At 65.6% G+C, this 45,083-nt stretch carries 39 protein-coding genes, 1 tRNA gene and 1 other RNA gene (1 of these 41 cut by a window edge); 25 read left to right on the top strand and 16 right to left on the bottom strand.

Annotation, left to right across the window (positions count from 1 at the left end; all coding sequences use genetic code 11):
* Window positions 1-1,024: the 5' portion of a helix-turn-helix domain-containing protein gene (locus tag AC50X7_RS10430; protein WP_494978932.1), read on the bottom strand. 491 nt of this gene lie to the left of the window's left edge; the window shows 1,024 of its 1,515 coding nt (coding positions 1-1,024); it begins with the start codon at window positions 1,022-1,024; its stop codon lies off the left edge, out of view.
* 151 nt (window positions 1,025-1,175) lie between these two features.
* On the opposite strand from AC50X7_RS10430, the gene aceA reads away from it, so the two are divergent.
* Entirely contained in the window at window positions 1,176-2,504 is a 1,329-nt protein-coding gene (gene aceA / locus AC50X7_RS10435) for an isocitrate lyase (RefSeq protein WP_494978933.1), read from the top strand.
* Window positions 2,505-2,727: 223 nt separating this feature from the next.
* Complete coding sequence (aceB, locus tag AC50X7_RS10440; protein WP_494978934.1) at window positions 2,728-4,380, top strand: malate synthase A; 1,653 nt, start codon at window positions 2,728-2,730, stop codon at window positions 4,378-4,380.
* Between the two features lie 143 nt (window positions 4,381-4,523).
* Here aceB and AC50X7_RS10445 read toward each other — a convergent pair whose 3' ends face one another.
* Window positions 4,524-5,720 carry an MFS transporter gene (locus AC50X7_RS10445; protein ID WP_494978935.1) on the bottom strand — a complete coding sequence of 399 codons (1,197 nt, stop codon included), beginning with the start codon at window positions 5,718-5,720 and terminating at the stop codon, window positions 4,524-4,526.
* A gap of 140 nt (window positions 5,721-5,860) precedes the next feature.
* Here AC50X7_RS10445 and AC50X7_RS10450 point away from each other — a divergent pair, with 140 nt between their 5' ends.
* Window positions 5,861-6,820, top strand: coding sequence for a D-2-hydroxyacid dehydrogenase family protein (locus AC50X7_RS10450; RefSeq protein WP_494978936.1), 960 nt, complete (start codon window positions 5,861-5,863; stop codon window positions 6,818-6,820).
* Between the two features lie 66 nt (window positions 6,821-6,886).
* On the opposite strand, the gene AC50X7_RS10455 is transcribed toward AC50X7_RS10450, so the two are convergent.
* Window positions 6,887-8,098, bottom strand: coding sequence for an ROK family transcriptional regulator (locus AC50X7_RS10455; RefSeq protein ID WP_494978937.1), 1,212 nt, complete (start codon window positions 8,096-8,098; stop codon window positions 6,887-6,889).
* 155 nt (window positions 8,099-8,253) lie between these two features.
* Here AC50X7_RS10455 and AC50X7_RS10460 point away from each other — a divergent pair, with 155 nt between their 5' ends.
* The 5 genes from AC50X7_RS10460 to AC50X7_RS10480 are packed head-to-tail and all read left to right on the top strand — an operon-like array spanning window position 8,254 to window position 12,898.
* Window positions 8,254-9,009, top strand: coding sequence for a sugar phosphate isomerase/epimerase family protein (locus AC50X7_RS10460; protein ID WP_494978938.1), 756 nt, complete (start codon window positions 8,254-8,256; stop codon window positions 9,007-9,009).
* Window positions 9,006-10,169 carry a Gfo/Idh/MocA family protein gene (locus AC50X7_RS10465; RefSeq protein WP_494978939.1) on the top strand — a complete coding sequence of 388 codons (1,164 nt, stop codon included), beginning with the start codon at window positions 9,006-9,008 and terminating at the stop codon, window positions 10,167-10,169. Before AC50X7_RS10460 ends, AC50X7_RS10465 begins: the two co-directional genes overlap by 4 nt.
* A 38-nt stretch (window positions 10,170-10,207) precedes the next feature.
* Window positions 10,208-11,350, top strand: a complete 1,143-nt coding sequence (locus AC50X7_RS10470) for a Gfo/Idh/MocA family protein (RefSeq protein WP_494978972.1) — start codon at window positions 10,208-10,210, stop codon at window positions 11,348-11,350.
* A gap of 1 nt (window position 11,351) precedes the next feature.
* Window positions 11,352-12,347: a sugar phosphate isomerase/epimerase family protein gene (locus AC50X7_RS10475; RefSeq protein ID WP_494978940.1), complete on the top strand. Its 996-nt coding sequence runs from the start codon at window positions 11,352-11,354 to the stop codon at window positions 12,345-12,347.
* A gap of 17 nt (window positions 12,348-12,364) precedes the next feature.
* Complete coding sequence (locus AC50X7_RS10480) at window positions 12,365-12,898, top strand: GNAT family N-acetyltransferase (protein ID WP_494978941.1); 534 nt, start codon at window positions 12,365-12,367, stop codon at window positions 12,896-12,898.
* Here AC50X7_RS10480 and AC50X7_RS10485 read toward each other — a convergent pair.
* Entirely contained in the window at window positions 12,895-15,054 is a 2,160-nt protein-coding gene (locus tag AC50X7_RS10485; RefSeq protein ID WP_494978942.1) for an amylo-alpha-1,6-glucosidase, read from the bottom strand. The genes AC50X7_RS10480 and AC50X7_RS10485 overlap by 4 nt on opposite strands.
* A gap of 61 nt (window positions 15,055-15,115) precedes the next feature.
* Window positions 15,116-16,177 (bottom strand): glycosyltransferase family 4 protein, encoded by a 1,062-nt coding sequence (locus AC50X7_RS10490; RefSeq protein WP_494978943.1) that lies wholly within the window; start codon window positions 16,175-16,177, stop codon window positions 15,116-15,118.
* A gap of 224 nt (window positions 16,178-16,401) precedes the next feature.
* Here AC50X7_RS10490 and AC50X7_RS10495 point away from each other — a divergent pair, with 224 nt between their 5' ends.
* Window positions 16,402-17,100 carry a DsbA family oxidoreductase gene (locus tag AC50X7_RS10495; RefSeq protein ID WP_494978944.1) on the top strand — a complete coding sequence of 233 codons (699 nt, stop codon included), beginning with the start codon at window positions 16,402-16,404 and terminating at the stop codon, window positions 17,098-17,100.
* A gap of 49 nt (window positions 17,101-17,149) precedes the next feature.
* Window positions 17,150-17,800 (top strand): TetR/AcrR family transcriptional regulator, encoded by a 651-nt coding sequence (locus AC50X7_RS10500; protein ID WP_494978945.1) that lies wholly within the window; start codon window positions 17,150-17,152, stop codon window positions 17,798-17,800.
* Window positions 17,801-17,873: 73 nt separating this feature from the next.
* Here the strand turns inward: AC50X7_RS10500 and AC50X7_RS10505 are convergent, their stop codons facing one another.
* Both AC50X7_RS10505 and AC50X7_RS10510 read right to left on the bottom strand, forming a co-directional pair.
* Window positions 17,874-18,548 (bottom strand): LytR C-terminal domain-containing protein, encoded by a 675-nt coding sequence (locus AC50X7_RS10505; protein ID WP_494978946.1) that lies wholly within the window; start codon window positions 18,546-18,548, stop codon window positions 17,874-17,876.
* Window positions 18,541-18,840: a type II toxin-antitoxin system VapB family antitoxin gene (locus AC50X7_RS10510; RefSeq protein WP_494978973.1), complete on the bottom strand. Its 300-nt coding sequence runs from the start codon at window positions 18,838-18,840 to the stop codon at window positions 18,541-18,543. Before AC50X7_RS10510 ends, AC50X7_RS10505 begins: the two co-directional genes overlap by 8 nt.
* A 147-nt stretch (window positions 18,841-18,987) precedes the next feature.
* On the opposite strand from AC50X7_RS10510, the gene AC50X7_RS10515 reads away from it, so the two are divergent.
* Both AC50X7_RS10515 and AC50X7_RS10520 read left to right on the top strand, forming a co-directional pair.
* Window positions 18,988-19,917 carry a Cof-type HAD-IIB family hydrolase gene (locus tag AC50X7_RS10515; protein ID WP_494978947.1) on the top strand — a complete coding sequence of 310 codons (930 nt, stop codon included), beginning with the start codon at window positions 18,988-18,990 and terminating at the stop codon, window positions 19,915-19,917.
* 60 nt (window positions 19,918-19,977) lie between these two features.
* Window positions 19,978-21,615: a stealth family protein gene (locus AC50X7_RS10520; RefSeq protein ID WP_494978948.1), complete on the top strand. Its 1,638-nt coding sequence runs from the start codon at window positions 19,978-19,980 to the stop codon at window positions 21,613-21,615.
* A 10-nt stretch (window positions 21,616-21,625) separates the two neighbouring features.
* Here the strand turns inward: AC50X7_RS10520 and AC50X7_RS10525 are convergent, their stop codons facing one another.
* The gene (locus AC50X7_RS10525) at window positions 21,626-22,555 is read right to left on the bottom strand and encodes a phosphodiesterase (RefSeq protein WP_494978949.1); all 930 of its coding nucleotides are present in this window, start codon (window positions 22,553-22,555) and stop codon (window positions 21,626-21,628) included.
* Window positions 22,556-22,796: 241 nt separating this feature from the next.
* Window positions 22,797-24,305 (bottom strand): M23 family metallopeptidase, encoded by a 1,509-nt coding sequence (locus tag AC50X7_RS10530; protein WP_494978950.1) that lies wholly within the window; start codon window positions 24,303-24,305, stop codon window positions 22,797-22,799.
* Window positions 24,306-24,506: 201 nt separating this feature from the next.
* Between AC50X7_RS10530 and AC50X7_RS10535 the strand changes: the two genes are divergently transcribed.
* On the top strand, window positions 24,507-25,448 hold the full coding sequence (locus AC50X7_RS10535) for an oxygenase MpaB family protein (protein ID WP_494978951.1): 942 nt from the start codon (window positions 24,507-24,509) through the stop codon (window positions 25,446-25,448).
* A gap of 47 nt (window positions 25,449-25,495) precedes the next feature.
* Here the strand turns inward: AC50X7_RS10535 and AC50X7_RS10540 are convergent.
* Window positions 25,496-25,580: transfer RNA gene (locus AC50X7_RS10540), tRNA-Ser, on the bottom strand.
* Window positions 25,581-25,906: 326 nt separating this feature from the next.
* Here AC50X7_RS10540 and AC50X7_RS10545 point away from each other — a divergent pair.
* From AC50X7_RS10545 to recR, 4 genes are all read left to right on the top strand, one after another.
* On the top strand, window positions 25,907-26,257 hold the full coding sequence (locus AC50X7_RS10545; protein WP_494978952.1) for a hypothetical protein: 351 nt from the start codon (window positions 25,907-25,909) through the stop codon (window positions 26,255-26,257).
* Window positions 26,258-26,275: 18 nt separating this feature from the next.
* An RNA gene (ffs, locus tag AC50X7_RS10550) (signal recognition particle sRNA small type) lies at window positions 26,276-26,372 on the top strand.
* 51 nt (window positions 26,373-26,423) lie between these two features.
* Window positions 26,424-29,849 (top strand): DNA polymerase III subunit gamma and tau, encoded by a 3,426-nt coding sequence (locus AC50X7_RS10555; RefSeq protein WP_494978953.1) that lies wholly within the window; start codon window positions 26,424-26,426, stop codon window positions 29,847-29,849.
* Window positions 29,850-29,886: 37 nt separating this feature from the next.
* The gene (gene recR / locus AC50X7_RS10560) at window positions 29,887-30,486 is read left to right on the top strand and encodes a recombination mediator RecR (protein WP_256249526.1); all 600 of its coding nucleotides are present in this window, start codon (window positions 29,887-29,889) and stop codon (window positions 30,484-30,486) included.
* A 241-nt stretch (window positions 30,487-30,727) separates the two neighbouring features.
* Here the strand turns inward: recR and AC50X7_RS10565 are convergent, their stop codons facing one another.
* A complete protein-coding gene (locus tag AC50X7_RS10565) occupies window positions 30,728-31,861 on the bottom strand; it encodes an ABC transporter permease (RefSeq protein ID WP_494978954.1) in 1,134 nt (377 codons plus the stop codon).
* Window positions 31,858-32,823: an ABC transporter ATP-binding protein gene (locus tag AC50X7_RS10570; RefSeq protein ID WP_494978955.1), complete on the bottom strand. Its 966-nt coding sequence runs from the start codon at window positions 32,821-32,823 to the stop codon at window positions 31,858-31,860. Before AC50X7_RS10570 ends, AC50X7_RS10565 begins: the two co-directional genes overlap by 4 nt.
* A 243-nt stretch (window positions 32,824-33,066) precedes the next feature.
* Here AC50X7_RS10570 and AC50X7_RS10575 point away from each other — a divergent pair, with 243 nt between their 5' ends.
* Window positions 33,067-34,425 (top strand): aspartate kinase, encoded by a 1,359-nt coding sequence (locus tag AC50X7_RS10575; RefSeq protein WP_494978956.1) that lies wholly within the window; start codon window positions 33,067-33,069, stop codon window positions 34,423-34,425.
* A 115-nt stretch (window positions 34,426-34,540) separates the two neighbouring features.
* On the opposite strand, the gene AC50X7_RS10580 is transcribed toward AC50X7_RS10575, so the two are convergent.
* Both AC50X7_RS10580 and AC50X7_RS10585 read right to left on the bottom strand, forming a co-directional pair.
* The gene (locus AC50X7_RS10580; protein ID WP_307096743.1) at window positions 34,541-34,753 is read right to left on the bottom strand and encodes a hypothetical protein; all 213 of its coding nucleotides are present in this window, start codon (window positions 34,751-34,753) and stop codon (window positions 34,541-34,543) included.
* A 125-nt stretch (window positions 34,754-34,878) separates the two neighbouring features.
* Window positions 34,879-35,121 carry a hypothetical protein gene (locus AC50X7_RS10585; RefSeq protein WP_307096744.1) on the bottom strand — a complete coding sequence of 81 codons (243 nt, stop codon included), beginning with the start codon at window positions 35,119-35,121 and terminating at the stop codon, window positions 34,879-34,881.
* 79 nt (window positions 35,122-35,200) lie between these two features.
* Here AC50X7_RS10585 and AC50X7_RS10590 point away from each other — a divergent pair, with 79 nt between their 5' ends.
* From AC50X7_RS10590 to AC50X7_RS10605, 4 genes are all read left to right on the top strand, one after another.
* A complete protein-coding gene (locus tag AC50X7_RS10590; protein WP_494978957.1) occupies window positions 35,201-35,704 on the top strand; it encodes a MarR family winged helix-turn-helix transcriptional regulator in 504 nt (167 codons plus the stop codon).
* 328 nt (window positions 35,705-36,032) lie between these two features.
* Window positions 36,033-36,425 (top strand): SSI family serine proteinase inhibitor, encoded by a 393-nt coding sequence (locus AC50X7_RS10595; protein ID WP_494978958.1) that lies wholly within the window; start codon window positions 36,033-36,035, stop codon window positions 36,423-36,425.
* Entirely contained in the window at window positions 36,394-37,335 is a 942-nt protein-coding gene (locus AC50X7_RS10600) for a 3-methyladenine DNA glycosylase (RefSeq protein ID WP_494978959.1), read from the top strand. The genes AC50X7_RS10595 and AC50X7_RS10600 overlap by 32 nt, the downstream gene beginning before the upstream one ends.
* Window positions 37,332-37,679 (top strand): subtilase-type protease inhibitor, encoded by a 348-nt coding sequence (locus tag AC50X7_RS10605; protein WP_494978960.1) that lies wholly within the window; start codon window positions 37,332-37,334, stop codon window positions 37,677-37,679. Before AC50X7_RS10600 ends, AC50X7_RS10605 begins: the two co-directional genes overlap by 4 nt.
* 92 nt (window positions 37,680-37,771) lie before the next feature.
* Here AC50X7_RS10605 and AC50X7_RS10610 read toward each other — a convergent pair whose 3' ends face one another.
* The gene (locus AC50X7_RS10610) at window positions 37,772-40,876 is read right to left on the bottom strand and encodes a S8 family serine peptidase (protein ID WP_494978974.1); all 3,105 of its coding nucleotides are present in this window, start codon (window positions 40,874-40,876) and stop codon (window positions 37,772-37,774) included.
* A 282-nt stretch (window positions 40,877-41,158) separates the two neighbouring features.
* Entirely contained in the window at window positions 41,159-41,341 is a 183-nt protein-coding gene (locus AC50X7_RS10615; protein WP_307096755.1) for a hypothetical protein, read from the bottom strand.
* A gap of 270 nt (window positions 41,342-41,611) precedes the next feature.
* Between AC50X7_RS10615 and purS the strand changes: the two genes are divergently transcribed.
* The 3 genes from purS to purL are packed head-to-tail and all read left to right on the top strand — an operon-like array spanning window position 41,612 to window position 44,956.
* Window positions 41,612-41,863, top strand: a complete 252-nt coding sequence (gene purS / locus AC50X7_RS10620; RefSeq protein ID WP_015935902.1) for a phosphoribosylformylglycinamidine synthase subunit PurS — start codon at window positions 41,612-41,614, stop codon at window positions 41,861-41,863.
* Window position 41,864: 1 nt separating this feature from the next.
* Entirely contained in the window at window positions 41,865-42,650 is a 786-nt protein-coding gene (gene purQ / locus AC50X7_RS10625; protein WP_494978961.1) for a phosphoribosylformylglycinamidine synthase subunit PurQ, read from the top strand.
* Entirely contained in the window at window positions 42,647-44,956 is a 2,310-nt protein-coding gene (gene purL / locus AC50X7_RS10630) for a phosphoribosylformylglycinamidine synthase subunit PurL (protein ID WP_494978962.1), read from the top strand. The genes purQ and purL overlap by 4 nt, the downstream gene beginning before the upstream one ends.
* Window positions 44,957-45,083 lie beyond the last annotated feature (127 nt).

Raw genomic sequence — 45,083 nt, forward strand, 5'->3', positions numbered from 1 at the left:
AATGCGTGGTGATGCCCAAATGCTTCGTGGCCAGGTTGGTAAAGCGGTGGGCCGCGGTCTCGTAGGACACGGCGAAGGCGTCCCGGATATCCTCGACCGCAATTTCCTTCGCCGCCTTGGCTTTTTGCAAAAATTCCACTGTTGCCTGCTCAGGGAGGAGGAGAGCGGCGGCGAAATAGTTGGTCGCCACCCGCTGGGCGAGGAAATCACCATAGTTCCGGGGCGTTTCATGTCCCAGCACGTAGTGTCCGAGGGCCTGGAGGAGCACCGACCGGGGGTCGTGGTCCTGCCGCTGGCTTTGGGTCAGGTAAATTCTGCGGTTCTTCAAATCTGTTACCGAGCGCGTGGAATGCGGCAGGTCACCCACGTGATGGAGGGCAAATCCGAGATGGGCAGCGATGTCGGCGATCACATGTTGGCTTAAAGGCCCGGTGGTGTAACCCACCTCCTTGAGGACCTTCTGCGCCTCGGATTCGTACTCCGGAAAATAATTGCCCCGCTCACGCATCATGGCCCGCAGCTCACCGTTGGCGCGGCGGGCTTCCTCCGGCGTTGCCACCTGCTCGTTCATCTTCCGTTCAAGCTCGTGCAGCAGCCCCACCTGAGCCTCGAGGACGTCGAGCGGAAGTCGCGAACTGATGCGGATTTTAGGCAGGTTCAGGGACTCGTAGAGAGGTCCCCGCTGGTACCGTTCCAGCTCGATTTCCAACGCCGCGCGGCGGCTGGGAGGTTCGGCACCGAGCAGCTGGTCAATGCCGATGTTGAGGGCCGCGGCAAGGTGCTGCAGCAGCCCGAGTTTGGGTTCCCGCTTGCCGTTCTCAATCAGGCTCAGCTGGCTGGGCGCGGTCCCGACGGCGGCACTCAGGTCATCGAGCGTCAAACCAGCTTGCTTGCGCAAGTGGCGTACGCGGCGGCCAAGCGAGATCACGTCCAGTTCCGCGGTGGCGGCGGACGGCGGCGGTTGCAGAACTTCCCTGTTCCAGCTTGAAGGCGACATTTCTGAAGAATACGTGAAGAACCGCATTTCTTTCCACAGTTTTTATCTAGAAAGGCTCTTGCAAATGCAGAAAAGTGGTCTTCACGGAAAGAAACACCGCACCGGGGAACCTGCCGGGACTGCAAAGTAGCAGTTCCGGCCGGCAGAAATCGCCGGAGCTCAATCAAGGAGATCAACGATGACTGCAGCATTTGAGCCGACCCAGCAGCCGTCCGGCCAGGACACAGAATCGCAGGCCGCCGCCCTGGAGCTCGAGTGGGCCGCCAATCCCCGCTGGGAAGGTGTGACCCGGGACTACTCAGCTTCCGACGTCGTCCGCCTCCGCGGCCGCGTCTCCGAAGAGCACACCCTGGCCCGCCGCGGGTCCGAGAAGTTGTGGAAGCAGCTCACCGAAGAGCACAGCACCGGCGGTTACACCAACGCCCTGGGTGCCCTGACCGGCAACCAGGCCGTGCAACAGGTCAAGGCAGGCCTGCGTGCCATCTACCTTTCGGGCTGGCAGGTGGCTGCGGACGCCAACAACTCCGGCCACACCTACCCGGACCAGTCCCTCTACCCGGCCAACTCGGTCCCCACCGTGGTCCGCCGGATCAACAACGCCCTGCTCCGCGCGGACCAGATCGAGTTCTCCGAGGGCATCCAGACGGTCGAGGACTGGCTGGTCCCGATCGTCGCCGACGCGGAAGCCGGCTTCGGCGGGCCGCTGAACGCCTACGAGCTCATGAAATCCATGATCCAGGCCGGCGCCTCCGGTGTTCACTGGGAGGACCAGCTCGCCTCGGAGAAGAAGTGCGGGCACCTGGGCGGGAAGGTCCTGATCCCCACGCAGCAGCACGTCCGGACCCTGAACGCCGCCCGGCTCGCCGCGGACGTCGCCGGCACCCCGTCGGTGGTCATCGCCCGTACCGACGCCGAAGCAGCCACCCTGATCACCTCCGATGTCGACGAACGCGACCAGGAATTCATCACAGGTGAACGCACCGCCGAGGGCTTCTACAAGGTCCGCAACGGCATCGAACCCTGCATCGCCCGCGCCAAGGCCTACGCCCCCTACTCGGACCTCATCTGGATGGAAACCGGCACCCCGGACCTCGAACTGGCCCGCACGTTCGCTGAAGCCGTCAAGGCCGACTTCCCCGACCAGATGCTCTCCTACAACTGCTCCCCCTCCTTCAACTGGCGCAAGCACCTGGACGACGCCACCATCGCGAAGTTCCAGCGCGAACTTGGTGCGATGGGATTCACGTTCCAGTTCATCACCCTGGCCGGGTTCCACGCCCTGAACTACTCGATGTTCGACCTCGCCCACGGCTACGCCCGGGAAGGCATGAGCGCCTACGTCGAACTCCAGGAGAAGGAATTCGCCTCCGAGTCCCGCGGCTACACCGCCACCAAGCACCAGCGCGAAGTCGGCACCGGCTACTTCGACACCATCTCCACGGCGCTCAACCCAAACGCCTCCACGCTCGCCTTGGTGGGATCCACCGAAGAAGGCCAATTCCACTAAAACTTAGCGTTCGACGGCGACAGGTCGGCTTCGCCTTCGGAGCGGCAATGCTCTGCCTGCTATCCCCATGCCCGCCCCAAGACCTCGTAGAACTCGGTCGGGGGCGGGCATAGGGCCCCTTTACGCAGGCTGCCGCATCACCGCTCCTGCGGCTTTGTGGGTTCCTCGCCTTTATGCCACCAGCCGCCGTCGAACTTCCCTTTTGGTCTTTGAGGAGACAGAAATGAACAGCTTCACTGACAGTTTCACCATCAATGGCATTACTTTGACGGCCCAGCCGATTTGCCGGCAGGACGAGGTGCTGACGCCGGACGCTCTGTCCTTTATCGCCAGGCTGCACCGGGCTACTGCTGAGCGGCGGCAGGAGCTGTTGCAGGCGCGGCGGGCGCGGCGTGCTGAGATTGCCGCCGGCGCGGACCCCCGCTTCCTCCGCGAAACCGAGCACATCCGCAACGACCCGTCCTGGCGGGTGGCTCCCCCGGCACCCGGGCTGGAGGACCGCCGCGTGGAGATCACCGGGCCAGTGGACAAGAAGATGACCATCAACGCCCTGAACTCCGGTGCGAAGGTCTGGCTGGCGGACATGGAAGACTCCTCCACCCCCACCTGGCGCAACGTCATCAAGGGCCAACTGAACCTCACCGACGCACTGGAACGCCGGATCGACTTCACCACCGAAGAAGGCAAAGAATACAAGCTCCGTCCCGCCGGCGACCTGCCCACCATCGTGGTCCGCCCCCGCGGCTGGCACCTGCCCGAGAAGCACATGCTCATCGACGGCACCCCCGTAGCGGGCGGGATCGTGGACTTCGGCCTGTTCTTCTTCCACAACGCCCGCCGCCTCCTGGCCCAGGGCAAGGGTCCGTACTTCTACCTGCCCAAGATCGAGAACCACCTCGAAGCACGACTCTGGAACGACATCTTCATCCTCGCCCAGGACCTCCTGAACATCCCGCAGGGCACCATCCGCGCCACCGTGCTGATCGAGACCATCACCGCAGCCTTCGAAATGGAGGAAATCCTCTACGAACTGCGCGACCACGCCTCCGGCCTGAACGCCGGCCGCTGGGACTACATCTTCTCCTTGATCAAGAACTTCCGCACACGAGGCCCCCGCTTCGTCCTCCCGGACCGGGCCCAAGTGACCATGACCGCCCCCTTCATGCGCGCCTACACCGAACAACTCGTCCGCGCCTGCCACAAGCGCGGCGCCATGGCCATCGGCGGCATGGCAGCAGCTGTTCCCAACCGCAAAGACCCCGAAGCCAACACCAGCGCCCTCGAAAAGGTCCGCGCCGACAAAACCCGCGAAGCCAACGACGGCTTCGACGGCTCCTGGGTGGCCCACCCCGACCTCGTGCCCGTCTGCCGAGAGGTATTCGACACCGTCCTGGGCAGAAAGCCCAACCAGCTGGATAAGCTCCGCGAGGACGTCATCCCGGACGACCGCGCACTGATCAACGTGGCCGCCACTGAGGGCACCATCACCGAACAGGGTATCCGGAACAACATCGAAGTGGGCATCCGCTACATCGAGTCCTGGCTCCGGGGCAACGGCGCGGTGGCCATCCACAACCTCATGGAAGACGCTGCCACCGCCGAGATTTCCCGGTCCCAGCTCTGGCAGTGGATCTACGCCCGGGCCATCACGGACCGAGGCGAAATCATTACCCACCACTGGATCGAGGAACTGCTCGACGAGGAATTCGCACGGCTGGAACGCTTCGACGGCGACCGCTTCGAAGACGCCCGCGACATCTTCGAGGAGGTCACCCTGGCCCAGGACTTCCCGTCCTTCCTCACCTTGCCCGCCTACGCCCGCTACCTCACGGAAGCCCGTGAACGGGCATCGGTGGAGGAGCTCGCCGCGGCGTAGCCAGCAGAACGACACCAGAACTTCCGTCCGCCGGGCCGGCACGCCCTCCGCAACAGGCACCTCCGAAATCCGGAGGGCCGGCCCGGCGACGGAGCACCCCTCGAACGCGCGCAAAGCGAACGACGGCGGGCTGGGCTCGCGCTTTACCGCCCCTTGGGCACCCGCCGCACGGAGAGGGTGGCGGCAAGGAAGAACGTCAGCACCGACGCCAGGATAAGGAGCAGGGCAGGCGTCCAGGATCCTGAAACGACGTGCACGTATCCCACCAGCGGAGGTGCAACCGCGCCGAAGCAGTAGCCAAGCCCCTGGACGGTGGCGGACATCCGGCCGGCGGAAACCTGGTCCCGCGCCAGCTTGATAATGGCGATGAAGATCAGCGTGATGCCGCCGCCTTGGGCAACGCCGCCAAAGATTGACCACAGCCACCAGAGTTCCGGTGCCAGCAGGAGACCGGCCGGCACGGCAGTCCACAACAAGCCCAAGGTGACGGCCACCGTCGTCGTACTGAAATATTTGGCTGCGAACGGCACACCGAGGCCGCCCACAATGGCAAACACCTGGAAAAGCGAGGAGCCTGCTCCGGCCGCAGCAGCGGACATGCCCAGTTCGTCGTTCAGGTAACTCGGCAGCCAGGCCGTAACGGCGTAATAGGAGAAGGCCTGTCCGGCGAACGCAGCCGTGAGCCCGGCCGTGGTCCACCCTGAGCCGGCAACGGCTCCGTCCCTCGGCCCATCCGGTGCAACAGCGCCTGAGGGCACAAAAGCAGCGCGGAGTCCGACGGCGAGCGCCCAGCACACGATGGCCGCTACGGCGAAGACCCCGACGGAGGCGAGCGCCAGCTGCCAGCCCGCGAGTTCGGCCAGCGGCGCCGTGACCATCGACGTCAGAAAGGACCCCACGTTCAGCGCGGCCGTATAGACGCCCATGGCGGTTCCCTGACGCAGCGGCGGGAAGTCGCGGCGGATGATGAGGGGCGCAGCGATGTTGCCGATGGTGATGGCCAGGCCAATCACCACTGTGCCGGCCAGCACCAGTGCCGGACCGCCCGAGGACCGGATGATGACGCCGGCCAGCACACCCAGGATGGTGAGGGTCACGGCGAACTCGGCGCCATACCCGCGGGCCACCATCGACGCCAGGGGTGACGCGAGCGCAAAGCACAACACCGGAATGCTGGTCAGCAGTCCCAGCACCACCGGGGAAAAGCCCAGGTCGGCCTGCATCACGTCCACCACCGGGGCGACGGCGACGAAGGGCCCGCGAAGGTTCAGCGCCAGCAGCCCGATGCAGGCCAGCAGGATCCATGTCTTAGGAATCCTGGCAAAGATGCGGCCGCTCACCTGCAGGGCTTGGATGCTGGATCTTTTTTCATCACACCCATTGCTATCACGGGGACGAACGCGGCAGGTCCCGGCGGCGGCGGGCCGGTCCTGCCTTACGATGAACATCACTGCCGCTGACTCCGGACGAAGGACACAACATGCAGCACCGGCTTGCCATCCTTGATGACTACCAGGATGTGGCGCATGGATTTGCGGACTGGTCCTCCCTGGAGGCCGACGGCGTCACGGTCACCTCGTACCGGGAGCCGTTCGCGTCACAGGACGCGCTGGTGTCCGCCCTGGCAGGAGTGACGATCATCATTGCGATGCGGGAGCGGACCGCTTTCCCGCGGGAAGTGCTCGAAAAGCTCCCCGCCCTCCAGCTCCTGGTCACCACCGGGATGGCAAACGCCTCCATCGACGTGGAGGCGGCAGCTGAGCTCGGATTGACGGTATGCGGCACTCCCGGCTCGCCCACAGCCGCTCCGGAACTGACTTGGGCACTGCTCCTGGCTCTGGCGCGCAACATCCCCGCCGAGGATGCTTCGCTCCGCTCGGGCGCCTGGCAGAACACGGTGGGGTTCGAACTGGCCGGCAAGACCCTGGGCGTGGTGGGTCTGGGCAAGATTGGCCGCAGGATTGCCGCCTACGGTCAGGCTTTCGGCATGGAGGTCGTGGCATGGAGCCAGAATCTGACAGATGAGGCCGCAGCCGGGGCCGGGGTGCGGAAAGTGTCCAAGGAGGAACTCTTCAGGACTTCCGACGTCGCCACCCTCCACCTGCGCCTGTCTCCCCGTTCAGAGGGCATAGTGGGCGAGCCCGAGTTACGGCTGCTGGGGCCGGACGGCGTCCTGGTGAACACCGCACGGGGCCCGTTGGTTGACCAGGACGCCCTGGTCCGGGCCCTGTCCGAAGGCTGGATCGCCGGCGTAGCCGTGGACGTGTTCGACCACGAACCCTTGCCGGCAGGCCACCCGCTCCTCAGTGCCCCCAACACGGTGCTCTCCCCGCACCTGGGCTATGTGACGCGCGAGAGCTACCGGGAGTTTTACGGCGGGGCTCTGGAGAACGTCAAGGCCTGGCTGGCAGGCTCGCCCGTGCGCGTGATTTCCGGCTGAAGCCCCCGAGCAGGTCGTAGGGGGGCGGCAGGCTGAGCCGCCCGCGGGGCTAACGGGTCCCGGCCGTTACCCGGGTACCTGAAGCGTTGCCTCAATGGATGCCGGAGACAGCACATGCTGCGTCACCATCTGGCTTGCGCCCAGAATGGCAGCGCGGTCGCCGGCCAGGGACAGTGAAATGCGGAGGTGGGCTGTGGCCAGCGGAAGCGAGCGCCGGTATACCACTTCCCGCACGCCAGCCATGAGGTGCTCCCCGGCCTGGCCCAGGCTTCCACCGACCACAACAACAGACGGGTTGAGCAGGTTGACCACTGTGGCCAGGACGTCGCCCACGTCCCGGCCCGCCTGTCGCAGTACCTGGATGGCCTGCAGGTTTCCCTGCGCCACGAGCCGCAGTACGTCACTGCCATCCGTGGCCGCAACCCCCTGCCGGTCCAGTTCGGCGGCCAACGCCGGACCGGACGCCAGGGCCTCCAGGCAGCCGTAGTTGCCGCAGCGGCACAGCACGTCGTCGCCGCGCGGAACCCGCACGTGGCCCAGGTCGCCGGCGGTACCGTTGGCACCTCGCTGCAGGGTTCCGCTGCTGATAATTCCGGAGCCGATGCCGGTGGCCACCTTGATAAACAGGAAGTTTCCGTCCCCGGGCCAGTGGGCGGTCTGTTCCCCCAGCGCCATGATGTTCACATCGTTGTCCACCAGCACGGGCACTGGCAGGGATCGCTGAACGTAAGACACGACGTCAAACCCGTCCCAGCCCGGCATGATGGGCGGCTTGACCGGCCGCCCGCTGGTGTGCTCCACCGGCCCCGGCAAACCGATGCCCACGCCCGCCAGATCCGCCATCCCGCGGCCAGCAGCGGCCAGCAGCGACAAACCCTCCTTGACCACCCGGCCCAGCACGACTTCCGGCCCGTCCGCCACGTCCTGCGCCAGGCGTTGTTCGGCCAGGACCTGGCCATTGAGGTCCGTGGCGGCAACGATGACGTGGGTGGCCCCGACGTCCACCGCGAGCACAACCCGCACGGAAGGGTTGAAGGCAAAGCGCGACGGCGGCCTGCCGCCGCTGGACGTCGCCTCACCGGCCGGGCCCACCCATCCAGACTCGATGAGGGCATCGATACGTGACGCCACGGTGGACCTTGCCAGGCCGGTGGTCAGCGCAAGCTCAGCCCTGGTCCGCGCCTTGCCGTCCCGGAGGAGCTGAAACAGGACACCGGCCCCGCCCTGGAGAGCGGCAGGTTCTGACGCCGGGATGCTGCTGCCTGCGGTCTTGGTCATAGGACATGGATAGCACGCCCACTTCTGCATGTCACGCTGACAACTTTTGCTTGACGGACAGCAAAAGTAGACCTAGCTTTGCAGTAGACCGAAAAGCTCGGCCGTGCCCGCTTACCTGCAGCCCGAAACCGAGTCCCAGACCCCCAGGAGACCAGATGTCCTACTCGCTCCAGCTCTATACGCTGCGCAACGCGATCCAGGAAGACCTTCCCGGCGCTATCAGAAGGGTGGCGGAACTCGGCTTCACCAAGGTGGAGCCGTACAACTTCGTTGCCACTGCCACCGAGCTTGGAGCGGCCCTGCGGGAGAATAGCGTCACCGCGCCGTCCGGCCACGCCCCGCTGCTGAGCCAGGACCAGGACGAAATCTTCGCCGCCGCAAAGGAACTTGGGATCACCACCGTGATCGAGCCGTTCATTCCTGCGGAGCGCTGGCAGTCCGCGGAGGACGTCCAGGCCACGGCCGCCAAGCTGAACGAAGCGGCCAAAAAGGGGGCCGGCTACGGCATCCGGGTGGGGTACCACAACCACCAGTGGGAGCTGGAGTCCACCATCGAGGGCCGGACGGCCCTGGAGTACTTTGCGGACCTCCTGGACCCGGAACTGGTCCTGGAGGTGGACACGTACTGGGTCGCTGTCGGTGGACAGGACCCCGTGGACCTCCTGGGCAAGCTGGGTGACCGGGTGAAGTTCATCCACATCAAGGACGGGCCGCTGACCACCGACACCAAGGCCCAGCTGCCCGCTGGTAAGGGCAAGGTGGCTGTCCTGGACGTCATTGCCGCCGCGAAGTCCATGGAAGTGGGAGTTGTGGAATTTGATGACTACGACGGGGACATTTTCGACGGCATCGCCCAGAGCCTGGCGTTCCTGCAGGAGTCCGGCACCGCCGCAGCCGGAGCAGAAGCATGAGCGCCGCATCCCCGATCAACCCAACAAACCCGCTGAACGCAGCAACGGGACGCGGCCCGGTGGGCGTTGGTGTCATCGGCGCCGGCAACATCAGCAAGCAGTACCTGGACAACCTCACCGTCTTCCCGGATTTGAAAGTCCACGTCATCGCGGACCTCTTCGAGGAAGCGGCGGAAGCCCGGGCCAAGGAATATGGCATCCCCGAGTGGGGCGGGGTGGAGAAGGCACTGAACCACCCCGACGTCGAAATTATCGTCAATCTGACCATCCCTGCCGCCCACGTGGAGGTTGCCACTGCCGCCGTGAACGCCGGCAAGCACGTCTGGACCGAGAAGCCCTTCTCGCTGGACCGCGAGTCCGGCCTGGGCCTGCTCAAAACCGCTGATGCCGCCGGAATCCGCCTCGGCTGCGCCCCGGACACGTTCCTCGGCGCAGGCCTGCAAACCGCACTGCGCGTAATCCAGCGGGGCGATATTGGAACTCCCCTGAGCGCAATGACCACGTTCCAGACCCCCGGCCCGGAATCCTGGCACCCCAACCCGGCCTTCCTCTTCCAGCACGGCGCCGGCCCCTTGTTCGACATGGGCCCCTACTACCTCACCACCCTGGTCCAGGCTTTCGGCCCGATCCGCAAGGTGGCCGCCGTCGGATCCAAGGCCAAGGATGTGCGCGTGATCGGTTCCGGGCCCAAAGCCGGCGAAGAGTTCACGGTGGAAGTGCCCACCCACGTGTCCGCGATGGCCCAGTTCGAAGGCGGGGCGTCCTCCCACAGCGTTTTCTCCTTCGAGTCCCCCCGCCACCGGGTGGGCTTCGTGGAGATCACGGGCACTGAGGCCACCCTGTCCCTGCCGGACCCCAATTACTTCGACGGCGACATCAGGCTTTGGCGTGCGGGAGACGAGGACTGGACCACCATCGCGGCCACCGGTCCGGCGAACGACCGCGGCATGGGAGTCCTGGACATGGCCCGGTCCATCCGTGCCGGTGTCCCCCACCGTGCCACCGGCAACCTTGCCTATCACGTCCTGGACAGCATGGTCTCCATCTCGGAGTCCGTGGAGTCCGGCACGTTTGTCAGTGTCGAAAGCTCCGCACCGGCGTCGGCTCCCCTCCCGGAGGACTGGGCCCCGGAAACGCTGACTCTGGACGGCAACGCGTGAGCCGCGAACCAGGCCTCAAGGGTCGGCTGGGCGTGGCGATGATCGGCTACGCCTTTATGGGCAAGGCGCATTCCAATGCTTGGCGGAACGTGGCAAGCTTCTTCGACGTCCCCGCGTTCGAGCAGAAGATCCTCGTGGGCAGGGACGCCGCCGCAGTCTCGGACGCCGCCGCCAAGTACGGCTGGAGTGAAACGGCCACGGACTGGCGCGCCGTGCTGGACCGGGACGACATCCATATCGTGGATATCTGCGCCCCCGGCTGGCTGCACGCCGAGATTGCCATCGCCGCGCTCGAAGCCGGCAAACATGTGCTGCTGGAAAAGCCGCTGGCCAACACCCTGGCGGAGGCCGAGGCCATAACCTCCGCAGCGCGGGCCGCCAGGGCCGCAGGTGTGCAGTCGATGGTGGGATTCAACTACCGCCGCGTCCCCGCCCTGGCCCTTGCGAAGGAAATGATCGCGGCCGGCCGGCTCGGTACCGTCCGCCAAGTCCGGGCGGCTTACCTCCAGGACTGGCTGGCCGATGAGTCAGCCCCCATGACCTGGCGGCTGACAAAGGACACTGCGGGCTCCGGGGCGCTTGGGGACATCGCCTCCCACGCCATCGACCAGGTCCTCTTCCTGCTCGGCGACCAGGTCACGGAAGTTGCCGGCCGCCTGCACACCTTCGTGAACCAGAGGCCGGGACCCGAGGGGCTTGAAGAGGTAACGGTCGACGACGCTGCCTGGGCGACGCTGACCCTCGCCTCCGGGGCGGTCGCCTCGGTGGAGGCCTCCCGCGTGGCCACCGGCCGGAAGAACTCCCTCCAGCTGGAGGTCTACGGTGACAAAGGTGCCATCACCTTCGACCTGGAAAACCTCAACGAACTCAGGTTCCTTGACGCCACAGCGCCCGCCCGCGAGCAGGGCTTCCGCCGGATCATTGTAAGCGAACCCGACCACCCGTACATGGACGGCTGGTGGCCGCAGGGCCACATCATCGGCTGGGAGCACACCTTCACGCACGAAATCCGCGACTTCCTGCTTGCCGTCGGCAGCGGGACCGAGCCGTCGCCGTCGTTCGAGGACGGACTGGAAGTCCAGCGCATCCTGGCCGCCGTGGAGGAGTCCGCCGCCGCAAAAAGTTCAACCATCCCGCTGACCCCAGCAACCCGCCCCGCAGCTACGACAGAAGGAGCCTGACATGCCCCGCCCCTACACCCTGTTCACTGGCCAGTGGGCCGACCTTCCGTTTGAGGAAGTCGCGAAGCTGGCGTCCGGCTGGGGCTACGACGGCCTGGAAATAGCCGTCTCCGGCGACCACCTGGATGCCTGGCGCTGGGACGAACCCGGTTACGTCGAGTCCAAGCTCGCCGTACTGGAGAAGTACAACCTGAAGGTCTGGGCCATCTCCAACCACCTCAAGGGCCAGGCCGTCTGCGACAACCCCATCGACTTCCGCCACGAAGCGATCGTCGGCGCCAAGGTGTGGGGCGACGGCGACCCCGAAGGCGTCCGCCAGCGCGCCGCGGAAGAGATGAAGCACACTGCCCGGCTCGCCAAGGCACTCGGCGTGGACACCGTCGTGGGCTTCACCGGCTCCTCCATCTGGCAGTACGTCGCCATGTTCCCGCCCGTCCCGGAAAAGGTCATCGAGGCCGGGTACCAGGACTTCGCCGACCGCTGGAACCCCATCCTGGACGTCTTTGACGAGTGCGGCGTTCGCTTCGCGCACGAGGTCCACCCCTCGGAAATCGCCTACGACTACTGGACCACCGTCCGCACCCTCGAAGCGATCGGCCACCGCGAAGCCTTCGGCCTGAACTGGGACCCGTCCCACATGATGTGGCAGGGCATCGACCCCGTCTCCTTCATCTGGGACTTCAAGGACCGGATCTACCACGTGGACTGCAAGGACACCAAGGTCCGCCAGACAGGCCGGAACACCGTGATGGGCTCCCACCTCGCCTGGGGCGACCCCCGCCGCGGCTGGGACTTCGTCTCCGCCGGACGCGGCGACGTCCCCTGGGAAGCGTCCTTCCGCGCCCTGACCGCCATCGGCTACGACGGGCCCATCTCGGTTGAGTGGGAAGACGCCGGAATGGACCGCCTCCACGGCGCCCCCGAAGCCCTCGCCGCCCTCAAGAAGTTCGACTTCGCGCCGTCGAGCACCTCCTTCGACGCCGCCTTCAAGCAGTAGGGACATAAAATCCCTGCATGACCTCTTCCATCCGTAAGGCAACAGGGGACGACGCCGGCGCGCTGGCTGCGCTGGCGGCCGTCACCTTTCCCCTCGCCTGCCCGCCGTCGTCGTCGCCCCAGGACATCGCGGCGCACCTCGCCAACACGCTCAGCGAACGCCACTTCCAGAGCTACCTCGACGACCCCGCGGTCACCATCCTGGTGATTGACGACGGCGGCAACCTGCGGGGCTACAGCCTGCTGGTGAACCGGCCGGCAGATGACCCGGACGTCGTGTCCGCGCTGGGGATCCTGCCGTCGGTGGAACTGAGCAAGTGCTACGTGCACCCGGAACACCACGGGCTCGGCGCGGCTGCCGAGCTGATGCACGCCAGCCTCCAGGCGGCTGCCGAAGCCGGCGGCCAGGGCGTCTGGCTGGGCGTCAACAGCCAGAACGCCCGTGCCATCCGCTTCTATGAAAAGTCAGGGTTCAGCAGGGTAGGCACCAAGTCTTTCCGGCTGGGCAGCACCGTGGAGCATGACTTCGTGCTGGAGCGCACCGTCCCTTAACTGCCGGGGTGCACCTCTCCGAAGTCATCCAGCAGGGAGTCCAACGGCGGGCGGGGTTCGGCCAACAGCCGAAGTCCGGGCGGAAGGCCCTCGATGCTGCCGTCGGTACCCTTGGCCCTGATGGTCACGCGGGCCGTGTCCAGCAGTACGTTCTCAGCGCTGAACTCACCGAGGGCTTCGGGGAGGATCGGGGCCAGGTGGACCACGTTGCGGGTGAAGTCGGGGTCGAACCGCAGGAGGATCCTCGCCAACTGCACCGGCGCCGCGGCCGCCCACGCCTGCGGCGAGCAAGCCGTGGGGTAGGGCACCGGCCCCGGAAACTCGCCGCGGTCGAAGCCGCAGAACAACTCCGGGAGCCGGCCGTCAAAGTGCTCGGCAGCCTCAATGAGGCCCAACGCAAGGCGCCGGGCCTCCTCGACGAACCCGTAGCGCATCATGCCCGTAGCCACCAGCGCCGAGTCATGCGGCCAGACCGAGCCGTTGTGGTAGCTCACCGGGTTGTACGCCCCCATGTCAGAGGCGAGAGTACGGATACCCCAGCCGGTGAACATCTGCGGGGACATCAGGTGTTCCACCACCGACGGCGCCTTGTCCTCATCCACGATGCCCAGCCAGAGGCAATGGCCCATGTTCGAGGCACAGGCGTCCACCGGCCGCTTGTCCTTGTCCAGTGCCACCGCGAAGTAGCCTTTCTCCGGCAGCCAGAACTTCTCGTTGAACGCGGCCTTCAATTCCGCAGCGCGTTCTGCCCAGTGCTGTTCCAAGGCAGAATCACCGCTCCAGCGAGCAAGCAGGGACCGGCCAATGTAGGCCGAATAAACGTAGGCCTGCACTTCGCAGAGGGCTATGGGCGCCTCGGCCATCGTGCCGTCGGGGAAGTTGATGCCGTCCCAGGAGTCCTTCCAGCCTTGGTTTATCAGCCCGTGGTCATTGGGCCTGGCGTATTCCACGAACCCGTCGCCGTCGCGGTCCCCGTACTGCTCGATCCAGTCCAGGGCCCGGTCCGCGTGCGGAAGCAATGGCTCGATGATGTCGCGTGAGAGTCCCCACCGGCTAAGTTCGCCGATGAGGGCGGCGAAGAGCGGAGTGGCGTCAGCCGTCCCGTAATAGGCGGTGCCGCCCAGCGCGGCGCCGGCTGTAACGCCAAGCCTCACTTCATGGGGAATCCGCCCGGGTTCCTCCTCCGAATCCAGATCGACCTTGGTTCCCTGGAGGCCTGCCAAAGTCTGCAGCGTGCCGGCAGCCAATTTGGGGTCCACCAGGAGGCACATGTAGGAGGACAGGATGGAGTCGCGGCCGAAAAGTGCCATGAACCAGGGCGCCCCGGCTGCCACGGCGGCCCGTTCCGGGTGGTGCTCGTCAAAGATCCGCAAGGAGCCAAGGTCGCTCTCGCTGCGGTTCAGGACTGCCTGCAGGTTGCTGTCCGTGACGGTGATCCGGGGCACGTTCTGCTCCCAGTGGCGGTGCCGGAGCGCACCTTCGCGGTGGTGCGGAAGCCCGCCTTCGTTGAAGGGTTCGTCGGGTGCCTGCCCGTTGACGAGTGGGACCACGATCACGCTGGTTGCCCACTTGCCGCGGGCCGGGATGGTGGCCCGGAAGCGGAGCCCGTCCGTGCTGACGACCGCCCCACGGGCACGGATGGCGGTCCCGCGCCGCTGCCCGTTGTGGGCGCTTTCAATAACGAGCTGGCCGTCGCGGACAGTGCGGGATGATTCTGCGGTGCGGGATGCCCGCCCGCCCTTTACATCGAAAAGGTCAGCCTGGTCGGCGTCGATGAGAAGCTCGACGTCGCAGTCCACCGGTTCGGCAGAGTAGTTTTCCAGGGTGATGTCGTCCTGCAGTCCGGGTCCGATGTGTCGCACCTGGCGGACCACCAGGGGGCTGTCGAACCTGCCGTCCGGCCACTTGGCCCGGCCCACAAAGGTGGCCTCGAAGGGCCGGGGCCTCTGGGCCGCCAACGGCTCCCGCAGGGAACCGTTGACCCGGAGCACCCAGTGGGAAATGATGCGGGTGTCCTGGAAGAACGCACCGTTCGTGCCGCCGTCGGAACTGATGTCCCCGCCGCCTGATGAGATGCAGAATGAGGATCCTTCCACCACCGTGACCGAACCCGACTCGGATGCGGCTGCCTCTGTATCGGCGTTCCATGCGGTCACGAACAACTCCCTCCTCAGCGGGCTGCTGCCGCCGCGGATTCGGAAGCAGGCTTACACACCCTTACTGATTCTGGTGCACTCTGACAGGATGCGGAACCCCTCCGCGTACAGCCCCGTCGAGCAGTTGACCGTACAGGTTAAGGTGCTCGTTCACCATCCGTTCCTCGCTGAACCGCTCCTCCACTGCCCTTCGGCACGCTGCCCGGCTGATGCCGTCTGCCATCCCCGCGAAGCCGGCCAACTGCCCGATGTCCCCCAGGTATCCGGTCCGTCCATGCTCAACTATCTCGGGTGCCGAACCAGCAGGGGTCCCGATCACCGGGGTGCCGGTGGCCAGTGCCTCGATCATGACCAACCCGAAGGGCTCCGGCCACTGGATAGGGTTCAGGAACGCCACCGCTTCCCCCATCAGCCGGTACTTGCTGGCATCATCCACTTCGTCCAGGACGTCGTCGTCCGGCCCCAGCATCGGTTGAACCACCTCCTGGAAGAAGCAAACCTCATCCGGCTGGCGCATCTTCGTCGCTATCCGCAATGGCATGCCCGCCTGATGGGCAATCATGACGGCCTCCAACAGCCCCTTGTCCGGGCAGGCCCTCCCCACAAAGCACAGGTAGCCCCCGCTGCCCGATCCCACGGGGACCGAGGAGACGTCCATCCCGTGGTGAATCACCTGGGTGATTGGAACGTCCGGCGCGTGGGAGCCTTGGTTGCGGGAAATGGCGATGACTGCTGCTTTGCGCGCAATGGCTCTGTAGATATCGGCCGCTTCAGGGTCCAGCCGGCAGTGGATGGTGGTCACCACCGGTATCCGCTTCGGCCGGTGCAGATACAAGGGGCCGGCCAGCGTGTGGTCGTGAATGATGTCCGCACTTCCCAGGCCCTCGTAGGCCCGTGCCACGTGGCTGAGTTCGGAGATTGTCAGGTTCAGGCCGTCCGGAACCGAGGCCCGCATGCCCGGAACCCTCGGCACCGGGCACGTGCTGTCCGTCGGCGCCGCCAGGAGTACGTCATGCCCCGCGGCCGCGAAACCGCGGGCCAGGCTGTCCACCACCCTCTCGGTGCCGCCGTAAGTCACCGGTGGAATGGGAATCCACGGTCCCGCAATCAGTCCTATCCGCATCCCTGACCTCCAAGGAGAATGACAGGCCGGGCTCCCAGCTGGCCGGGCAGTTCCATCCGCGCAACCTGCTCCGGTCCGCGGTTGTATGAGGAGTGTGCGGCCGGCCCCTGCTTGGACCGACATTCCGACTATTGCGCAGGATCAACCACACGGCAAGCCCTACTGTGGGGTATCTAACAAAGGCCTGCAGGAATGCCTCCTTAGGCCCCGGGGTTGCCCACAGCATGAAGATTGAAATCTGGTCCGACGTCGCCTGCCCGTGGTGCTACATCGGCAAGCGCCGCTTCGAAACAGCACTCGCCAACTTCGAGCACCGCGATTCGGTGGAGGTCAAGTGGCGCAGCTACCAACTGGACCCCACCCTGCCCGAGCACTATGACGGGACCGAGCTGGAGTACTTGAGCACCCGAAAGGGCCTGGCCCCACAGCAGGTGTCGCAAATGTTCGAGCACGTCACGCAGCAGGCCAAGGGCGAGGGCCTGGACTACCGGTTCAATTCCGTGGTTGTTGCGAACAGCTTCACGGCGCACCGCCTGATCCATCTTGCAGCCGCCCACGGCAAGCAGGACGAAGCCAAGGAGCGCCTGCTCAGCGACCATTTCGAGCACGGCAAGGACATCGGCAGCCGCGCGTACCTGACCTCGCTCGCCCTGGATCTGGGCATCGGCGCAGCTGAGGTGGAGGAACTCTTTACCACGGACAGGTACGCCGACGACGTCCGTTCGGATTTCGAGGAGGGCCGAGCCCTGGGCATTAGCGGGGTGCCCTTCTTCGTCATTGACCGCAAGTTCGGGCTCTCCGGCGCCCAGCCCGCCGGGACGTTCACCGCCGCGCTCACCCAGGCCTGGCAGGACGCCAACCCGCTGGTGCTGGTCAACTCCACCGACGGCGAGGCCTGCGGCCCGGACGGCTGCTCCATCTAACGTCTCCGCCTGGCAACGGTTTGGTGACACTTGGCGGTAAAGTGTCTACATGCCCAGGATTTCAGCGGCCAGCAACGCCGAGCAGCGCGCGGAAACGCAGCGCCGCATCCTTACTGCCTTCGGCGAGCTCCTTTTTTCCCACGGCCTTCCCGGGCTGACCATGACTGACGTGGCCCGCCACGCCGGGGTGGGCCGGACGGCCGTCTACAACTATTACGCGGACATCGAAGAGCTGCTTATCTCCTATGCCCTGGAGGAGACCGAAAAATTCCTGTCCGAGCTCCGGGAGGCTCTCGGGCGCCTGGACAACCCGGTGGAGCGGCTGGCCCTGTACGTCCGCGCCCAAGTGGTGGACCTCAGCCGCCGCCACCTGCCGCCGGGACCGGCCATGGGAGCCGTGCTGTCGCCGTCGTCCTTCGCCAAGCTCGCCGACCACGTGGGCGAGCTGAGCGTCCTGCTGCAGGGCATCCTGCGCGACGGGATGGAGCAGGGCTACCTCCCGGTGGCCGACATCGGCCAGCAGGCGCAGCTGATCCTTGGCACGCTGTCCTCCAGCGCGGCCAGGGGCAGCGACGAGCCCGCGGAGCTGGAAGCCAGGGTGGCCAGGACAGTGCGCTTTATCCAGCTGGGCGCGGGAGCGAGGTTCGACGACGCCGGCGGCCCGGTCCGCGTTGCGCCCCTTCCTGCCGTGGCCGGCTGAGCTGCCCCATCACTTTTGGCCCTTGTCAGGCGGTTGAACAACCCGGCCTGGTGGCGCACCTGCAGGGCCGGTCTCAGGAAGCGGGCGCCGCGGACGGGACCACCGGCCGCTTGTCGTCGTCGGCGATCCGGCGGCTTTCACGTGGGCAGCTGAGGGTCCCCGGAGTCTGGTCAACGAGCTCCGGCGTGGCGAGAGCACCGTAATCCTGGGCGAGAATCACATCCACGCTGCCGTCTGCCCTCCCGTCCTGGAAGTAGTCCGACCCGGGCAGGTTCCGCTGGACACTGAATGCCGCGGACTGGCCGGCCGCTCCGGACACCACCGCGGCAACACCCCGGTAGCTGGCGTCGACATTGGAGACCGACCCCACCACGAACTTCCTGGCCAGGAACTCGTCCGCAACCGACCGCGCCAACCCCGGCCTGCTCGTGGAGTTGTAGACGTTGAGGTTTATCTTCTCGTGGGGCGTGTAGTCGAAGATGGCCGCAGGGCAGCTGGAAACCGCCTCCTCCGCGGGCTCGGCGGCAGGGATCTTCAGGCGTCCGTTGATGATGGCCAGCGCCGTGATAATGGCGGCAGCGATCAGTCCGATGAGGACCACAAGCACCACCGCATGCAGCACACTGCGGCGCACCCGCGAGGTATCATCGGCGTCGCGCTCCGCTTCAAAGGTGGCCCGCAACTCAGGGCCGGTAACAACGCGGTGGCCGTGGAGGACGCTTGGGTCCTGCTGCTTCTTCCTAGCCATCGATGACCAGCACGCGGGCGTGGATCGCCGTGCGCTGGTGCAGGGCGGTCCGGACGGCGCGGTGCAGGCCGTCCTCAAGGTAAAGGGTTCCCTGGTACTGCACCACGTGCGGGAAAAGGTCGCCGAAGAAGGTGGAATCCTCGGCAAGGAGAGCCTCCAGGTCCAGGGTGCGCTTGGTGGTCACCAGCTCGTCCAGCCTGACCGGGCGCGGGGGCAGCGCAGCCCATTCCTTGGGAGTGTGGTAACCATGGTCAGGGTAAGGGCGGCCCTCGCCCACAGCTTTGAATATCACCATGCCACCCTAGGCACCCAAAGGTCCCAGCGAAAGTAGCAGGCACGCGGTCAGGCAGGTTGTAGCCAAACAGTGACCATCCGTCACCTGCGGTGATCTTCGCCGCCTGGCGCCCGGAGTTCGCGGTGCTGCTGACAGAATGGTGCCATGACAGCATCCGAGTTCCTCGCCACCTCCACGTCCGGCGGACACCAGCCGGCCACGCCTCCCCTCGCGCTGCTGCTGGATGTGGACGGGCCGGTGGCAAGCCCCGTTACGCGGGACGTTAAACACGAGATCATCTCTGATCTCGTGGCGCTGGCCGCTGCCGGCATTCCTGTCATTTTCAACACCGGCCGCTCCGATGCCTTCATCCGGGAGCAGGTCATGGAACCGATGATTGCTGCCGGCATCCCGGCCGGCACCATCATCCACGCCGTCTGCGAAAAGGGGGCCGTCTGGTTCAGCTACACCGCTGCCGGTCCCGGCCCCATCCATGTGGACCGGGAACTCGCGGTGCCCGCAGCCTATGGTGACGACGTCCGGCGGATGGTGGCCGAGGACTACTCGGCGCACATGTTCTTCGATGAGACCAAGCGGGCCATGGTGTCCGTGGAACAGCACATCGAGGTGCCCAGCGCCGAATACCTCGCCGAGCAGAAACTCTTTGACGCCGATGCCATGGACCTGATGGCCCGCCACGGGCTGGGCGTGGTCCGGCTGGACCACCACGCCCCGAATTCCGACGACGAAGTGGACTACCGGGTGGATCCCACCATCATTTCCACGGACATTGAGTCGGTGCGGCTGGGCAAGGACCTGGGCGCCAGCAGGGCAGTGGAACTGCTCGCTGCCCAGGGCATCACGCCGCAGGACTGGCGGACAGTGGGCGATTCCCGCACGGATTACGCCATGGCTGACTGGCTCCACCACAACGACCACGCGGTAAAGCATGTGGATGTCCGCCCCGCCGATGGAGTTCCAGACAAGCCGTACGCTGTCCTGACGGCAGCGGACCTGGGGCTTGAGGCCTCCGTCATCCACGACGACGCCGGCGGCGCTTTCCTGCGCAGCTGGCGTGAGGCGCTGGGCGCCTAACCCCGTTCCGTACCCCGCGCAGCCCTGCCCGAAACCTGCTGTTTCCACCGCGCGGCTATCATGCAGGTAAAGACGCTTACTCTAACTAGCACGGAGACGACAATTACTGAAGCACCGGTACAGGACGAGGTCTACTACGGCAGCCAGGCGTCCGTAGAGGAACAATTTCACGCAGAGGTCACGTCTGCGGCGGCCGAGCAGCGCCTTCGGCACCGCCCGGACGTCATCAGGCACAAGGGCCGCTATGCCCTGATCAACTACAACAGGACGCCCTACCAGGCCATGGTGGAGGACCTGCTGTTCCTGCGCAATGTCCTGGCGGACGCCGGCCTCCAATACCTGCTGGTCCGCGGCAACAACGATCGGCCGGTCATCGCCCTGGACTGGAAGGACCGCAAAAAGCTTCGTGCTGCCCTGGTGGAGGCCTGCCGGGACGAACCGGTCTACTCCATGACGGTGGACGCCAAGAAAAAGGTCTCCGTGCTGGTAGCGGACGGCGAGTTGTCCTCCAACCGGCAGGCACGGATTTTCCGTCTGTACCGCCCCCGCGTGGAGCCGGTGGGAGGCTTCGAATTCGGCGCCTCCGCCGGAGTGCAGATCGAGTTGTGGTCCTTCGAAGGGGAGGAACTGATCCTTCCGATCGAGAACTCCCTGACGCGCCGGACCATGTTGCGGCAGGACGCGGTACGCGGCACGGTGGAACGTTACGGCCACACCTGGCCCACCATTGAGAACATGTTCGCCGACCACGCCAGCGACATCAGTTTCGACGTGGACCTGGTGTTCTCCTGGGTGGACGGCAGCTCGCCTGAGTATATTGCGGCCCGGCGCGCCCAGCAGAAGGATGTGGTCCTGGGCGAAGGCGACGACCACGAAGCCCGCTTCCGCCAGATCAACGAACTCAAATACGCACTTCGGTCCGTCTACCTGTTCGCGCCGTGGATCCGCCGGATCTTCATCGCCACGGACTCCCCCGCTCCGGACTGGCTGGCGGACCACCCCGCAGTCACCATTGTCCGCAGCGAAGAGTTCTTCTCCGATCCTTCCGTACTGCCCACCCACAACTCGCAGGCGGTGGAGTGCCAGCTGCACAACATCGACGGCCTGTCCGAGCACTTCCTGTATTCGAACGATGACATGTTCTTCGGCCGGCCGGTCAGTCCGGACCTGTTCTTTACCCCTGGCGGCATCACCAAGTTCATCGAAGCGGAAACCCGGATCGGCCTGGGCGAGAACGCGGCGGAACGCAGCGGCTTTGAAAATGCTGCACGCGTCAACCGGAAGCTGCTGTGGAACCGGTTCGGGCGGATCACCACGCGCCACCTTGAGCACACCGCCGCGCCCCTGCGCCGCAGTGTGGTGGCGAAGATGGAGCGCGAGTTTCCGGAAGAGTTCCGCAAGACCGCAGCCAGCCGGTTCCGTGCAGCGGACAACATCTCCGTCACCAACTCGTTTTACCATTACTACGCATTGCTCACGGGCCGCGCGGTCACCCAGACAGCCGCCAAGGTCCGCTACGTGGACACCACCATGCGGGCCGGGCTGAACTATCTGCCCAAGCTGTTGTCCAAGCGGAACATGGACTTTTTCTGCCTGAACGACGGCAGCTTCCCGGAGGTGCACGCCGACGAGCGCGCCGAACTGGTTACGGACTTCCTGGAAAAGTACTTCCCCATCAAGGCGCCCTGGGAAAAGTAAGGCAGATGGATCAGCGCCCGGAAGACAGTCCGGCCCGGGCGCTGCTCCGCTGTTTGGTGGTCTCGGGGATACGGATGCCTGCGGCCTCCAGCCGGCGGGCTGTCTCTTCCGGCGGCACGTACTCCCCCACCGTCGTCGAACTGCCCAGCGGGACCACCGAGTGCACGATGGTGTGCTCGTACACGTGCACCAGGTTGAAGGATTGCCCGGCGTCGTGTCCGCGTGTGCCGCCCACCGCAACGTTCAGGTCCTGCGTGTAGCAGCTGGCGGAGGCGACGGAGACGGGAACCCCGGCGAAGGTGGCTGTGGTGGAGTAGTGCAGATGACCGGCCAGGATGGTCCGGACATCTGAACTGTGGACCACCGCGGCGAGGGATGCCTGGTCCCGCAGCTCAACCAGGACCGAGAGGTCAAGGACGGATGGAACGGGCGGATGGTGGAGCGCCAGGATGGTGCCGTCCGGCGCCGGTGTCTCCAGTTCCTGCGCCAGCCAGTCCAGCTGGGATTCGCTGAGTTCGCCGTGGTGGTAGCCGGGCACGGAGGTGTCCAGGGTGATGACGCGCAACCCGTTGATGAAGTAGCTGTGGTCCACGGGGGCGTCATTGCCTGGCTGATCCAGCAGGCCCTTCCGGAAGTTGGCCCGGTTGTCGTGGTTTCCCATGGCCCAAATGACTTTTGCGCCGAGCTCCTGGCACGCCGGTTCCACGATGGCGCGCAGTTTTGCATAGGCTTCGGGATCGCCCTTGTCTGCTAGGTCACCGGTGAAAATGACTGCCCCTGGCCGCGCCCCGGACGCCTTGACCTCTTCGAAGAGTTGAATGAGCCGCGCTTCGCTGTCAACGACGCCGTACAGGGGGTCCGGACCTCCCATCAAGTGGGGATCGCTCAGGTGGAGTAGGAAGTGGCGTGGCCGGGGGTGCTCGGCCTCGATCTGTTCCATTGCTACCTCTGTGGTCGGTGGGAAACGGCGCTTCCCTTGTACCCTTCAGTAAGGTTTATCCAACCAGATTTTTGGCAAACTTTGGGTGAATCGCCGCAGCCCATGTGGAAAAAGATAAAAGAACTGCGCCTTCGCAGAATTAATTCGGGCGAGCACAGAGTTTCAGCCCAAAGCTGTTTTGATGGTGCCGATGATCCCGCCCTCTTTCCCTTCAAACCTGCCTGAATCTGTCCCGGTTCCGTCAGGCAGGGTCAGCAGGATCGCGGACAAGGGGTGTACAGGCTGCGTCCCCGGGAAGCGGTTCACCGGTGGGATTTGTTGCCGGCGCATCCGGGGACGGGGTGAGTGTTTCCGGAGTGGGCTCGGCGGGGCAGGTCGCCGGCGCCGGGGAGGCAGAGGTCGGTGCGGGCGCCGTCGTAGGCGTCACCGCAGTTTCCGTGGGGTCCGGGACCGGCGTCGGTGCCGGGGATGGCACAGTCGGAGCAGGGGACGGCGAAGGCGTCGGTTCGACAGGCAACGGCGTGACTTCAGTTGGTGCCGGCGTCGGGGTAGGGGTCGGCGTCGGCGTCGGCGTGGGGGTCGGCGTCGGCGTCGGCGTGGGGGTCGGCGTCGGCGTGGGGGTAGGGGTCGGGGTAGGCGTAGGCGTCGTGGACGGCGCACTCGGCGATGTCGTGTTATTCGGTGACGGCGTCGGCGTCGTGGACGGCGCACCCGGCGACGGCGTGGGCGCTGTCGGCGTCGTCGGCTGACTTGGTGAGGTGGGGAACGACGCGCTCGGCGTGCCCGACGGGGACGCGCTGGCCGAAGGCGTCAGCCGAGTGGGTGCAGGACTCGCCATGGCGGGCCACAGCAGAGGTGGGGAGGCGTGCGTCGCGGGCGTTCCTGCCTGGACTCCAACCTCATGGTCTTCGTCGTGATCGTGGCTCAGCGGCATCGCCCAACTGATTGTCCCTTGTGAGGGAGAACCGAATCCGGGCAGGTAGCTCCGCATCTCCTCGGATCCGCTGCCGCCCACAGGCCGGGCGGGCATCAGGCCCCACTTCAGCGGGCTCGTGTGGCGGCCATTGAGGATGGTTTCGAAGTGCAGGTGGCATCCCGTTGACCATCCGGTGCTGCCCACCTCGCCGAGGACCTGGCCGGCGTGAATCTCGTCGCCCGTACGGACGGCAATGGCGTCGAGGTGGTTGTACGTGGTGATGAGGCCGTTGCCGTGATCGATTTCCACCCTGTTGCCGCCACCCCAGGGGTGCCAGCCGGCGGCGCGCACCAATCCTGAGTCCGCAGCATAGACGCTTGTCCCGCAGGCGGCCGCGTAATCCTGGCCCAGGTGGAAGTCGCCGGCGGCCCCGGACAGCGGGCTCACCCGGAAACCGAAGGGCGAGCTGGCATTGAGCAGAGCCAGCGGCGCCATCAGGAATCCGGCTGGCGGCCTGCCAAATCCTGTTGTCCCCACCGTCAGCCGCGAGGAACTCTTCCCGCGGTAGCCGCCTATGGCCGCGTGGGGAAACTTGACGAGCGCACGCGGGTTCGTGAAGGCCGTAGCCTGCAGCATCCCGGCACCAACCCTGTCCGATGTCGGCTCGGCCGAGCGGCCGTCGGACGTGGAAGTTGTCCCTGCACCAAGCCCGGCCACGGAACCCGATGCCTCCCGCTCCACCGCGCTGCCGGTCAGGTTGAGGGACCAGATGGATATGGCAACAGCACCAGTGGCAGTCAGTGCGCGCAGAACCGACACCTTAGGACGGCGCACGTCGGTGTGCTTACCTGATTTTTGATAAGTCCCCAAAGCCTGTCTCCGTAACGTAATCATCCGAGCGCGTCCTGAAGGTATCTCCCATGGGACCACAGGGCCGGTAGCCTGTGAACCCCGTCCTATCGTGCGGGTTACAACTTGCGAAAACCTTGCGTACGTTCCCACTGCGCGCCCGATCCTGCGGGGCGACAATGATGTATGCGAAGTTTCCTTGGGAAATGGCAGGACGAACTTAAGAAAACCTTTACGGGCAAGGCCGATGAGGTGCCCGGCTGGGTTCCGAAGCTGGCAGAAGGGGACGATCCCGGGTACCACCTGCCGGGTTCGGCAGTATGGGCTGTGCACGGCTCCATGTCGCCCATTGTTGCCGGAATCCGCACGCTGCTGATGCAGTCCCTTCATCCTGGAGCCCTTGCAGGGGTGCACGAGCACTCAAACTTCCGTGAGGATCCCCTGGCCCGGCTCGCGGCCACCATCCGCTGGATTTTCACTGTTACCTACGGCTCGAAGGCAGCCGCTGAGGAGGCTTCCCGGCGGGTGCGGCGCCTGCACGAGCCGGTACAGGGCAGCTTCGTGGACAACCAGGGAACGCCGCGTAGCTACAGCGCCAACGATCCCGAGCTGGCCAGTTGGATCCACATTGCCTTCACGGACGCGTTCCTCACGGCCCATCAGTTGTGGGGCGGCCGCATCCCTGGCGGCCCGGACGCGTACGTACGTGAATGGGCCCAGGCCGGCAGCCTGATGGGCGTGCCGGATCCGCCGCTTTCCGAGGCGGACATGCGTGCGCAACTGGACCGCTTTTTCCGCAGCGGAGAGCTGCGGGTGGACAGCCGCGTAACGGAAACAGTGGAATTTATCCGCAATCCGCCGCTGCATCCCATGCTTCGGCCCGGTTACCGCATCCTCTTCGCGGGAGCCGTATACAGCCTCGATCCGAACTACCGCCGGATGCTCGGGCTGTCCGTACCGCGGCTCGGTCCGTTCCCGCTGCCGGTAAGGCTGGCCACCAAGGTGGTGCTCGTCGTCGTACGCCTGGCCCTGGGGCACCGCGGCCCGAGCGAGCTGGCCGCACGCGAACGACTCCGCCGGCTTGGCTTCGTGGAGGCGGCCGGGCCGGGGCTGGTGCAACTGCGGTAAACGAAAGAACCCGATCCCGGCACTGCCGGGACCGGGTTCTTTACCGGCGGAGAATGGGGGATTTGAACCCCCGAGGGCGTTAACCCAACACGCGTTCCAGGCGTGCGCCATAGGCCGCTAGGCGAATTCTCCAGCTGCTTCTGAATCAAAAGCAGATACTAGAGTACCTGAACTTTTCCGCTTCGCCCAATCGAGGCTCCGGCCCCGGGCACCGAAGGCTTTCCGGCCTCCCTGCGGACCGGCTCCCGGCTTGGCCTTAACCCAGAAATGGACGCCCCCAATGCGCCCATTCCACCGGTACACCGTTGAGCTGCCGGGTCCAGCTCCGTTCGGCCAGGCCCCATAGCTCACAATCTGGAGATTGCCCCAATCGGTGTACATACCCATGATCGTGGGTGGCAGGGGGATAAGCAATGGATTTGCATTCAATTAGGGGGTCTTCCGGCACGATGGGAAGCATGACTGAGCTGCATGCCCTGGTGGTTTACGTTCCCCGGACCTACACGGAACCGGTCCTAAAGGCCATCGGCGACGCCGGGGCGGGCCGGATCGGCAATTACTCCCACTGCTCGTTTGTCACCCATGGAATTGGCCGCTTTACTGCCCACGACGGCGCCACTCCCTACCTTGGGCGGGTGGGAGCACCGGAGGAAGTGTCGGAGGACAGGATTGAGTGCGTGGTTGAACGGCACGCGCTTTCGGCAGTGGTGGCTGCCTTGCGGGCCGCCCACCCTTACGAGGAACCGGCCTTTATGAGCTGGCGGGTTGAGGGCTGGAGGCCGTCGGAGGCGGATTCGAGTCACGCCTGAACTTCGGGTAAAGTAGCTCGCGGCCCCTCATGTGGCGTCATCCTGTTGAACTCCCCCAGGACCGGAAGGTAGCAAGGGTAAATGGGCTCTGGCGGGTGCATGGGGGGTCTTTACTATTCCCCCACAGGGCGGCAGACTGTCAGCCCGGATTGGTAGGGTTTTCTCTGTGACAGTTACTACCGCCCTCTACCGCAGATACCGTCCAGACTCGTTCGCTGACGTTATCGGGCAGGAACATGTCACCGAGCCGCTTATGACGGCTTTGCGGAAGAACCGGGTCAATCACGCCTACCTTTTTTCGGGTCCCAGGGGCTGCGGCAAAACCACTTCCGCCCGAATTCTGGCCCGTTGCCTGAACTGCGCCCAGGGCCCCACCGACACCCCGTGCGGCACATGCCCCAGTTGCGTCGAGCTCGCCCGCGGCGGCTCCGGATCCCTGGATGTCATCGAAATTGACGCCGCCAGCCACGGCGGCGTGGACGATGCCCGGGACCTGCGCGAGCGCGCCACGTACGCCCCTGTCCGTGACCGCTACAAAATCTTCATCATTGATGAAGCCCACATGGTCACCTCTGCCGGGTTCAACGCCCTGCTGAAAATCGTCGAAGAACCCCCGGAACACATTAAGTTCATCTTCGCCACCACGGAGCCGGACAAGGTCATCGGCACCATCCGCTCGCGGACGCACCATTACCCTTTCCGGCTGGTGCCGCCGGAGCCACTGATGGCCTACCTGGAACTCCTCTGCAAACAGGAGAACGTTCCGGTTGCTCCCGGCGTGCTGTCACTGGTCATCCGCGCAGGGGGCGGCTCCGTCCGCGACTCCCTGTCAGTCCTGGACCAGCTGATGGCCGGTGCCGGCCCCAACGGACTGGACTACGAACTGGCCGTGGCGCTGCTCGGCTACACCCATGCGTCGTTGCTGGACGATGTTGTTGAGGCCGTCGCCGCGTCGGACTCCGCCACCGTTTTCCGCGCCGTGGACAGGGTCATCCAGACCGGCCATGACCCGCGCCGTTTTGTCGAGGACCTGCTGGAGCGTTTCCGCGACCTCATCATCGTCCAGGCCATGCCCGAAAGCGCCCAGACCATTCTTCGTGGCATGCCGGCCGACCAGATTGCGCGGCTAAAGAACCAGGCGCACAACCTCGGCGCAGCGGAGCTGTCCCGCGCCGCCGACGTCACCAACACTGCCCTTACCGAGATGACGGGCGCCACTTCCCCGCGGCTGCACCTGGAACTCCTTTGCGCACGGATTCTGCTACCCAGTTCGGAGCAGAACGAGCGCGGCATGGCTGCACGGATAGACCGTGTAGAGCGGCGGCTGAACTACGCAGGGAACGACGTCGGCGCTCCCGCCGCCGCAGCCTCTGCCCCACCTGCATCAGCCGGGCACCCTGCTATTACGCAGGCAGCTCCTGAACCGGCCACACCGGCGCGGGCGGTTGCGGAACCAGTCACAGCCGAATCCGCACGGCCGGCGCCAGCGGGCTCGCAGTCCGCCGCCGCCCGGCCCTCAAGCCAGGAACCCGCGGCCGCCGCTCCGGAACCGACACGTGCGCAATCGCCGGCCCCTGCCGCAACGGCCAGCCCGGCCGGGGCGGACAGTCGTGCTCCCCTGACAGCTCCCCGGGTGAGCACCAGCGACTGGCCGGTCGAGGCCTCCACCGATTCCCGCGCCGCTCGTGCGGACTCCCGTCCCGCCCTGGCCCGCCCCGCCGCAGGTCCCGCGGACGGCTCCACAGCTAGCCCGATGGGCGGGACGCCGGAACGAGGTACCGGCCAGGCTCCGGATTCGGCTGCCCAGACCGCCACTGCCGCTGCCCGGCCCGAACCGGCCGCCGCTGGATCCGCTCCTGCCACGGCCCCTGCGGCCATGGGTGATGTGGAAGTGCTGCGCCGGGCGTGGCCGGATGTCCTGCAGACGCTGTCCAAGATCAAGCGCAGCACCTGGGCACTCGTTGAACCGAATGCACAGGTCAGTGCGTTCGACGGCCAGATTGTCACGCTTTCGTTCGCCACATCCGGACTCGCCGGCGCTTTTGGCCGGGCAGACCATTCCGAAAACCTGCGGCAGGCGATCCATAAGACTGTGGGCATTGACTGCCAGATCAACGCGGTGGCAGGCGGAAACTCCGGCCGGACGAGCTCTGAGCCAAACCCAAAAGCACCCGCTAGCCGGCCTGCCCCGGCGCCTGCAACTAATCCGGCAACGTCAACTGCCCCGGCCACTTCAGCCGATGTTGCCTGGGGACTGGCACCCGCTGCGCCGTCTCCGGCACCGGATGCACCCGAACCTTCCGCTACGGCCGGTTCTGCCCAAGGCCAGTCCCAGGGCACAGCGCAGGAGGCCGAATTCCCGAACAGGCGCGGTGCCTCGCCTTCTGCCGGGCCTCACACAGCCGGCTCTGGTCAGCCCGCTGCCGGCAGCGGCTCTTCCCAGGCTCCGCCTTCGCCGGTACCTTCGCCGGCTTCTTCGGCTCAGGGAGACCCTTACGGCGGCGCAGGAGCAGACTACTCCTACTCGGACGATGACTGGGGACCTCCCCGGGACGAGGACGCACCCCCGCTGGAAGAGGAACCTCCCATGGACTGGGACCCTTCCGCGCGCTCCGGCAACCGTTCCGCTCCGGCCACCGCCGCGGGCGGCACCTCCGGCGCAGCCGGGCCAGCCCAACAGGGCACACAACCCGGCACCCCGGCCGCCAACCGAACCTTGGCTGCCACGACTCCAACTGCCGCTGCCCCGGGCCTGGATGCTCGCGATCCCTGGACCCGCGCCGTTGAGCAGGCACCCGGGGTTTGGGTTGTTGGGGAATCAAGCAACGTGGGCAGGAACCTACCTGCCGTGTTGCCCGAGAAGGAAGCAGTCGCGGCCCCGTCAGCCACACACTACGAACCCGCTGCTTCCCAGGTTCCGCCTTCCATCCCTGTTACAAAAGCCGGCTCTTCCATTGACGCCGAATGGGGCTTGGCTCCAACTGCAGCCTCGCCTGTGAAGGCGAGTACTCGGGCCACCGTTGCGGAATCTGTCCCCCAAAGCCCCGTTCCCGCGGGAACGGTTCCCTCAAGCCCCGTTCAAACGGGCGGCGCGGTTCAAACGGGCGGCACGGTTCCAACGGGTGGCGCGGTTCCCACAGGCGGCACGGTTCCAACGGGTGGCGCAGCGCCCTCGTCCGCCGCTCCCTCGGGTTCCGCTCCAGTGCCGGCACGCGAGTACGCCATGGCGTCAGCCGCACCCGCAGCGGCGGCTGCCCATACTGTTCCAGCGGCACCGCCTGCTCCTGCGGGGCCCGCCCACAGTGCCGCTGCAGCTTCGCCCGGTTCTACCGATTCGGCTGCGGCGGCGAACACCCGGCAAAGCCTCTACCAGCGCCTGTCCAACAGCCCGGAGGCCGAGGCGGGCCGGGCAAAGGCTCCTGCCCGTGCGGTTCCTGCAGCGGCCACCCTCGTACAGGACATCCCCAGCGCCGACGATGAGACCATTGAGGAATCCGGGGTGTTCGGCCGCGCGGCGGTGGAACGTATCCTCGGCGGGAAGCTGATCGAAGAGCGCTCCCTCGACGGAAGCACCGTTACACCCCGCTATTGATCCAACCACTGTCCACCCCTAGCTAAAGAGGAAAAACGTGTACGAAGGTGCTGTCCAAGAGCTGATTGACGAGCTCGGACGCCTTCCCGGCGTGGGCCCGAAATCCGCACAGCGGCTGGCGTTCCACATCCTTGAAGCGGACCCCCAGGACATGAAGCGGCTGGTGGAGGCCATCACCTCTGTCAAGGAACGCGTCAAGTTCTGCACTGTGTGCGGCAACGTCACTGAGCAGGAACAATGCAACATCTGCCGTGATCCCCGGCGCGATCCGGCGGTAATCTGCGTGGTGGAGGAATCGAAGGACGTCCTCGCCGTGGAGCGCACCCGTTCGTTCCGGGGCAGGTACCACGTGCTGGGTGGGGCCATTAATCCCATCGCCGGTATCGGCCCGGAGCAGTTGCGGATCCGGGAACTGCTCACGCGGCTGAACGACGGCGCCATCCAGGAAGTCATCATCGCCACGGACCCCAACCTGGAGGGTGAAGCGACAGCCACGTACCTGGCCCGAATGCTGAAGACCATCGGGATCACCGTGACCAGGCTGGCGTCCGGGCTGCCCGTGGGCGGCGACCTCGAATACGCAGACGAGGTCACGTTGGGGCGGGCTTTCGAGGGCCGCCGCAACGCCCTGACCTGAGGTTTTGGCAGACGATGGTCCTGGGAGAGGCCGCACCTCTGGTCACCGAGCGGCTTGTCCTGCGGCTGGTTGATGGTGGGGACGAGGGCGCCATTCATAAGTACAGGGGCGACCCTGCAGCCACCCGACCAGGACACGGCCGGCAAGGGCTTCCCCTTGCTGATGTTCAGGCTGGACAGCCCGCAGCACTCATCCGGCTGACCCGGCCCTGTTCAGCGGCCGGGCCTGTCCGGAGTCATCACTAGGCGATACGCGTTCCCCGTGCCAGCCGGTGGGCAGGCGTGCGGAGTGAACGCCAACCCAGCCACATAAGCAGCGCTGCCAGTAGGAGTTGCAGGCCTAGGCCCAGCGGCCACAGCGGCGTGGACTGCGCCAGATACTGCGGCTTGACCTCCCCGTTGGCGCACGGATAGGTACCGTCGGGACCGGCAAGCGCGTACCGGGCTCCCTGACTGATGTTTTCGATCGCCCCTACAGAGCGGAAACCCTCCTGACCCGTGCGGTCGGGATACGGGATGGCGTCAGCCACCACCACGTACGGGTTCATTGCCAGCAGCCAGGCTACCCGTTCGGTGCGCATCACACTCTGTTCCTGCAATGGCCCTGAGCAGGTGTAGCCGGGTTCCGCTGGCCCGTTGCTGGGGGGCTCGAACGAGCGGTACTGGGCCTGGTTCGCCATGATTGTGCCTTGGGTAAGCCCCGTGCCCAGCCCGAAGGCGATCAGTGTGCCGATTGCCAGCCCGGCCACTGCCAGGTACGTGACCACGATGGAGAACAGCGGCCTGCCGGCGAGCGCTGAAATGCCAACACCGATGGCACACACAACACCCACTTCAAGCGCCAGCATCAGCAGGGCCACCAGCACATGGCCGGGAGTCATTCCGCCCAGCGCCACCCCGATCACCAGGAACGGGGTGCTCGCCACCAGGAACGCGAGGGCTGCGGCCCATGCTGCGAAAAACTTGCCCCAGAGGATCTGGCCGGGCTGCAGCAGCGTCACCTGGAGGATGGCCAGCGTGCCGCCGGCGCGGTCTCCGTTCACCGCGTTGGCGGAGAGCGCCGGGGCAACGAGCAAGGCAAACAGCAGGACAAAGGCCAGGACCACCTCAAAGATCATGGACCCGGGCCCCGACTCGGGGGGCTGGACATAGCCCGGGAATCCACGTTGGGCCGCCTGCGAGGCGTTCCAGCTGGCCCAGGTCAGCCAGGTCACCAGTCCTGTGAGAACAAACCAAATGGCCAGCATGATGTACCAGCCGCGGGACCGCAGCCGTTGCTTGAGCTCCAGGACCACCACGTCCCTGACTCCGGCCAGGTAGCCGCCGGCTCCCGTTCCGCCGACGATGTGCTGCCGGTTTTCTGTCGTGTGGCTCATTGCCGCTCCCCCTCGAGGCTCATGTATGTCTCTTCCAGGGCGCCGGAGGCCGGGGCAAAGGACGTTACCCGGACGCCGGCCAGCACCAGGTCGCGCAGCAGCCGCTCGGCGTCGCCGTCGTTTGCCAGCAGCAGGCTGATTGACGGACGCCGCCCGTCTTCGCGGCGGAATACCAAACCGAGCTCCGTCAGCTTGGCCGCAAGTGCGGCCGTGTCAGCGGCGCTGATGGCGTACCTGCGGCCCGCGGCGGCAGCTTCTTCGGTGGTTTGATGCCGGACCGTGCGCCCCTTGTTGACGAACACCGCGGCGTCGGCGATCTCGTCCAGTTCGCTGAGCACGTGGGACGAGACCACCACGGCCTTACCCTCGGCCGCGAGCTGCCGGAGCATGATCCGCAGCTCCACGCGCGAGCCCGGGTCCAATCCCGAGGCGGGCTCGTCGAGCAGCAGGACGGACGGGTCGTGAATCAGTGCCCGGGCCAGGCTGAGCCGCTGCTGCTGCCCGCGGGACAGCACCCGGGCCGGCTGGTCCGCCAGATCGTCCAGCCGCACCCGTTCGAGCATCTCCGAGACCCTCTGCCCGATGCCCTGCGCCGGGAGCCGGTAGAAGCGGGCCATCTGGGTGAGGATTTCCCGGGCGGTCAGCGACTCCCACACTCCCAGCGTGTCCGGCATCCAGCCCAGCCGGCCGCGCACCTCTGCCCGGTGGCGGCGCGGGTCAAGCCCGCCCACGCTGATGCTGCCCTCATCCGGCGCCAACAGTGATGCCAGCATCAGAAGCAGGGTTGTTTTGCCTGCCCCGTTCGGACCGATCAGCGCGGTCACCTTCCCGGCGGGCGCATGGAAGTCCATTTGCTCGACGGCGTGCACCGCGCCGAAGCTGCGGCTCACGGACCGCGCCGTGATGCCGTCGTCGGGTTCCGGCCCGTCCGCAGCCTCCGGTAATTCAGAAATCATCGCCATCTATTGCGCACCTGTCCCCCACAGTCTCTTAAGGCATTTTGACAGTTTGAGCGTACGCCCGAGGGGCTTCCCCGCAGGTCCTCCCAGGGGCTGAGATTCGGTCACAATTCAACGCCCGGCCATGCTCGGCGATAAACTGTGACCAGAAGTCGCGCCAACAGCGGCATTAGTTTCCCGCGTCAGGGCCAACACAGCTTTACGGCTGTCTGGCCGGGCTCCAATTGATTCAGTGAAGGTACGCGCATGAGTACGCCCACTACCGAAGTGCACAACGCAACGCAGCCGCAGGAGCTGCCGGTCGGCGGTGCCGTAACCCAACAGCTCATTGTGCAGAAGTTCGGCGGTTCCTCCGTAGCTGACGCGGACGGCATCAAGCGGGTCGCCAAGCGCGTTGTGGACGCCCAGATAGCGGGCAACGAGGTGGTTGTTGTGGTCTCGGCCATGGGTGACACCACCGATGAACTCCTGGACCTCGCAGGCCAGGTAACTGACTCTGCCCCTGCCCGCGAAATGGACATGCTGCTGTCCGCCGGCGAGCGCATCTCGATGGCGCTGCTGGCCATGGCCATCAACAAACTGGGAGCCTCCGCCCAGTCCTTCACCGGTTCCCAGGCCGGCATGATCACCGACGGCATCCACGGCAAGGCCAGGATCATCGACGTCGACCCCCACCGCATCCGCACCGCCCTGGATAAGGGCAACATCGCCATCGTGGCGGGCTTCCAGGGCATGAGCCGGGCCACCAACGAGATCACCACCCTGGGCCGCGGCGGTTCGGACACCACTGCCGTAGCGCTGGCAGCGGCACTCGAAGCCGACGTCTGCGAGATCTACACGGACGTGGACGGCATTTACACGGCCGATCCGCGCGTTGTCCCCTCAGCCCAGAAAATCGACACGATCTCCAGCGAGGAAATGCTTGAACTCGCAGCCTCGGGAGCCAAGATTCTGCACCTTCGCTGCGTTGAGTACGCGCGCAGGTTCGGTGTGCCGCTGCACGTCCGTTCCTCATTCAGCCAGCACGAAGGCACCTGGGTCATCCCGAGTGCTGAAGACAAGATCACCACACAAGAGGGAGTTGCCTTGGAGCAGCCAATCATCTCCGGCGTCGCACACGACCGTTCCGAAGCCAAGGTCACCGTTGTTGGCGTTCCGGACATCCCCGGCAAGGCGGCTGCGATCTTCCAGGTCATCGCCGATGCCCACTCAAACATCGACATGATCGTGCAGAACGTTTCCACGCACGGCACGGGCCGGACGGACATTTCCTTCACCCTGCCCATCGTGGAAGGTGCCGACGCCCTTGCGGCCCTTCACGCAGCGCAGGACCAGATCGGCTTCGAGACCATCGAGTACAACGAGCAGATCGGCAAGCTCTCCCTGATCGGCGCCGGCATGCGTTCACACCCCGGCGTCTCCGCAACCTTCTTCAAAGCACTCTCGGGCGCGGGGATCAACATCAACATGATCTCCACATCGGAAATCCGCATTTCGGTTGTTACCCATGCGGATCTGCTGGACGAGGCCGTGCGGGTCATCCACCAGGCCTTCGAACTGGACAGCGAGAACGAAGCCACGGTGTACGGCGGCACCGGCCGCTAACCCGCGCCGTCAATTCATACAAGAATGCATTGGCCAGGGAATCTACTCCCTGGCCAATGCATTTTTTTAGGTGTTTTTGGGAGTAGCCGCGGCAATGCGTCCAGCCTGGCCGAAGTCAGGTCTCTTTCACGTCTTCGCGGCGTACGGCGTAGTGGTGGCCGGCCGTGTCGGTTTCCACCACAAAATGCGTGAGTTCCTCCTCCGAAGCCTGCTCATACTCGTCATGCTTGTGCACCACGGGCAAGCTGGTGTCCAGGCGGGTGGCCGGTCCAAAGAAGAAGCGGAGCCTGTCGGTCGCGTTCATGAACCCGCGGAGTACATGTGCCACTGTTTTCCACCCCCTTTCCGCACTCAGGGGAAAGAAGAGCCGTTCCAAATAAGGCCACTGCTCCTCGTGGAGCAAGTGCCCTTATTTTACGCCCGCGTACCTGAAAAGGCTCCGCGGTCCAGGTGTCAGCGGAGGGACTTATCTTCCGGATTTCTGGGCACCACATAGGTGCTGCCGTCAGGCCGCGTGATGGTCTCCCATTGCTGGGTTTCAGCTTCGCGCTGGGCCAGGAGCCGCCGGTTTTCCTCTGTCATGTCGTGAATGAGGGAAGAACGGTTTGCGGGACCGAAAATGGCACGCAGCTTGCCGGTGGCCCGCATGAACCGCTGCGACGCGTTTTCCTTGCCTTCTGAACTGGCCCTACCCATGTACTGGCTCCTTCCAGAGACCGCTTTTCCTAGTAACAGTGTACGCTAATAGTTAGCACACTAACAATTGGAGGCTCCGATGACCACTGCATCCAGCACTTCCCCCGCAGCCGGTACCGCGCCCGGCGGCGGGGACAGCCCGCAGGACAACGACCTGCTGCTCGAGCACCAGCTTTGCTTTGCCCTGACTGTTGCCTCCCGCAGCGTGGTGGGAGCGTACAAACCTGTGCTCGAGAAGTTGAACCTCACCCACCCGCAGTATTTGGTCATGCTGTGCCTCTGGGAGTCCAGCCCGCGCACAGTACGGAACATCAGCGATGCCCTGGCGCAGGAGCCGGCCACCATCTCCCCTCTGCTGCGGCGCCTTGAAGTGTCCGGTCTGATTTCACGACGGCGGGTGGACGGCAACGAGCGCGCCCTCGCCGTCGGCCTCACTCCCGCAGGAGCGGCCCTTCGGCAGGAGGCGCTCAAGGTGCCGGGCACCATGATGGAACGCCTGGGCCTGACCCGAAGCCAGGTCAGCGAGCTGCACACGGCCATGATGGGGCTTATCGCAGCCACGTCCCAGACCCAGCATGCTTAGCCGGCCAGCAGGGCGGCGGCAGTAGAATGGCATCATGACAGACAGGCCACGGCACTGGCACAGTGTGCATTCCGGGGGCATAGAGCAGCTGACGCGCTTAGAAGTCTTGCCGCGCCCACGTCGATCCAGGAGCCAACCATACGTCCGCATCGCGGCGTTGTTGTTCGCGGTTGTCCTGTTGCCTGCCTGCACGCCGAACGAGGGCGGGGGGACTCCTACCGGCGATCCCTCCACACCGCCAACGGCTTCCGTTTCTGCCTCTGTACCGCCAGCCACGCCGGCCACTCCGGCCCCCACAGGCAGCCTGGACCCTGACGCCGAGTCTTCCGTGCCGGCACCGGCACCCGAGCCTGCCGCGCCGTCATCCGGCCCTGGGCAGGGCAACGCGGAACTGGCCATCACCATTAAACCCTCGGCCGGTGAGCCGGAGGTCCATCACACCCTTGTCTGCGTCGATGGCGCGCCCGAGGCGGAAAGCAACCATCCCACTGCGGATGCCGCCTGCGCTGCCTTGAAGGAAAACGCCGCGCTGCTGAGTCCCGGTCCGAAACGGGCTGACCAGGTGTGCACCGAACAGTATGGCGGGCCCCAGGAAGCTACCGTCACCGGCGTGGTGGATGGAGTACCTGTTGATGCCGCCTTTGCCCGGACCAACGGTTGCGAAATCAGTGCCTGGGATGCCACGAAGGATGTCCTCGGTGCAGCCGGTGGAGCAGCTTAGGGTCCTGGCGGCGGACGAGTGGCGGGCCCGTGAGGAGGCCCACCAGCAGCGCGTCAGCCGCTACGCAGATCCCTACCTTGCACGCCGCTCCGCGGGGCACAAGCATCCGGTGGAGGATTTCCTCTTCACCTACTACACCCAGAAACCCGGCCAGCTCCGCCGCTGGCACCCAGGCGCCGGCGTCGTCCTGGCGGGCCGGGATGCTGGCGCCCGCTACGGGTGGAAGCACTACCGAACGCTCGACGACGACGAACTTGCCTTCCTCGGGCTGCCGTCAGGCAGCACGGCGGTAACGATGGATCGGGACGCCTTTCTCACTGACCGCAAGGACGCCGTCGCCTTCGCCGGGATCATCCTGCGCGGGACTGCTGCCCGCCCTGCGCAGTTTGGCTGCTTCGGCCTCCATGAGTGGGCCATGGTCTACCACCAGGAACGGTTCGACCTGCGCCACGAGTACCTGCAGCTGCGCCTCGGGTCAGCAGGTACGGACAAGGTGGTGGAGGACAACCGGATACGCTGCAGCCACTTCGACGCCTTCCGGTTCTACACCCCGGATGCCATTCCCCTCAATGAACTGGCGCCGAGCCGGGACACCCAGCGGCACCTTGAGCAGCCGGGCTGTCTCCACGCCAACATGGATCTGTATAAGTGGGCGTACAAGCTCCTGCCTGCTCTGCCCAGCGAACTGGTCATGGATTGCTTTGAGCTGTCCTGGCGGATCCGGGCCATGGATATGCAGGCCTCGCCCTACGATCTGGCCGAGTGGGGCTACCCGGCCATCCGCATCGAGACCCCCCAGGGCAAGACCGCCTACGTTGAACAGCAGCGGTCCTTTGCAGCCGAGGCAGCCGGGCTCCGTGAAAAGCTGGCCCAGGAACTGGCCGCCCTGTCCGGGAGCGTGTCCGCATGATAGATCTGACCATCAGGCTGCGCGAAAGCCCTGAGGCCGGCGAGCACGAATTCCGCCTGGTCGCTGACGTCGGCGGCCCCTCGGCGGAAAGCACTCTGCCGGACCCCGCCGCGGCACTGGCCACGGTTGAACGGTACGGCGATGACATCTTCTTCCCGAAGCCCGGGCCCCCGAAGCTGTGCACACAGCAATACGGCGGCCCACAGGTCGCCGTGGTGACTGGAACTTTCCACGGGCGGGCAGTTGAGGCGGTCTTCACGCGGACAGACGGCTGTGAAATCTCGCGCTGGAAAACCATGGCCCCTTTGCTGGGCAATGCTGCTGGAGCGTCCGGCGCCATTTAGCGCAACGCCACCTGCCAGCGAAGCAGCCGGGTTAAACAGGATCCCCGGGCGGTTCAACCGCCCGGGGATCCTGTTGTCTGAACGCGAGGCTGCTAGGCCGCGGGAACTGCGTCCGCGAGAGCCACCTGCGGAGCCCCCGAAGGAGCAGTAGAGGCGGCACCCACCTGGACATTGACCCAGGTCCTGATGCCGTTCTCGCCGAGGCTGAGGCGCGAAAGGTAGGCGCCTTCGGACAGGCCGCTCCAGGACAGCGTGGCCGAGGTGGCAGTGCCGTTCGGAGCCACAATCGGGTTCGGTTCCACCTTGAGGTTGCCTGCATCCCCTGCAAATGTGACCGCCTGCACGGACGCGCCGGCTGCCCCATTATTGGGCGTGGAGTAGAGGTTGGCCACAATGTAGTACGTGCCCGCCCGCGGCGCCTCCAGATCCAGGAACTCACTGGCGGAAGCCGTGGCCACCTGCGTTGCCGTCAGGCTACCCGAAGCATTCGGTGCGTAAACCACCATGTCCCAGTCGACGTCGTTCGATTGCGCCTGGACACCCAGTCGCGCGAATGAGGCGCCTGTGGGCACCGTCACCCGGAGCAGGGCGTTGTGCGCATCGTTTGCCGGTGCGTACTCACCGGGAGTTTTGGTGATGGCTGTCTGGCTCAACGGCGCCAGGCCTTCCACCCCTACCTTGATGGGGTTATCCGAGCCTGACACCAATTCCATGACTCCGCTGCCGCTGCCCGTGGCCGACCTGAACGAGAACGACGGAGCGATCTGCGCATCAACAGGCCGGATTGCGATGGGAGAGCTCACAGTGCGCGGGCCCTTCCAGGTCAGGGTGCCGGTGCTGAACTTGCCCACCGGAGCGCTCACGTTCCTGATGGTCAGGGTAACCTCCCGGGTCTGGCCTGCCTCCGCGAAGTTCAGCGCATTGGGCTCCACCTGGACGTTGAAGCCCGGCATGTTGACCTCCGGACGATACATCCCGGGTACCAGGGCAGTGAGCCGGCGCTTGACCTGCACTTCGCCCACCAGGCTGCCCAGTGCGATGGACGGCAGGTTCAGGTCGCGTGCGGCAATGGTGCCGGCCTGCGGAGCTCCCATGTCAACGCCCTGGCCGTTGAGGAAGCCCAACCAGTCCTTGATGCCCGAGTTGTAGACCAGGCCCGGATCCAGGACCCGGGTTGAGTCAATGTGGCCTGCGCCGCCCTGGAAGGGGTCCGTGTTGGCTGAACCGTCAGCGTTCACCAGCGGGTAGGCGGTGGTCATCATGGCCGACTTGACCATGGCAGGGGTCCACTTGGGCTGCTTGCTAAGCACCAGCGCACCGAACCCGGCGATGTGCGGTGCGGCCATCGATGTCCCGGACATGAACCCGAACTGCTCGCCTTTGTTGCCGATGGTGGAAACACCTGCGAGGACATTCACGCCCGGTGCAGCGATGTCAGGCTTCAGCAGGTCGCCGCCGGAAGCAAGGCTTGGACCCCGGGAGGAGAAACCGGCGATCTGCGGCGCCGGAGCCGGCGGCTCGCCGGTGAGGTCCCCCTTGACCAGGCTGACGGTCAAAGCGGAATTGGCTTCCAGCTTGGACTTCAGCTCCAGGCTCTTCGGGGCGTTGACGTGGACCGTGGGGAGCACGTGGTTGTCCGCGTCTTCGGAGCTGTTGGTAACGTTTACCAGGATCATTCCGACGCCGCCCTTGTCCTGGACTTCCTGGCTCTTCGCCGTTCTGTCCACAACGCCGCGGTCGCAGAGAACTACCTTGCCTGCCACCTTCGCCGCATCGAGGGAACCGGGGCCGCAGAGGTTCGGGTTGGCAGCGCCCGCTGCTGCCGCAGCAGCGGCGACAACGACCGGCTTGTCAACCACGTCAGACTTCATGATCGAAGCTCCGCGGTACAGGGAACCATCGGAAACCTTCACGGTGCCGAGCAAATCGCTCGGGAAGGTGGAGGCAGCGACCGTGGTCAGCCACGGCGAGGCGTGGTTGACCGTGGAGACGGCAGGGCCGGAGTTGCCGGCGGAAGCAGAAACAAAAACACCAGCCGCCGCAGCATTGAGGAAGGCCAGCGCCACGGGATCGGTGGTGCTGTTGTTGTTGCCCGAAATCGAGTAGTTCAGGACATCCACGCCGTCCTTGATCGCGGCTTCCACGGCCTCGACCGAAGCGGATGAGTAGCAGCCTCCGGTATCAGGGCTGGTGTCCTCCCAGCAGACCTTATAGACGGAGACCTTGGCGGCGGGAGCAACGCCGGAGCTCTTGCCGAATCCTGAGCCGTCAATCGTCTGCTCAACGTTCGCGTTGCCCGCCGCGGTGGTGGCGGTGTGCGTCCCATGGCTTCCGACGTCGACCGGTGAGATGAGCTCTTGGGGCGCCCGGTTTCCGGGGGCTACGTACTGCAGGAAGGAATCGGCAAAGTACCTGGCGCCAATGACTTTCGAGTTGCACAGGGAGCCGTCGAATGCGGCGCCCGTCCCTTGCCCTTTTTGGCATTCGCCCACGAAGGTGGTGCCGTCGGCCTTGAGCATAGCGATGCGGCCCTCGGCGGTCCGGTACGGCACGCCAACCTGCGCGGGACCGCGCAGCGGCTGGACAGGCTCGCCCTGCAGGAACGGGTTGTCCGGGGCGTATCCGGAGTCGATAACCCCCACCACGACCCCTTTGCCCGCGTTGGCTTCGCCGCCGAATTGCTTCGCCCAGACACCGTCGGGGCCGGTCAGCTTGAGGAAGTCAGTGGTGGTGTAGTCCGGGGCGTTCTCCGTGTCCGGCGCGACTACCAGGACACGGTCGTCCCTGGACAGCTCCATCGCCTGCGCCGCTGTCAGCTCGGCACTGAAGCCGTTGAGGGCAGCAGTGAATCGTTTTCCGGGGGTGACGCCCTGGCTGGCAGCGACCTCGCTTTGCCGCTTCCGGAGATGCGCGTCGTAGGCCTTGTAGTTGGGGCTTCCGGCATCGAGCTTCCGGCCGTTCTGCGGCTTGGTTGCGCCAAGCCCCGGGGTTTCTCCTTCGTAACCCGCGGCCGCCGCGCCCGCCAGGACAACGATGTAACGGCCGTCCTCGAAGTCAGCAGAGGCGGCCTTTTTGGCAGCTATTGCCAGGTCCTGTCCGGCCGGCGCCGCGGTAGCGGGGCTTATGGCCATCGAGGTGAGGAGAAGAGGTAAACCAACGGCCAGCGCCGCGGCCTTCCGGAATCCCCCGGCCCGCAAGGGGCTCTTTCCAGTTGATTTCACGCGCAACCCTTTCACGATGTACCGGCCCAGCCAGATCGGGGGCCAGAAACTATAGGCTTGGGACCGCGGAATTACAGGTTTTGTCATTCCGTGAGACCAGCCGGTTCATAGAGTACAGACTGATAGCTGAATATGACATAGAGCACATTCGTGAATTATTTGCCAGTCACACGCTGCCCCGCTCAGGGCAGGATGGCATGGAAAAGGGCGCCCCGCAGGGCGCCCTGGCACGCTTGGACTGGGTGCGCGCTTGCGCTGCTACCGGGGGGTGCGCACCACGTCGCTGATCCACTGCCTGGTCTTTTCATCCAGTGGTCCTGCAACCCGGTTGTCCCGGGCAAACCGGTCGGCTTTGATCTTCTGGAGCACCATGCGCCCCAGCCCCGCGAACACTGCGGCGGCAACCATGGGCAACAGCACGGATCTTGATTTCTCAGCCATTCAGCAATCCTAGTGATACCAACGGCTCAACTCCAGAACCCTGTCGCAACTCCCTGCGGCCACCTCTGAAAGCCCGGGACCGTGTGTGCATCATATGGCCGGAATCCGCCGAATACAGGGAGGGGCGCTCCGGCCGGTAGAATGGGCTAGCAAGCTCGCGGAGCGCCCGTCCACAAGGTTCAACAAAGTGTGTCCCAACACCTTCGGTACGGCGTGAGACGGCACTTCTCCGCTGCGCCCTTACCCAAGCTCACGCACAGGAGTTACCGGATGCCCCGGATCGTTGTTGACGTTATGCCCAAGCCCGAGATTCTGGACCCGCAGGGGAAGGCTATCGTCGGCGCTCTCCCCCGGCTGGGCTTCACCAGCTTCAGCTCTGTCCGCCAGGGCAAGCGTTTTGAACTGACGGTCGACGGCGAGGTGACCGAGGAGATCCTGGCCCAGGCCCGCGATGCCGCAGAGACCCTCCTGTCCAACCCCGTGATCGAGGACGTCGTCAACGTCGAGGTCGTCGAGGCCTGAGATGACTGAACTTCCCCTGATCGGCGAGGCCAACGCCGTCGCCGCAGACGCTCCAGGTGCTCGCAGGCTCGCCGGTGCACGGATCGGCGTGGTCACCTTTCCCGGCACCCTCGACGACCGCGACGCCGCCCGTGCGGTCCGCCTGGCCGGCGGCACCGCCGTCGAGCTCTGGCATGCCGACACCGAGCTCGGTGACGTGGACGCCGTCGTGATTCCCGGCGGCTTCTCCTACGGCGACTACCTGCGCGCCGGCGCCATCGCGCGTTTCGCACCGCTGATGTCCAGGATCATCGACGCCGCCAACAGCGACGCCAGGCTTCCCGTGCTGGGCATCTGCAACGGCTTCCAGATCCTCACGGAGTCGCACCTGCTGCCGGGTTCCATGATCAAGAACGACCACCTGAAGTTCATGTGCCGCGACCAGGTCCTGCGCGTCGAGAACAGCAATACTGCATGGACCCTGGACTACCAGGCAGGCCAGGAAATCACTGTGCCGCTGAAGAACCAGGACGGCCAGTACCTCGCGGACGACAAGACCCTGGACGCGCTCGAGGCTGAGGGCCGCGTGGTGTTCCGCTACGTAGGGTTCAACCCCAACGGCTCCCGCCGCGACATCGCAGGTATCGCCAACGCTGCCGGCAACGTCGTAGGCCTCATGCCGCACCCCGAACACGCCGTGGAGGCCGGATTCGGCCCGGAATCGCTTGACGGCGTCGGCGGGTCCGACACCGACGGGCTGGGTTTCTTCACCTCCGTTTTGACCAAGATTGTGGGAGGCGACAAGTGAGCATCGACACCACCAAGAAGTTCAACATCGACACTGTTGAAAACGCCGCGAAGACACCGGACACCGAGCTGCCTTGGGCCGAACTGGGCCTGAAGCGCAACGAGTTCGACGAGATCGTCAAGGTTCTGGGCCGCCGCCCCACCGGCGCCGAGCTCGCCATGTACTCCGTGATGTGGAGCGAGCACTGCTCCTACAAGTCCTCCAAGAACCACCTGCGCCAGTTCGGCGAAAAGGTGACGCCGGAGATGAAGAAGGACATGCTGGTGGGCATCGGCGAGAACGCCGGCGTCACCAACCTGGGGGACGGCTGGGCCGTGACCTTCAAGATCGAGTCGCACAACTCGCCGTCGTTCGTTGAGCCCTACCAGGGCGCCGCCACCGGCATCGGCGGCATTGTCCGCGACATCATCTCCATGGGCGCCCGCCCGGTGGCCGTGATGGATCCGCTGCGCTTCGGCGCCATCGACCACCCGGACACCGCACGCGTGATGCACGGTGCCGTTGCCGGCATCGGCGGCTACGGCAACTCCCTGGGCCTGCCGAACATCGGCGGCGAAATGGTGTTCGACGCCGTGTACCAGGGCAACCCGCTGGTGAACGCCCTCGCTGTTGGCGTCATGCGCCACGAGGACATCCGCCTGGCCAACGCCTCCGGCAAGGGCAACAAGGTGGTCCTGTTCGGTGCCCGAACCGGCGGTGACGGCATCGGCGGCGCCTCGGTGCTGGCTTCCGAGTCCTTCGACGACACCAAGCCTTCGAAGCGTCCAGCCGTCCAGGTGGGCGACCCGTTCGCCGAGAAGGTCCTGATCGAGTGCTGCCTGGAACTGTTCAAGGGCTCACTGGTTGAAGGCATCCAGGACCTGGGCGCCGCAGGCATCTCCTGCGCCACCTCGGAACTGGCTTCCAACGGCGACGGCGGCATGGCGGTTGAGCTGACCTCCGTGCTGCTGCGCGACCCCACGCTGACTCCGGGCGAAATCCTGATGTCCGAGTCGCAGGAGCGCATGATGGCTGTGGTCACGCCCGGGAACGTGGAAGCGTTCGAGGCGGTTATGGACAAGTGGGCAGTCGAGTACGCCTGGCTGGGCGAGGTGACGGACAGCGGCCGCCTTATCATCACGTGGGAAGGCGAGGTGATTGTCGACGTCGATCCCCGCACCGTGGCGCATGACGGCCCGGTCTACGACCGCCCGTTCGCCCGTCCCGGGTGGCAGGACGCCGTGCAGGCAGACTCCTTCACGGGCTCCGTGCAGGACGCAGGCCGTCCCTCCGCTCCGGCCGAACTGGCCAAGGCCGTCACCGAACTGGTGGCATCACCGAACATGTGCTCCAAGTCCTGGATCACCAACCAGTACGACCGCTACGTAGGCGGCAACACCTCCATGGCGTTCCCCGATGACGCCGGCGTGGTCCGCGTTGACGAGGAAAGCGGCCTGGGCGTGGCCCTGGCTACTGACGCCAACGGGCGCTACACCTACCTCGATCCATACCACGGTGCACAGCTGGCGCTGGCCGAGGCCTACCGGAACGTTGCCACCTCCGGTGCCGTCCCCATGGCCGTCAGCGACTGCCTGAACTTCGGCTCCCCCGAGGACCCGGACGTTATGTGGCAGCTCGCCGAAGCCATCCGCGGCCTGTCCGACGCCTGCATGGTGCTCGGCATTCCGGTCACCGGCGGCAACGTCTCCCTGTACAACCAGACCGGCACCACGCCGATCCACCCCTCCCCTGTGGTGGCAGTGCTGGGCAAGCTCGACGACGTCGCCCGCCGCACGCCGTCGGGCTGGCGCGAGGACGGGCAGGCCATCTACCTGCTGGGCACCACCGCCGCAGAGCTGGACGGTTCCGAATGGGCCAACATGCGCGGCCACCTGGGCGGGCAGCCGCCCAAGGTCGACCTCGACGCCGAGCGCGCACTGGGCGAGATCCTGATCAACGCCTCGCGCGACGGCATGATCGATTCCGCACACGACCTCTCCGAGGGTGGCCTCGCGGCTGCCCTGGTAGAGTCCTCGCTGCGCTACGGCGTAGGTGCCCGGATCGCCCTGCAGGACATCCTGGACCGGGACGGCGTGGACCTGTTCACGGCACTCTTCTCCGAGTCCCAGGGCCGTGCTGTGGTGGGCGTCCCCCGCTCGGAGGAAGTCCGCTTCACGGACATGTGCACCGCCCGCGGCTTCGCCCACACCCGTATTGGTGTGGTGGACGCCGCCAGCGGCACCCTGGAGATCAACGGTGTGGCGGGCCTGTCCCTGGACGCCCTCCGTGAAGCCCACGAGGCGACGCTGCCGAAGTACTTCGGCTAAGGACCGCAGCAAACCCATCGATTGCTCCGTAACTGCCCTCTCGACGCATCACAACGGCAGTTACGGAGCCCACACCGGCGAGGGGGGGGGGGGGGGGGGGTTGGGGGAGGGGGAGTCTCGTGGGTGG

Source organism: Pseudarthrobacter sp. Hb11, from assembly GCF_059383655.1.

Bases quoted from the DNA above. Each gene is read 5' to 3' on its own strand.
- aceA (WP_494978933.1), top strand. From the start codon at position 1,176: ATGACTGCAGCATTTGAGCCGACCCAGCAGCCGTCCGGCCAGGACACA.
- aceB (WP_494978934.1), top strand. From the start codon at position 2,728: ATGAACAGCTTCACTGACAGTTTCACCATCAATGGCATTACTTTGACG.
- AC50X7_RS10450 (WP_494978936.1), top strand. From the start codon at position 5,861: ATGCAGCACCGGCTTGCCATCCTTGATGACTACCAGGATGTGGCGCAT.
- AC50X7_RS10455 (WP_494978937.1), bottom strand. From the start codon at position 8,098: ATGACCAAGACCGCAGGCAGCAGCATCCCGGCGTCAGAACCTGCCGCT.
- AC50X7_RS10460 (WP_494978938.1), top strand. From the start codon at position 8,254: ATGTCCTACTCGCTCCAGCTCTATACGCTGCGCAACGCGATCCAGGAA.
- AC50X7_RS10465 (WP_494978939.1), top strand. From the start codon at position 9,006: ATGAGCGCCGCATCCCCGATCAACCCAACAAACCCGCTGAACGCAGCA.
- AC50X7_RS10470 (WP_494978972.1), top strand. From the start codon at position 10,208: ATGATCGGCTACGCCTTTATGGGCAAGGCGCATTCCAATGCTTGGCGG.
- AC50X7_RS10475 (WP_494978940.1), top strand. From the start codon at position 11,352: ATGCCCCGCCCCTACACCCTGTTCACTGGCCAGTGGGCCGACCTTCCG.
- AC50X7_RS10480 (WP_494978941.1), top strand. From the start codon at position 12,365: ATGACCTCTTCCATCCGTAAGGCAACAGGGGACGACGCCGGCGCGCTG.
- AC50X7_RS10490 (WP_494978943.1), bottom strand. From the start codon at position 16,177: ATGCGGATAGGACTGATTGCGGGACCGTGGATTCCCATTCCACCGGTG.
- AC50X7_RS10495 (WP_494978944.1), top strand. From the start codon at position 16,402: ATGAAGATTGAAATCTGGTCCGACGTCGCCTGCCCGTGGTGCTACATC.
- AC50X7_RS10500 (WP_494978945.1), top strand. From the start codon at position 17,150: ATGCCCAGGATTTCAGCGGCCAGCAACGCCGAGCAGCGCGCGGAAACG.
- AC50X7_RS10505 (WP_494978946.1), bottom strand. From the start codon at position 18,548: ATGGCTAGGAAGAAGCAGCAGGACCCAAGCGTCCTCCACGGCCACCGC.
- AC50X7_RS10515 (WP_494978947.1), top strand. From the start codon at position 18,988: ATGACAGCATCCGAGTTCCTCGCCACCTCCACGTCCGGCGGACACCAG.
- AC50X7_RS10520 (WP_494978948.1), top strand. From the start codon at position 19,978: ATGCAGGTAAAGACGCTTACTCTAACTAGCACGGAGACGACAATTACT.
- AC50X7_RS10525 (WP_494978949.1), bottom strand. From the start codon at position 22,555: ATGGAACAGATCGAGGCCGAGCACCCCCGGCCACGCCACTTCCTACTC.
- AC50X7_RS10535 (WP_494978951.1), top strand. From the start codon at position 24,507: ATGCGAAGTTTCCTTGGGAAATGGCAGGACGAACTTAAGAAAACCTTT.
- AC50X7_RS10545 (WP_494978952.1), top strand. From the start codon at position 25,907: ATGACTGAGCTGCATGCCCTGGTGGTTTACGTTCCCCGGACCTACACG.
- AC50X7_RS10565 (WP_494978954.1), bottom strand. From the start codon at position 31,861: ATGAGCCACACGACAGAAAACCGGCAGCACATCGTCGGCGGAACGGGA.
- AC50X7_RS10570 (WP_494978955.1), bottom strand. From the start codon at position 32,823: ATGGCGATGATTTCTGAATTACCGGAGGCTGCGGACGGGCCGGAACCC.
- AC50X7_RS10575 (WP_494978956.1), top strand. From the start codon at position 33,067: ATGAGTACGCCCACTACCGAAGTGCACAACGCAACGCAGCCGCAGGAG.
- AC50X7_RS10585 (WP_307096744.1), bottom strand. From the start codon at position 35,121: ATGGGTAGGGCCAGTTCAGAAGGCAAGGAAAACGCGTCGCAGCGGTTC.
- AC50X7_RS10590 (WP_494978957.1), top strand. From the start codon at position 35,201: ATGACCACTGCATCCAGCACTTCCCCCGCAGCCGGTACCGCGCCCGGC.
- AC50X7_RS10600 (WP_494978959.1), top strand. From the start codon at position 36,394: ATGTCCTCGGTGCAGCCGGTGGAGCAGCTTAGGGTCCTGGCGGCGGAC.
- AC50X7_RS10605 (WP_494978960.1), top strand. From the start codon at position 37,332: ATGATAGATCTGACCATCAGGCTGCGCGAAAGCCCTGAGGCCGGCGAG.
- AC50X7_RS10615 (WP_307096755.1), bottom strand. From the start codon at position 41,341: ATGGCTGAGAAATCAAGATCCGTGCTGTTGCCCATGGTTGCCGCCGCA.
- purS (WP_015935902.1), top strand. From the start codon at position 41,612: ATGCCCCGGATCGTTGTTGACGTTATGCCCAAGCCCGAGATTCTGGAC.
- purQ (WP_494978961.1), top strand. From the start codon at position 41,865: ATGACTGAACTTCCCCTGATCGGCGAGGCCAACGCCGTCGCCGCAGAC.